Source organism: Acinetobacter sp. SK-43 (genome assembly GCF_015351505.1).
Taxonomy (GTDB): domain Bacteria; phylum Pseudomonadota; class Gammaproteobacteria; order Pseudomonadales; family Moraxellaceae; genus Acinetobacter; species Acinetobacter junii.
The window spans coordinates 1-57,671 of record NZ_JADKPY010000025.1; the positions used below are offsets into that span (position 1 = coordinate 1).

Here is a 57,671-nt window from a genome sequence, read left to right on the forward strand (position 1 = left end):
CTCCGCATACGCAGAGGGGGTGTTTTTTATTGTGTTTCTTTCCCATATAAAACACGTAACCAACCAATAAAGTTTATGTAAATCTTTTTTTGCTAGTTTTTTGAACATATAGATAGATGGAAAGTAAGTTTACTTATAGTTGTTCAAGTTTCTTTGTGTTATAAATAATTTTATAGGCATGTTTTTTGCTTGTTCTAATATAGGAAATGATTATGAAATTATCTGTTGGGTTGAAAGTAGCGAATAATTTATCGTTAACTCCTCAATTGCAGCAGGCTATTCGACTTTTACAACTCTCTAGTTTGGAGTTGGAGCAAGAAATACAGATTCAACTTGATAGTAATCCATTGCTCGAAAAAATTGAAGATAATAATAGTATTGAAAGTTTAAATAGTGTTGAAGCTAATGAAAATAAAGATTTAACATCTGAATTGAATGCAGATCATTTACCAAATGATTTGCCCGTTGATACAGAGTGGGATGATATTTATACGCATCAATCCACCGCACTTGCTACACCAGAGTATGAAGAAAGAGAAGATAACAGACAAATTCACCTTAGTTTAAAAGAACATATTCTAGAACAAGTTAATCTTTTGCATTTTTCTAGGGTGGATAAGCTGATTGCTTATTGTATTGTAGACTCTTTGGATGATAAGGGATTTCTAGATGCTGATTTGACAGATATTTTAATTGCTGTGAATCAATTGTTACGAGAGGTTGATAACGACGAAGATGTTGAAGAAGATGAGGTTATTGTTGTCTTAAAACATATTCAACGTTTAGAGCCGATAGGTGTTGGCTCAAGAAGTTTGGCTGAATGTTTGCAAATTCAATTAGAAACAATTAAAGATAAAACACCTTTTTTAGCCGAAGCAAAACAGCTTTTAAATTACTATGAACTGCTGATTTCTAATGATTTAAATAAATTATTGAAACAAACTGGATTATCAAAAGAACAACTAACTAATGCTATTGAGTTACTTAAAACCTTAAAGCCTTATCCTGGGTTGGAGTTTGATCAACAAGAATCAGAATATCAGGTACCTGATGTCGTTGTCGCAAAGAAAGATCAGCATTGGAATGTACAATTAAATCCGGATGTAATGCCTAAATTACGGATTAATTCATTTTATTCCAATATGATTCGTCGAGCAGATCAAAGTGACGATAATGTTTATTTACGCAATCAAATGTTAGAAGCAAAGAACTTCATTAAGAGTATAGATGAGCGTCATAAAACATTATTGAAGGTTGCGACTTGTATTGTTGAACATCAGCGAGCATTTCTTGAGCAAGGTGCTGAAGCAATGAAGCCTTTAGTTTTGCGTGATGTTGCAGAAGAAGTTGAACTACATGAATCAACAGTATCTCGTGTGACAACCAATAAATATATGCTTACACCCCGTGGGTTATTTGAATTGAAATACTTTTTTTCAAGTCATGTTGGAACAACTTCTGGTGGGGAGGCATCTTCGACTGCAATTCGTGCCATGATTAAAAAGCTCGTATCTAATGAGAATCCACGTAAGCCTTTGTCAGATAATGCAATAGCGGAGATGTTGAAAAAAGAAGGGATTGAGGTTGCTCGTAGAACAGTCGCAAAATATAGAGAATCGTTACATATTCCTTCATCTTCTGAAAGAAAAGTCTTGATCTAAAATTTAAGGTGTGACTATTCTAATAGCTCATTATGACGAAATAATGAATTTTTTTAATAGTCACTAGAGAGATCACTGAAATGATTTAATGGATACTGAACCATTCATGTGCATTAATTTGTTTTAGTTATTTCTTGAATCCTAAGAAAAGGTGAGGGATAGAATTATGCAAATAACAATTCGTGGACACCATTTAACCATTACACCAGCAATTGAAAAAAATATAAAAGAAAAGTTTAGTCAAATGACTAAGCATCTTGATCAAGTAAACAGTATGCAAATTAAACTAGCGAAAGATCATCAAATCGATAAGCGTTCGCATAAGGGGAGTGCCAATCATATAGCTGAGGCCATCATACGTTTACCAGGGGTTGAGTTGTTTGCTCAAGCAACAGCAGATGATATGTATACTTCAATAAAAAAACTGACAGAAAAATTAAAAAGACAGCTTGCTAAACATAGAAAAATGCAATGTTCTTACCAACATGAGTTGGTTGTTTTAAGTTAAATTACTTTTAAGAAAGAGGCTAATTTTGATAGCCTCTTTTTTTATTTTTAAAAAAAGAAACTGCTTACTGAATAATGTGAAAAAGTTATAGTAAAATATGCGGTTTTACACCATTGGCTGTATAAGAGGTCTTGTAATGAATAGTGAACAGCTCACGCAAATTTTAAAAGAAGCTTTCCCTGAAGCAGAAGTAGCAGTGAGTGGACAAGCTGGAAAATTCGACCTTCGTATTGTAGATGATCAATTTGAAGGAAAGAGAACTCTTACACGTCAACAAGCCGTATATGCACCTCTTAATTCTTATATCGCGAGTGGTGAAGTTCACGCAGTTACTATTCGTGCAATGACTAAAGACGAATGGCGTAAAGCAAGCCTTTTCGGAGCTTAAATATTAATGGATAAATTTTTAATTACTGGCGGTGTTAAGCTCGAAGGTGAAGTACGCATTTCTGGTGCTAAAAATGCAGCTTTACCTTTACTCGCTGCAATGATTCTTGCGGACTCTCCGACTACTTTAACCAATGTGCCAAACTTAAAAGACGTAAATACATTAGTTAAATTAATAGCGGGTCTTGGCATTACCATGACCTATGAAGGGGATACGGTTCGTGCTGATGCATCAACATTAGATAATCAATTTGCACCATACGAACTTGTGAAAACAATGCGTGCTTCAATTTTAGTGTTAGGTCCATTATTAGCACGTTATGGTAACGCAAAAGTATCATTACCAGGTGGTTGTGCAATTGGTTCACGTCCAGTTGATCAGCATTTAAAAGCTTTGGAAGCGTTAGGTGCACATATTGAAGTTGAAAATGGATATGTTCATGCTTCAGTTGATGGTCGATTAAAAGGCGGTGAAGTCGTTTTTGATATGGTGACCGTGGGTGGTACAGAGAACATCTTGATGGCTGCTGTTTTAGCAGATGGTGTTACAACAATTCGTAATGCTGCTAGAGAGCCTGAGATTACAGACCTCGCCCAAATGCTAATTAAAATGGGTGCAAAAATTGAAGGCCTTGATACAGAGACTTTGGTAGTAACTGGTGTTGAAAGTCTGCATGGTTGTGAATACGCAGTCGTAGCGGATCGTATCGAAACTGGTTCATATTTAGCTGCTGCAGCGATCACTGGTGGTCGTATCAAAACGACGCATACAGATCCAGCATTATTAGAAGCTGTATTAGATAAATTCGAAGAAATGGGTGCGGAAGTTACTCGTGGCGATGATTGGATTGAACTAGACATGCAAGGGAAACGTCCTAAAGCTGTTAGTTTTAGAACATTGCCTCATCCAGAATTTCCGACTGACATGCAAGCTCAAATCATGGCCGTGAATGCAATTGGTCGTGGTTTTGCGACGATTTCTGAAACAATTTTTGAAAATCGCTTTATGCATGTCCCTGAACTTTCACGTATGGGTGCAAATATTCAGGTAGAAGGCCATGATGCGATCGTAACAGGTGTGGAAACACTTCAGGCTGCACCTGTTATGGCTACAGATTTACGTGCTTCATTTTCACTAGTGCTTGCAGCCTTAGTTGCAGAAGGTGAAACACTAATTGATCGTATTTACCATATAGATCGTGGCTATGAACATGTTGAAGAAAAATTGCAAAGTTTAGGCGCTCAGATTAAGCGAGTAAAAGGATGAATGACTTAAGAAACGATGATCCGAATTTTGATGTAATGGGTAATTTTGATCATGGTCTAACTTTAGCACTCAGTAAAGGTCGTATCTTAAAAGAAACATTGCCATTACTTGAAAATGCAGGCATAAATTTACTTGAAGATCCTGATAAATCTCGTAAATTGATTTTCCCAACCACACATAAGAAAGTACGTATTTTGATTTTACGTGCTTCTGATGTGCCAACATATGTGGAAAACGGTGCAGCAGATTTTGGTGTCGCGGGTAAGGATGTATTAATGGAACATGGAGCTCAACATGTGTATGAGTTACTTGATCTGAAAATTGCCAATTGTAAATTAATGACTGCTGGCAAAGTTGGAATGGAACGCCCGAAAGGACGTTTGAAGATTGCAACCAAGTATGTCAATTTGACGCGTCAATATTATGCGAGCTTAGGTGAACAAGTTGATGTGATTAAGCTCTATGGTTCAATGGAGCTTGCGCCATTAGTAGGCTTGGGTGATTATATTGTCGATGTCGTTGATACGGGTAATACTTTACGCGCCAATGGTTTAGAGCCATTAGAAGAGATTTGTAAAGTTTCTTCGCGTCTTATTGTCAATAAAGCGAGTTTTAAACGGAAACAAGCTTTATTAAATCCAATTTTGACTCAACTTGAACAAGCAGTCCAATCACGTTAAACGTGATTTCCTATGAAAACTGAGTGATAGATGTTGATATGATGCCCACAAGGACTTCGAAAAAGAGTAAACTTATTCTTCTCTTTTTCGCCTTGTGGGTAAATTGATGCGACGTTTATCGACTCAGGATCAAAATTTTAAGCAGATATTTGCTGAACTATTAGCATTTGAAACTGTAAATGATCCTCAATTAGTACAAACCGTAGACCAAATTATTGCCGATGTTCGTCAACACGGTGATCAGCATGTACTTAAGTTAACGCAACAGTTCGATCGACATCCTGCGCATCAATTCTCAGACTTAGAGCTCAGCCAAGAACAACTCAAATCCGCTTTTGAGGGTTTAACCATTGAAACTCGTGATGCACTTGAGTTAGCAGCAAAACGAATTCGTTCATTTCATCAAGCTCAGAAGCAAGAAGGGTGGACTTATGTTGATGATTTGGGAAATACATTAGGTCAAAAAGTCACTCCACTTGATCGTGTTGGGATCTATGTACCTGGTGGTTTAGCATCTTATCCATCGTCTGTACTTATGAATGCTTTACCAGCCCATGTTGCTGGCGTACCTGAAATTATTATGGTTGTTCCTGCACCCAATGGTGAACTTAATCCATTGGTATTAGCAGCAGCATATTTAGCTGGTGTGAGCCGAGTTTTTACAATAGGTGGTGCACAAGCTGTTGCAGCTTTGGCTTATGGTACTGAAACAATACCTGCTGTAGATAAAATTACAGGGCCAGGTAATCGCTTTGTTGCCGCAGCTAAAAGAGCAGTTTTCGGTCAAGTAGGCATTGATATGATCGCAGGTCCTTCAGAAATTCTTGTTTATGCTGAAGGTGAAAATAATGCTGAATGGTTGGCAATGGATGTATTGTCTCAGGCAGAGCATGATACTGTGGCTCAATCAATTTTCATTACACCTGATGAGAATCTTTTAAATGCTGTGGAAATTGCAATTGAAAAGCATTTGAACGAACTGCCAAAGGCAGATATTGCTCGAACTTCTATCGAAAATCGTGGCGCATTAGTGCTTGTGAAGAATCGTGCAGAAGCAGTTGATCTTATCAACCAAGTTGCTCCTGAGCATTTAGAGTTATGTCTAGATGATGCAGAGTTGATGAGTCAAGAAATACGTCATGCGGGCGCAATATTCATGGGGCGCTATACTCCTGAAGCAATAGGTGATTATTGTGCGGGGCCTAATCACGTCCTACCAACATCTGGTACAGCTCGCTTTTCCTCACCGCTTGGTGTTTACGATTTTCAGAAACGCTCAAGCTTAATTATGTGCTCAAAAGAAGGTGTCAAAACCTTAGCAAAAGCAGCAGACGTATTGGCGGTGGAAGAAAATCTCGATGCACATGCTCGATCAGCTCGTTATCGTTATCAATAGCTAACCCACGAATATAGGGGCTGATAAAGTTCCTTTTTAGAGAGTTTTGAGAGTATATAAAATGGCATTTACAATTGAACAAATGCGTTTTTGGAGTCCAGAGGTTCGTGAGTTAGAGCCTTATGTACCTGGTGAACAACCAAAAATACAGAATTTATTGAAACTGAATACAAACGAAAATCCTTATCCACCATCACCAAAAGTGGTTGATGCAGTGCAAGCTGTTTTGGCTCATCAAGCTGATGCCCTTCGTTTATATCCTGATCCAGATGCTACGGCTTTAAAACAAGCAATCGCTAAACAACAAAATGTTGATGTTAGTCAAGTCTTCGTAGGAAATGGTTCTGATGAAGTGCTTGCTCATATTTTTAAAGCATTTTTCATTCAGCAAGAACCAATTCTATATCCAGATATAACCTATAGTTTTTATCCAGTTTATAGTCAATTTTTTGGTGTTCAAACAAAGCAAATTCCATTGAATGAAAAATTTGAAATAGATATTTCAGATTATGAACAGGAAAATGGTGGAATTATTATCACCAATCCAAATGCACCAACGAGTATTGCATTAGGTTTGAACAAAATTGAACAAGTGTTAAAAGCTAATCCAAATCGTGTGATAGTTATTGATGAAGCTTATGTAGATTTCGGAGCAGAATCAGCCGTTGAACTTATAAGCCGTTATGAGAATTTGGTTGTATGTCAAACAACCTCCAAATCTCGTTCACTGGCTGGATTGCGTGTTGGATTTGCAATTGGACAAGCCCATTTGATTGCTGCACTTGAAGCGGTTAAAAATAGTTTCAATTCATACCCAATTGACCGTTTTGCAATTGCTGCAGCTGTAGCATCTTTTGAAGATCAAGATTATTTTCAAGAGCAATGTGAGAAAGTCATTGCAAGTCGTGAAAAATTGGTAGCTAACCTAACTAAGCTAGGTTTTAATGTTTTGCCTTCAAAAGCAAACTTTATTTTTGCTACACACTCCCTACACGATGCAGCACAACTTGCAGAAAAATTGCGTGAGCAAGGTATTATTGTTCGCTATTTCAACAAACCAAGAATTAATCAATTTTTGCGTATTACGATTGGTACTGATGAACAAAATCAGCGCCTAGTTGATACATTAAAAATGCTAATAAGTTAATTTTGAAGTAGCTTATTTTATTTCTGCCATGTATTGAGTAGATCAAGCATGGCAGAAACTTTATCAAAACATTCTTGGTATTCGGCTTCCGCATCAGATGCGATAGTAATTCCACCACCTGCCCAAATCGAAAGATTGTCCTGATTTTTTTGAATACTACGAATTAAAATATTCCAGCGACCTGTACCATCGTAATTAAAATATCCTAAACTTCCACAATAAGCACCGCGTGGAGATTCTTCAAGTTCATCGATAATTTGCATTGCGCGAATTTTTGGTGCCCCTGTGATTGAGCCTCCTGGAAGTGCTGATAGCAACATTTGCATCGGATTAACTTCTTCTTTTAATGTCGCAGTGATTTCACTCACCATATGGTGAACTTGATTAAAACTTTCAATTTCAAATAATTTTGTTGTTTTTACTGAACCAGTTTCTGCATAAACACTTAAATCATTTCTTAGTAAATCCACAATCATCACATTTTCCGCCTGATCTTTTTTTGAATTTGTTAACTTTTCTTTTGAAATAAGGTCTTGTTCAGGATCTTGGTGTCTTGGCATGGTGCCTTTGATTGGTCGAGTTTTAATTTTATTTTTATTATCAAATTCAATGAATAGCTCTGGTGAACAACTTAAAAGTTCGAATTCATTAATTTTTACATAGCCTGCATATGGTGCATGAGTTAATTGCCAAAAATCATTTGATTTACTAAGTAAGGAGCCTTTCGCTTTTGCTGTAAACTCTTGAGTTAAATTTATTTGATAACAATCACCAGCTTTAATATAGTCTTGAATTTTTCTGAATGCCTGTAAATACTTGGTTTTAGACCAGCGAGGTGTACATTGATCCTGTAAAGATAATGATTCTAGTTGATCTGATTTATTTTTAGACAAAAGGGATAGAATGTAATTATAGGTGTTTACTGAATTTTTTTCATTGCCATAGAAATACCATTCACCATCATGATATTTAAGATAACTTGAATATTCACCTAAAAAAAGACTGGGTTGAGAGCGCGTAGCAGTTTTAACGCATAAGTTTGAACAATAGTCATAACTTATAAAGCCGATATATCCACCTTTAAAAGAAATGGATTCGATGGCTGATATTGGATTTTTGCTAAACTGAGCAAAATCAATGATCGATAAAGGATGCGTAATTTGATGATATTGGTTTAACTCAAGTTGAGTGAACTGTCGTGATGTTGAATTTTCGAAGATTAAATAATGTTTTGGCAAAAAACTAATAATAGGTGAGTTTTGATCATGCAAATAAACCAAACCAATTAACTCTCTCAACTGAAATAGAATTTCAGAGACTGATAGAGATGAAATATTGAGTTTTTGCTGAAACTGGCTCATAAACTTGAAAATAACACATGCAAATCATAAGAAATAATTGTACTACAATAGTGAGAAATCATCGGAGTTTTTCAAAAACAGGTTGTAATTCGAAAATCATTTAAACAGTATTTGTGATTCATCTCATAAAAATTGTCTTTATCAGTAATTTAAATGCATAAAAATGGCAAAAAGTGTCATTGTTAACATTTATGTAAATATCTTATCCATTCAGATAAATGGAGAACTGAGAGAAATGTATACTTGTTTTTTTAAAAATGGTCTTATAAATATACAGATAATTCACAATGTTATTGCTGACTAAGAGTTGTAATGCAGTAGTGTATTTTTTATGCCGTTTATCGGTTTATTACTAAAAAGCGGTTAACAGGAGTTGAACATAAAATAACAAACAGGTAATTTAGTACTTGCTAAGCGAACTACTCAAGGATCGGAAGTTCAAGTTGTCATTTAAGAAAAAAACAACAGTGGACAGTTTAGAGTAGTGTAAGTCAAAAAATAAATGCTCTTGGGAGAGTGCTCAATGAAAATGTTTACTAAACTAGCTTTAGTTTCTTCAATGGCGATTAGCGCAAATGCAATGGCTATGCAAGCGATGGATGATGCTGCACTTAGCTCTGCTACTGGTCAAGATGGTATTTCTATCGGTATTGGTGCTGGTCTAAACGCAGACTTAGCAACTTTTATGGGTAGCGATCCTGCTACAACAAAAGGTATTTTAGTTGAAGGTTTATACGTACATGATAACGACGGTTTAGCTACTACTGCTGCGTTTAATGGTGTAAATCTAGGCGGTCAAGCAACTGCTGGTGCGATTCATATTGCTGGTTTAGGTCTACAAGCTACCGCTGGTGCTGATAACTTTGATGGTACTGCATCAACTAACTTGCTTAATTTAAAAATTGATACTGATGCTGGTGATGCTGCAGCTGGTGGTGCATTCCTAAATATCGGTGCTAATGTTGCAGCACTTCGAGTTAAAGTTGGTGCAATCAGTGTTGGTGCTTCTGGTGCAGCTCCTGATTTAGCTTCTGCTAATATCCGTCGTGGTACTACAGGAACTGAGAACCAAATCCTTACTGGTTTAACATTGGATATGGGTAAAGTTGCAGCTAACGTACAATTAGGTGCTACTCCACAAGGTGCTATGGTTCTTGTTAAATCTTCTCTAAGCGGTCTTAACATCACTAACCTAGGTATCAATGATGCTGCTGGTGGTGGTCAGATCTATCTTGATGGTTTACATGTTCGTGGTGCTGGTGGCGGTGCAATTGATGTTGATTTAGGTATCTCAGTTAAAAGCACTGGTTTAGAAATTACGAACAACAGCACAGCTGGTAATGATATATATGTTAAAGCTGTACGTTTAGGTGCTGCTGCGACTGGTTCTACAAATGCTTCAATTGGTGATGTAGAAGTCCAAGGTCTTAAACTTGGTCAAACTAAGATTACAATCGCTGGTTACTAAGTTGATTTGTTGATTAAAAAAGCGCATATATTGCGCTTTTTTTAATCTTTGAAGAAAAGTGGTTTTAATCTAGATATTAATTTTCTATTTGCAAGTGAAGTCGTTACATATTTCCTTTGAAATACACGAAGATATGTAAAAGAAATAACATTTCATCAAAAAAAGCTAAAAAAAAGCTGTTTTTTTTTATAAAAAACGGTATCTTCATCACACAGGGAAGTAGTGTCAGTGACGCTAAGAATAAAATGAATAAGGCAAATCATGCCGCTGTTAAGAAAAGAGAATTATGTTAGAGATAGCTCTAGGCTCTGCATTGATGTATTACTTTACAACGCAAGCCTTTGAAATAGAAAAAAAACCTGAAGGAACAGTTTATTATACTGAAACTTTGGATTCTAGGAATTCTTCATTTACTCGTAATCATCGAGAAGCGGTTGTTATAAAGCCAGCAGTTGAAGATCAGTTTCGAGGCATCGTACGTCAAGCATATGACTATAGTTGTGGTTCGGCGGCATTGACGACACTTTTAAATGGATACGGTGGTTTAAAGCTAACTGAACAGCAAACGATGAGTGGCTTGCTTCAGTACGGTGAATATCAACGAATCATTGAAAGAAGAAGTTTCTCCCTACTTGATATGAAGAGATTTGTTGCGGCTTTAGGTCTAAATAGTGGGGGATATCGCGGTGAGTTTTCAGATCTAATTGCACTTAAGCAGCCAGCAATTGTTCCAATAACATATGCAGGATTTAAACATTTTGTTGTTTATAAAGCTTATAAAGATGGGCGTGTGTATGTTGCAGATCCAGCTCTTGGAAATATAAGTTTTGATGAAACTCGATTTCGAGAAGTATGGGATAACAATACCTTATTTATCGTAGATGTTCCTGGACAATATCGAAAGGACTTATTGGCGTTAAAAGATGAAGATATGCGCCACGTAGATGATGCTACAGTCAATCGATATGCTTTGGCTGAAATTCAATTCCCTACGCAAAAGTTTGAGAAACTTGCTGATAAAGCCTCTACAATGCGTAGGGTACTTGATGCTGATCCAAACTCAGAGAACTACAATAAACCGATCACTACATACATGCGTATGTACTATAAGCGTAAATAATCTCAGAATTTAATAGATGTAGGATGTCATAATGAACAATCAATGGATGAATGTGAGTGTATTAGCATTAAGTTTAAGTGCTATAGCGACGACCCTTTATGCTGAAGACCAAACTGAAGTTGCGAATGTAGAACAGACTCAAATCAATGAGTCGGCAACACAAAGTACACCAGCTGTAGCTGAAGCTACATCTACCACTCCAGCAAATGATGCAAGTGAAGCTGCCAATGCTTTGCAGAAGCAAGAGGGTGATGCGACTAAGGAAACTAATTTACAAGAAGTATTCACTTCAAATGAACGTCAGTATTCTTTAATCAAAAAAGGTGTTTTCTCATCTTATTATGATATTGACTATACCTATTATCGCGATAGTCGCCTTGACTTAGCGACTGATGATAGTACGAGTACTTTAGCTCGGCTTCGTGTTGAAGAAGATGCAAACCATACATTAACCAATACTTTTACAGTTCAATATGGCTTATTAGATAACTTAACATTATCTGCAACTGTTCCATTTATTGCAAAAAAAGAGCTATTACAAGATGAAACTGCAGCAGGCTTAGGGGATTTATCCTTTGGAGCACGTTGGGAGCCTTTTCCACTTAACCAAGGGCGACTCCCTTTGGTTTTATTTGGTAGCCTATCAACCAAAACAGGTGATAGTCCTTATGAGATAGGGATCGATGAACTATCAACTGGTAAAGGCTACTATTCAGTAGGTGTTGGTGCTAGTACTCGTAAATATATTGATCCAGTTGTTTTATTTACATCAGTTTCTGCTAATTATGGTCTCAAAGAGACAGGTTTAAACCAATTGCGTGGTAATCAAAGAACTCTAGAAAGTTTTGACCCAGGTTTAAGCGGTGGATTCGCTTTTGGTTTTGCATACTCGTTCAATTACGACGTATCTTTAACGATGTCTTACCAACAAAGCTTTAATACTGGCGCAAAATTTTATTTTAGAGAGGGTGAAAGTTTTAAATCTGCTGATCAAAGTAGTGCTACTCTTTCTTTTGCTTTAGGTGTACGTGTATCTCCAGAAACAATCGTGAATGGAACTGTTGGAATTGGTTTAACAGAAGATGCACCAGATGTTTCATTAGGACTTTCATTCCCATTAGATATTATTGGTTTTGGTAAAAAACTACGTTAAGGAGAGACAATGGTGAAATATCCTAAGTTATGTCCTTTAACGATAGGTATTCTAGTCGCGGGACTTTCGAATTTTACTCATGCACAATTGGGTCAAGACTTATCTGTAGATCTTAGGTCTTTATCACTTGGAAATGCTGTTACCGCAGATCCACCTGGTATTAGTGCCGTTCATTTTAACCCAGCTGCGCTTGCTAAAATTGATGGTTTGCAAACTGATGTTCAAGGTATTCTTGCGAATTTTGCGATCAAAAGAGATTATACAGCGCCCGCTGGTTATAATGTCTTTGGTTATTCAGATGATCCCTTAGTTTGTAATGATGGACCTGAGGTTGATACAGGCATCTGTACAGACTTTAAAGGTACTGTTTCTGGTGACGTAGAATACGCCAGTATTTATGTTCCAGTACTCAAGAAAATTGTGGATCTTGGGCCTAATGCTCCTTTAGCAGCTCCGACTGCGGGTATAGCCTATAAACCACCTGGCTCTAAAGTTACTTATGCAACAGCAGTTTACGCACCACTAGTTGCTGGATTTGGTGCAGAGGATGGAAATCCAAGTAATTTCATGGGGCAACAAGTTGCTTTAGAACGTATTACCTATCTTTCTCCTTCATTTGGATATCAAGTGAATGATCACTTAGCGATTGGCGCCTCTTTTGGTATGTCTTATCAAGCGATTGCGATGAAGACAGATTTACGTTTCCCCAATGAGATGATTGGTGTGTTGCGTATGGTCGATGAAGTGGTGTGTGGTCCATTTAAAGATAATGGCGATATTATTACTGACTTACTGTTATTTGGTATTTGTAATGCTCAAGAGGGCCTAAATCCATTTAATAAATTGGGTACTTTAGATGTATCCTTAGAACAGTCTTTGAGTCCCAGTTATAATTTAGGTGTGCTATGGGAACCTACAGATGATTTTAGTTTTGGTATGGTTTACCAAAGCGAGGCTAAAATGCGTCTAAAAGGGAAGTACCTTATAAATAATGCGAACGCTTCTCAAGAACTAATCGCTGGATTAAACTCTTCAGCTACAGGACAAATTCTTGCTGCAATTTTGGGTTTGCCAGGATTTGTACCAAATATCGAATCTGGTCTTGTTGCGATGGATTTTAAATATCCTCAGCATTTTAAAGCAGGGATAAAATATAAAATCTTCCCGGATTTACAAATGAACTTTGATATTGGTTGGACTGATTTCTCTGCTTGGGATAAATTTAAATTTGAATTTGACCGACAAATATCATTATTAAAAGTCGCGAAATTATTATCTGGGGATGTTACTGATCGTTCATTAGCATTACCTTTAAATTTCCAATCTTCGTGGCGTTGGGGGATTGGTTTTGAATATTCTGCCACGGATCGTTTAAAGCTACGTATCGGTTATGAACCACGGACAAGTTCTATTCCTGATGATAAGCGAAATACAATGGTTCCGATCAACAATGCACAATTGTTTGGGCTTGGTGTAGGCTATCGCTTTGATCAAGATACAGATTTAGATTTATCTATTGGTTTCTTACGTAGTCGTGATGATATTCCAGCCAATACAAGTAGCCTTGCGAACAAAACGGGTGTAGATAATATCTTACTGAATCCGTACGCAGGTTTAGATATTAAAACAAATACCAAAGTCACTTTACTTGGTATTAATTATAGAACTAGATGGTAATGCTTAAGAAAAATATTCAAATGTCTAAATACGCTATGCTAATGATTGGTATTGGCATAGTGTCTGGACAAAATGTGTATGCAGATGGGTTCTATACAATCATTGGCCCAGATGGACGCCCAATGATTGTGCCTAAAAAGGATACCTCTCAACAACTTCAATCTCAGGTTAGAAATATTGAGAAAGAATCGACCTTACCCAATAAAATTATTGAAAATAAAGTCGAAACGCCAGTAAAACTGTCTAACTCTCAAAATAGAAATATCCAGAGTGACATAAGTAATACGCGTAAAATAGAAAAGATTGAACCAGCAATTGTTGAGTCCCAAAAGACACTTACAATTGAGATTCCATTGTCACAAGAATTGAAATCTGTTCAAACATTAGAATCTAAACAACAAAAGACTAAAGATATAAATCAAAAAGAAAAAGATTCAAAAGTTGTTACTCCAATCAATAATAAAGAACTGAAAAAAGAGTCCAATACATCTGCACAGCAAAAAGATGGTTTTACCAGTATAGATGGTGTGTCATATGTAAATAATGAATATTTAGAAGGCCAAGAATTTAATCTAGAAGGGAAAAAGCGTTTTTATACTATGCCTGATGGGAGTGGACGTTTAGAAACTATTGAGCGTAAAAAAGGGGTTAGTCGCTCAATGTTGGATCGCATAATGAGTCGCCCAATGGAGTCGAGTAAAGCGATTACACTTTCTACAAATTATGTAAGATTAACACCAGAAGACTTAGCATTAGCATTTGAAGAAGATCGTTGTTTTGTTGAAAATTATACAAAATCAATTAAAAAGCTTAGTCTTAATAAAGATATTGGTTTATGGCCAAGAAAACCTCTAAAAGAGAAATTTGAATACGAATTAGTTGAACTAGGCAATCCGATTACATATATTCAGATTGATTCCTATGCCTCCAGTAATAATAAACCAGTGTATTATTGGCCACTTGTTATCTTCTTAGATAAAAAAGGTTGTATCCAAGAAGGTGTTAGTGGTTTCAAAAATGAAACTGTACATGAAACAACATTCAAGCATGCTGCTATTCAAGGTGTATTGCGTGTCCCAGAAACAGCACACTATGTAATGATGACACCATTAGCCTCAGCAGTTGATGTACCAGAACAAGAGCTTTCAAATCAAGGACAGATAAAAATCTCTGTTATACAGTAAATATTAGGATGAATTTTAGTATGAATAAAAAAACGATATTACCATTAAGCCTATCTATAATTGCTGCAATGATGACAGCTTGTGGTGGTGAAAGTGCTAAAATAAATGAAGATCCAAACCAAGGCGTTGATGGTGTTACATCTAATACAAGTTGTGACGTGTCAGCAAGTGATTGTCTGAAATTTGTGCTTGATTATCCTGTTTCTGGAATAAATTTTGATTGTAGTACGGATAAAATCAATCATTTTGCGACTAAATTAGACGGTAATATTGTTACTGGAGCATGTAAGCTAGGGGATGAAGCAAGTTTTTATATTCAAGGTTCTTCAGCTCGAAAAATCAACCTTGGTACGATTAAGTTAGATACAATTTCTAAGTTAAAAACAGCAACTCTTCCACATATTCGAGTAATAGATTTCGCTACGGCATTAACTGGCAAGATGCCAAATTCTCTTGATAAAAATGATGAAACTATTCGAGTTGCTGTTGCGCTGATTCGAATTATGCATAGTCTGGGCGTTGAAAGAAATGACAATGTAGTTGGAGATATACAACCGATAGAATTTACTGAAGAGAAGAAAGATTTATTAGTGAATGTCACTAAAGATATTGGTGTTAATGAATTATTGTCTGGTGAATACATTACACTTTTACAACCTTGGTTAGATGTATCAAAAGTTTCTGACGACCAAGCCTATGCTCTATTAATTCGTCTTTTAAACTTGGTTAACACGGGTGTTTGGCAAGCTGATTTACCAGTTTATAAAGCTGGTGGAGAAGGTACAAATGTTAGTAATTTCCGTCCAGATGGTTTCTTTGGTTGTAATAATGCATTAACGTCAAAATGTGTGGATAAAGACACCAATCTATTGCATTCAATGGGTGCTTTCTTCTTATTGTCTGATCGACAAGGATATACGATTGGTGATGGTCAGCAATGGAAAGGAGCTGCAACTATAACGAATGGGTTGGTTGTTGCTCCAATTACCTTGATTACAAAGGTAAAACCAATTAAATTACAAGTAGATGCGCAAAAGGATTGGCTTGATCCGATCAATATGCAAGTAAATACAAATAAACCTTTACGTTTTAAAATTTCAGAAAATAATTCAGCTGAAGACTTATTGATATATCAAGGTAAGCTAATCAATAGAAATACTATACCTGGTACAACTAACTTTTATAAACAATTGATTAAAGCCAAAGATACGGATACTGTTGACACAACTCATCTTGGTTTATGGAAACAGGCTATATCAAGTACTAACTATAATGGAACTGTTGATATTGTTAAGATTAATCCTTCGAGTTATTTAGCTAAAGACATTTTTAAAACTAGAAATAATGTTGCATCAAATCAGCAATATATCTTCCCTTTGTATGCTACTTTAACATTCAGATTCAGCAATGAAGCAAACCTAGCTCCAGTTGATTTAGGAATTGTCATTGATGAAGATGGTGATATTCGTACAGATATCAAAGCGAATTCAACAGCTACAGATATGTCTGGTATTTGTGGCAGTGTGAAGACAGTGAATAGTGATGGTTCAATCACAGATAGTAATGATCAAAAACAGTTCCGAATTGGTACAACGGGAGCGACATTATTTTCAACGAATGATAAATCAATCAGTGTGAGAGCGATATTGTCTAATCCTAAATTTGGAAATATCAATGGAGTAATGTTTGGCTTGAACGTAACTGCAGGCACTGGGGCGAAAATCAATATCAATAACCTTCTTGCAGGTCAAGCAACGGGAATTAATTTAACGAATTTCTCAAATAATACAGTGACATGGTCAAATACTTATGCATATTTTGTAGATGTGTATAATCGTTTATATGATGATTTGACCACAGAAGAAAAAAATAAATACGTAGCTCCTACAGCAGAAGAACGTGAATTAGCAAAACGTTTCTCTGGTTCGGTAAGTATTAAGATTGCAGATCAATCTATCCCAGCATGTAAGGCAATTAAAGTTAAGTCGTAATATAAAAAAGACCGCGTTAAGCGGTCTTTTTTTAACCTGTATGGTCTAAACGAGTACCCAACGTTTCTAGATGAGTTGTGAATGTTCCTGATTTACGATCAGAAAAATAGTGTTTCAATGTTTGTTCAACACTTGGAAATGCGAGTTCAGACCATGGGATTTCATGTTCTTCAAATAAACGACATTCAATACTTTCTTCACCTGCTCCAAAGAAACCTTGTTTAATATGTGCTTTGAATAATACGTATATCTGTCCAATACGCGGAATATTGTACATACAATAAAGTTGTTCTATTTCGACTTCAGCTTCCGCTTCTTCACGTGTTTCACGAGCTGCACCTTGTTCCATGGTTTCAAATAACTCCATGTAACCAGCAGGTAAAGTCCATAAACCATAGCGCGGTTCAATTGCTCGTCGACAGAGTAAAACCTTATCATCCCATAACGCTAAAGCACCACAAATAACCTTGGGATTTTCATAATGAATATTGCCACAATTTGTACATACAAGACGTGTTTTATGATCACCTAATGGAATTTTTGCTTCAGTTTGATGTCCACACGCTACACAAAAGCTCATAATTATCATCAATCCTAGAGATAACTCAGCATAACTGAATTTTTATGAATTCGCATTAGGATCAGTTATGTTCCTCAGTAAAATTTCGGCTATGATGTTGGTGGATAAGAAAAGCATTTAAAGAGGGATGAATAGCATGGAAGAGGCATCGTTAATACAGCTATTAGAACAACGGTTGCGATTTTCCAAACGAATTCAACAAGCTGATGCAGCAGTCTTAATAGCAATTACGCAGGAGACTCAGCCTAGAGTTTTATTGACACGTCGTTCAATTCATTTATCTCAACATGCAGGTGAGGTCTCTTTTCCTGGTGGTAAACGTGACCCTAGTGATACCAGTAATATTGTTGTTGCTTTACGTGAGGCTCAAGAGGAAACCGCACTAAATCCTTTCGATGTTAAATTATTGGGTGATTTACCGATTCAAAGAGCACGGAGTGGATTGTCTGTTAAACCAATTGTTGGCTTAATCCCTGCGGAAGTAAACCTTATTGCACAGCCCTCAGAAATTGATCGCATTTTCTTTGTACCATTAAAACAGTTAATCGATGCTCCCCCTTTACCTTATGAAGTTAGATTAGCCCGTCAATCTCTATATTTTCCAAGCATGCAAGTTGAAAGTGAGGTCGTGTGGGGTCTCACCGCAAGAATGCTCGTTTCATTATTCCAATACGGTTTAGGCTATCAAAAAAAATGGCCATTTCTAGTTAATCCACCTAACTTTGGTCTAGCTAAGTTTTAATTTCACTTTGAAAAGTAGAGTTTTAAAAAATGATGTACAAATATAAAGAATTTACTCCTAAAGCACTTCAACAACCTTGGGATGGTTGGGTTGCACCGACAGCAACTGTGATTGGTCAGGCAGAATTAGGACGTGAAGTCAGTGTTTGGTTTGGTGCTGTTATTAGGGCTGATAACTGTTTAATTCGAATCGGTAATTACTCGAATGTTCAAGAGAATGCAGTTTTGCATACAGATGCTGGTATTGAATTGAATATTGGTGAATACGTTACGATTGGCCATCAGGCGATGTTACATGGATGTACGATCGGTGATAATTCTTTAATTGGTATTAATGCGGTGATTCTAAATAATGCTGTGATTGGTAAGAATTGTATTATTGGTGCGAATGCATTAATTCCAGAAGGTAAAGTGATCCCAGATAATTCTGTCGTAATGGGTTCACCTGGAAAAATAGTTAAAACTGTAGATGATGAAGGTGCGGTTAAACTACGAATGAGTGCCTTACATTATGTTGAGCATTTTAAAAACTTCCTAAATTTAGAAGCGTTTAATTTCTAAAATACTTTAGATCAATTGATATGAACTCAGCCAAGTGAATGCTTGGCTTTTTTGTATCCATAAAAATAGAACAGCTCGCCTATGATGTCTGAGTGGAGTATGATACTCGACGTTTTTCATCTCTTTTATACCAAGGTTTTTGCATGAAATTGCTTGCATTGGAAACTGCAAATGAGCAGTGTTCAGTTTCACTAATTGATGACACACAAGAACTCTATTTTCAGTTGGATGAGCGAACAAAGGCACAAACTCAAACCATTTTGCCTTTAACAGAGCAGGCTTTAATTCAGACACAGACACAACTTTCTGATTTAACAGCAATTGCATTTAGCCGAGGTCCTGGTTCGTTTAGTGGTGTGCGCATCAATGCTGCAGTTGCACAAGCTTTAGCATGGTCGCATGATTTGCCTGTTATACCTGTTTCTACTTTACAAGCTTTAGCTCAAGCAGCATATCGATTAACGGGTTTGAAACAAGTTTCTGCTGTTTTAGATGCACGAATGCAAGAAGTGTACGTTGCGAATTACAGCTTAGATCAGTTTGGGATTATGCAAGCAATCGATGAAGAAAAACTATTAGCTTATGAGCGTGCTAGCGAATACTGTAAGTTTACACCAATTGGTTCAGGTGCAACTCTTATAGAGTTTATGCAAAAAGATGACTCCCAAGCGTTGAATGAAACTGTTGCTGATATCAAAGCAACTGCGCACGATATCGCAACCATCGCACGAGTTTATGCAACTCAACAAAAATGGGTTGACGCAGAACACGCCTTGCCAGTTTATTTACGTGATGACGCTTGGAAAAAAATTGCTGATCAGGGCAAACCAAATTAAGGTGAGTTATGGATATTTTATTGCTATTTAAAGCAGCCATAATGGGATTGGTTGAGGGCATAACAGAGTTTTTACCTATCTCAAGTACAGGTCATCTTATTTTGTCTGGACAGTTGCTCGATTTTTGGACTGTAGAAAAAAGAGATATGTTTGCCGTTGCAGTTCAGATCGGTGCGATTGCTGCAGTTATTTATGAGTATTGGGGCAAATTATGGGGTGCTTTGATCGGAGCAATGAAAGGTCAGGAGCAAGGTCGACGTTTAAGCCTAAATTTAATTATTGCTTCAATTCCTATTGTGATTATTGGATTAACATTTGGTGATGTGGTTAAAGCGTATTTATTTAATGCCATTACTGTTGCTATCGCTTTAATCGTTGGTGGTTTTATTATTCTTTGGGCGGAAAGACGCAAGCATTTAGTTGTCAGTTCTGAAGTGGATGATTTGACTTTTAAACAAGCAACGTTGATTGGACTGATTCAATGTTTTGCTTTGATCCCTGGTACCTCACGATCGGGTTCAACGATAATTGGTTCTTTATTTTTAGGGATATCACGTAAAGCTGCCGCTGAATTTTCATTTTTCTTAGGGATTCCTGTATTGATGGGTGCAGGTTTACTCGATATGTATAAAATGCGAAATGATTTACACAGTAATGATTTAGCGGTACTTGCAGTTGGAATTGTGGTTGCTTTTATTTCTGCTTTGATCGTGATACGTGCATTGATTCGATATGTTTCTAAACATGATTTTACGGCATTTGCGTATTATCGTATCGGTTTTGGGGTATTTATACTTGCAACATGGTGGACAGGTTGGGTGCATTGGTAATGCGAATGATATGTTGGTATCAAGCAGAATATGAACAATCATTTAAGCAACTTCAAGCTCGTTTTGCTGAACTAGATGTAAAACTTGAGGGGTATGTTGTAGAGAAAATTAACTCAAGATTTTTACGTTTGAACCCTGATATAGCATTGGTATTGGATGAAGATGGTTTAAGCCTCAGTGCAAATGGCATGAAAATGCAGCCCGATTGGTGTGCTGAAATTCCCCGTTTAAAAAGAGCAAGTTTAAAATCAGAAATGATAGCGAGGGCATGCCAACTTGGAGAGAAACCAACACTTATTGATGCTACAGCAGGGTTGGGACACGATAGCTTGCTTATGGCACATTTGGGTGCCAATGTACGCTTAATTGAGCGACATCCGATTTTATTTGTATTACTGGAATATGCTAAGGCACAAGCGGAAAGAGATTCTTTTTTACAAGCCACAATGCAACGTATTCAACTTATACACGCAGACTCAAATTGCTATTTAAATGAGTTAGCACTCAAAGGTGAATATCTAGATGTTGTTTATCTCGATCCGATGTTTCCCCAGCGTGATCAAAATCAGCAAGCGATAAAAAAACAGGCACAAGTCAAAAAACAAATGCAGTTGTTGCATATGTTATTACCCGAAGATGGTGAAATGGATTTGGGTGATCAACTACTCGATTTAGCTAAGAAAATTGCAAAAAGAGTAATTGTTAAACGACCACGCCATGCGGTTTATCTCGCTGAACAACATCCTGATCATCAATGGTTAGGGGATGCTTGTCGATTTGATGCTTATTTTCCAAAAGGTTAAATTTGAATCTTTTTATCAGATGATTGTTTGGCTTAGGTCAATGCTCGGTAAAAATTTGTGATATAGTTCAAAAGCATGATTGCTAAAAAATTCTTGCTAAGCTTACACTACGGTTGCATATATTAACGATTTTGAAAAAGCGACATTTAATCTATAACGTTTGGCATATTTTTTAGTTTAGGCTTAAGAAGAGATACTCCCGAAGAATTCTATGATAGATCTCAAACCCTCCATTAATATCTGGCATGATTTCAAAAGTAACCAAATTGCTGGAATGTGGTTGTTCCTCGGGTCCCGCCGTTCATTACAAGTGGTTCATCCCTCTATCACCCAGCTGATCCTTTGGGGGATTTTAGGTGGCTGTACAAACTCGTTGTATAGTTGGTTAGTAGCTGGTCAAGTAGGTGATTTTAACCCTCAAGGTCTCATTGGCTATGCGCTTTGGCCGTTTATTGCCTTGATTGTCGGGATTTTTCTATCTCAACGGATGAACCAAGCACGTTTGATGTTAGTGCCTGCTTTACTCTGGTTGGTTCTTGATACCAATATTTTGCTCTTACAGTGCTTGATTCAGTATTTAGGATCGAATGGATATCTAAACTTCATTCCTGACAGTATCTATAATGGTTTTTTACCACCATTCTTTGTGGCTTTATTTGTTTGGCAAAGTTTAGCCGTAATTTGGGTGTTCTCACGTGCGCTGAATTGGCCTTGGTGGGAGCGAGCTCTCGTTTTTATCGCAACGATTGCAACGATGGTAGTTTGGCAATTATCGGTGAAAGATCAACCGATTTGGAAAGTCGAAGAAACTCCGCCAAGCTTTTCAGAGGAAGCCTTTTATGCTCAGAGCATTTTATTGCAACAAGCATTAGATAACATCCAATATGGCGACATTGCCCAAAGTCACTGGTACTTTTTAGGTGTTGCAGGTGATAGTTATGTGGATGTTTTTAAATCTGAAGTTGAGCGTATAAAAGAGCAGTTTGATACACGCTTTGGAACTGTCGACCGTTCTATCATGCTGGTCAATAACCCTGCCACGCGTTTAGAAGTACCAATAGCTTCAAAGACAAGTATCGAGCTTGCTTTGCGCCGTATCGGTCAACAGATGAATCGTGATAGTGATGTTTTATTTCTTTATATGACATCACATGGTGAAAAAAATCATTTTGAACTAGAAAATGCACCACTTGAATTAGGTCAGGTCGATCCAAAATGGTTACGTGAAACTCTGGATAAGTCCGGTATTCGTTGGCGAGTGATTGTAATTTCTGCATGCTATTCTGGAAGTTTTATTCCAGCATTACAGTCTCCAGAAACATTGATCATTACTGCATCAGCAGCGGATAAGACCTCTTTTGGCTGTAATAATGAAGCAGATTATACTTATTTTGGTCGAGCTTTTTTTGATTTGGCGATGCGTGAACAGTCTTCAATGAAAAAAGCCTTTGAACAAGCCAAACAAACGGTGACACAGTGGGAAACTGCACAAGGTTTTGAGCCATCTGAACCACAATGGTCAATTGGTCGTAATATGGAACTCATGCTGCCGCAATTAGAACCATATTTATTCCCTACTCAAAATATTACAACAACAGACATTACAAAAACACAGGATGATCAACATGCAGCTACTGCAAAAAAATCGTTGTTTTGAGGGTGAGCAAAGGATTTATCAACTTGAATCACAACACCTCAAAGGCTCAAGCCGCGTTGGTGTTTATCTCCCACCAGCTGCTTTAGATGGCAAACCTTGTTCTGCGCTTTTTTATCTTGCAGGGCTTACGTGTAGTGAAGAAACATTTGCAATAAAAGCACATGCACAACGCATGGCAGCAAGATTAAGTCTTATTTTGATTACTCCTGATACATCTCCACGTGGAGAGCATGTTGCTCAAGGCGATCATTGGGATATTGGGCAGGGTGCTGGTTTTTATATTAATGCGACTCAACAACCTTGGGCTGAGCATTATCAAATGGAGTCATACATTGTTGATGAACTCTACGCTCATGTTTTGCAAGAATTTCCAATCATTGAATATCAGGTTGGGGTTTTTGGACACTCAATGGGTGGTCATGGTGCCCTAACATTAGCATTTAAGTACCCAGAACTTTTTAGATCGGTCTCGGCATTTGCACCGATTTGTGCACCAAGTATTTGTCCTTGGGGGGAAAAGGCATTTAGTCAATATTTAGGACAGGATCAACAACGTTGGGCAGAACACGATGCAACAGCATTAGTGCAGCAGAAAGGATCTCAATTTGAAGAAATTCTGATTGATCAAGGTTTAGAAGACCAATTCTTTACGCAGTTAAATCCTGAAAAATTTAAACAAGCTTGTTTAGAGTCTGGCCAGCATATTACTTTACGTTTGCATGAAGGTTATGATCATGGCTACTATTTTATTCAAAGCTTTATCGATGATCATTTGCAATTTCATGCTATTCAATTAGAAAAGAATGCTTAATCTTTGAAAGAAGCTCATTATGAGCTTCTTATTCTTGATGAGTCCAATTGGCAGCGAATTCCTGCTGAGCCATTCGATTCAAATGATCTATTACAACTTGCTCTAGGCGCTCGACATCATCTTGTTGATTTTCAATGATAACCTCTAAGTATTCCTGTTGTGCTGTGAGTGTCACCGTTGCAGTAGGCATCAAAATTTTTGAATAGATTTCAGTTTCTTCAACTTCAAATTTATGTTTCCAGTGATTGATCAAACGTTTAGCGATTCGTTTACCTTCGACTGTTTCAATTTGTGTAGTACTCTTCATCATACGACTTCATTTTTTGTATCGAAAATTACCTTAGCAAATAACAAATGATAAAAAAATAGTAACTCTGCAACGTGGTGTTGCATGTTTGCAATGCTCGAATAATCACTTTCTAACAGCCCTAAACAGGATGAATTTGTTATAATCACGGAATCATTCCTTCGTCATTGTCAGGTTATCCATGTCCAAGCCTTATCTCATTGCTCCTTCAATTTTATCTGCTGATTTTGCTCGTTTAGGTGAAGATGTAGAAAAAGTTCTAGCTGCAGGCGCAGACGTTGTACATTTTGATGTGATGGATAATCACTATGTTCCGAATCTGACCTTCGGTGCAGGTATTTGTAAAGCATTAAAAAATTACGGTATCAAAGCACCAATTGATGTACACCTCATGGTTTCTCCTGTGGATCGTATGATTGGTGACTTCTTGGAAGCAGGTGCCGATATCATTACTTTCCACCCAGAAGCGACAGATCATATTGATCGCTCTTTGCAGTTGATTAAATCAGGTGGTGCAAAAGCAGGATTAGTTTTTAACCCTGCGACACCATTACATTATCTTGATTATGTTCTAGATAAAGTGGATCAAATTTTATTAATGAGTGTAAACCCTGGTTTTGGTGGGCAGAAATTTATTCCGATGACATTAGAAAAACTTCGCCAAGCACGCCAAATTATTGATGCAAGTGGCCGTGATATTCGTTTAGAAGTGGATGGTGGTGTAGGACCTGCAAATATTCGAGAAATTGCAGAAGCTGGGGCGGATATGTTTGTTGCTGGTTCAGCAATTTTTGGTCAGCCAGATTACAAAACAGTGATCGACCAAATGCGTGCAGAGTTGGCTAAAGTTGGTGCAAAACAAATTTAGTCTACTTAACCTATTATATACACTGGGTTGTGGATAACTTTGTTTATAACTACGTGGATAACCATGTTGATAAGCGAGTGGATAAGATGTTGTTAAAATAAACAAAATGATTTCAGTTGTTTATATTCACAGCAGTTTGAACGAAAAAGGACAAGTTTTTGTCCTTTTTTTGTGCGCTAAATTATTTATTTTGCTCTATTTTTACTCATGAATAATTTTTGCAGATATTGTTGAATAAAACAGCATCACTCTGTTTAAAGTTGTTGAATATTGCATAATTTGAACATAAACATGATTGTGCATAACTATGAAACAACTTATGCTTAATATAGATAAAGATTCTGATCTGTGGATAGGAATATTCAGTGCTACATCTCAAAAGATACAAACATATGTGGTTTGTGTTCCTGATGATATTTTTCATCGGGGGGAGTAATGTCGCCGTTGCGTACATGCAATTCATACTGAGCAATCCACTGTAACGACTCAGGATATGCCGTGTCACAAGATGCAAATGAAAAGTGAACAGCATCATCAAATGCAAATGGCACATCAAGACATGACGAGTTTGAGTAAATGTCATGACCAAAAAGTGCCAAATCAGCAACATTGTGAAGATTGTAATCATCCATCACATTGTCAAACGGTGAGTTTTACACTCGATCAAAATATACCTGAACTATCTGCTTTATCTGTTTTTGAACGACCTATTCATCTAATAACAGCATATCAAGCTCGACACTTAGCTGGATATTGGCAAGAAATTCTTCGTCCTCCCAAAGCCTAATCTATCAGCCACTCAGTCTTTTCTTAACTTCTTATAGTTAGGGAAATTTGATGAATCAATAGATTAGGATTATTTCATGTCTTCAAAATTATATGCTGGTGTTATTGCGAGTTTCGGTCTCTTATTCGCGCCCTATAGCATGGCTGCAATCAAAGAGTATCATCTTAATATCAATCAAGAGATGGTGAATGTCACAGGAAAACCTGTTCAAAGAATTACAGTGAATGGCAAATTTATTGCGCCTTTGCTGGAGTTTGAAGAAGGGGATGAAGCGGTCATTCATGTCCATAATCAACTTAAAGATCAAGATACCTCTCTGCATTGGCATGGTTTACTTTTACCAGGGCTTATGGATGGTGTTCCGGGCTTCAATGGCTTTAAAGGTATTAAGCCTAATGGTAGTTTTGAGTATCGTTTTAAAGTACGACAAAACGGAACTTATTGGTATCACGCACATAGTAAAGGTCAGGAACAGGATGGTTTATATGGTCCTTTGGTCATTTATCCCAAAGGAAAACAGCCTGTAGCCAAACATGAAAGTGCTGAACGTGATTATGTTGTGATGCTTTCCGATTTCCATGAAACGAAAAGTGACAAGATCATGGCAAATCTAAAAAAATCAGCGGAGTACTATCAAAATCAACGTGAAACAGTCGCTGATGTTTGGTCACAACTGAAAGATCAAGGTTTGAAAGCTACATGGCAAGATCGTTCGATGTGGAATCAGATGCGCATGCTGAAAACTGATTTATCGGATGTCACTGGCTATACCTTTTTAGTGAATGGGAAAACACCACAACAAAATTGGACAGGTGCTTTCAAAGCAGGAGAAAAAGTTCGCTTACGGTTTATCAATGCTTCGGCGATGTCTTTTTTTGATGTGCGAATTCCTAATTTAAAAATGATGGTTGTTAGTGCTGATGGTCAGCCTGTCCAACCTGTTCCAGTCGATAAATTTAGAATTGGTGCAGCAGAAACTTATGATGTAATTGTTGAACCAACTCAAACGCATTATCAAATCCAAGCAGAGTCAATTGATCGTTCTGGTTTTGCAATCGCGTCATTGCAGAATGAGATGAAGCCAGCACAACAGACCGTGACGATGCCGGCAGCGCGTCCACGTGCATTATTGACCATGGACGATATGGGACATGGAGCGCATCAGCAAGATGAAACGAGCAAAATGGATCATAGCCAGCATGCTGAAATGGATAAGTCTAAAGTGGATCATAGCCAACATACTCAGATGAGTAAGATGACAATGAATCATAATGCGCATGGTGAAATGGATATGGGCGATATGAACCATAAATCTCATACCGACATGAATATGAGCCAGATGCATCACCATTCGGATAAGAAACAATCATCTATGTCCGTAACAAACCAACATAAACCACAAGCTGTTCAAGGTTGGGCAAATGCATCCACACCTGTTGGACATAAAGCATTGCAATATACCGATCTAAAAGCATTAACTCCTCAGCCTGATACGCGTGCTGCAGAAAGAGAACTCGTGATTCGTTTAGGTGGGACGATGGAACGATATATTTGGACAATTGATGGGAAAAAATTCAGTGATAAAGATTTTGAACCATTGAAAGTGCAGTACGGTGAGCGAATTCGTTTGAAGTTTGTCAATGAAAGTATGATGGCACATCCTATGCATTTACATGGCATGTTTATGCAGCTAGAAAATGGACAAAGCGCAGCCGATATGCCAAATAAGCATACCGTGATCGTACCACCCGGTAAAACCGTAACTGCATTACTGACAGCTGATGAATTAGGAGAGTGGGCGATTCACTGTCATTTGCTCTATCACATGAGTGCAGGAATGATGAGTAAGTTGATTGTTGCGAATGTCAATGAGGCAAAAACAGCCACTCAACCAACATCTACACCAGTTCAACCATCGACAGGAGAAAGCCATGCACATCATTAAGCAGTCTTCGAAGATGAAACGATATACACAGTTGATCGTGGTGAGTGGTATTGCATCCTCTTTGGGAGGATTTGCCCATGCCCATGAAGCTCATAATCAAATGTTGCAGATGAATCAAGCTTCACAGCAACAGACGGTTGTGATGGAAACGTCAAAGACGGATCATCAGAAACATGAACAGTCCAAACTTGCATATTTAAGCGATGTTCAAGATGCAGAACATAGTCATCATAACGAACATGGCGGGCAAATATACCAGTCAACCAGCTTAGAAAATGCTTGGACGGTTGATGAAGATGGAAATGGTAGTGTAAGCACCGAGTTAAAAACATGGGTGGGTACAGATGAAAATAAAATCTTCATCAAAGCCCATGTTGAGAAGGCTGAATCAGAAAAAGCTGAAACTGAAGCAATGACTTTATATAGCAGAAATATTGCAGATTTTTGGGATATACAGGCGGGTGTACGTTATCAATATCAACCAGAACATCAGCTAGATCAAGATCAATGGAGTGCTGTATTCGGTTTGCATGGTTTAGCACCATATTTCTTTGAAACAGAAGCTTATGTTTTTGCTGGACAAGATCAGCGTTGGCAGTTGAGTTTAGAAACCAGTCGAGACTTGCTATTTACACAAAAGTTAATTGCTCAACCCTATTTGAATGCAGATGTGGTATTGAGTGATGAATCAAAATATGCAAAGAAATCAGGGTTATCTAAACTACAAACGGGTGTACAAGTGCGTTATGAGATCAATAAAAAACTTATGCCTTTTGTAGATGTAGCATATGCTTATCATAAAGGTGCGGAGCAAACACCATGGCAAGCTGCTTCTGAAAGTGAAAAGGGTTGGTTATATGCTACGGGATTAACGCTAAAGTTCTGATACTTTGTCTAAAAAGTCACTTTACTGAGATACTGTTGGTTTATACTAGCAGTATCTTTTTTGAGTCATTGATGGTGTATAAATGGCTTTAGAACAACAAAACAATCAAATAACAGCAATAACAGATTCCCTCGAAAAGATTAGCAATCAATCGTCTTTTTCAGATTCACAGCGGAGCAATAATAGTTCTATGCAGGTGAGCTATTATTATATCCCTCTGATGAAAGATGATCAGGATGTACAACGAATCAGAAAAGCATTAATTCCTTTCTCGGAAGTATTAATCGAGCATCATATAGATTTAAACTGTAAGCACCTCACGTTGTACCATCGAGATGATTTATCTCTGCTCACTTATAAACTTGAGTGTTTGAATTTAGGGGTGGAGTTGCAACAAACCATGTCGCATTACGAACCGATTCAGATCATGATTGATCGACATAAGGATTCGATACAAGAGGAATCTATAGATTCATCTAAGCATAATTATTTTTATCAATTCCAGATTTTTTTGAAGACTATATTTCAGCATTTAAATCAATGGATGAATGCGATACGAAACAAAAGGGATAAATGAGATGCCTAAATGGATGTATTGGGTATTAGCAGTCGCATTTGCATGGTTAATTTGGACAAATTTTTTAAAACCTGTTCCTGATTTAGATCAACTCAAGACACAACAGAATGTTCAAATCATTGAATTAGAAAAGTATGAAGGTTCTTTCCGTGTCTTATCCAAAGAAGATTATCATTGGGGAAGAGAAGCTGAATTTTCACCGATCGACATTGCGGTCGGTTGGGGAGAGATGGCGAAACCGCAAGTGTATGAGCGCATTGATATTTCTCAAAGTAATCGTTGGTATTATTGGAAAGTTGAAAATGAGCCACCTATTTCATTAAGAGAGATTGCAACACATAGTGCCAACATGCATTTAGTCCCAGCAAATCCTTCTGTGGCATCGCAAATGAAGAAGATAAAAAAAGATGATTTGGTTTATTTAAAAGGTTCATTGATTGAGATTCAGGCTTCAGATGGCTGGCGATGGAAAAGCTCTCTATCTCGAGAAGATACAGGGAATGGTGCTTGTGAACTCATGAAAGTTGAAAGTATCGTTTGGCAGTAATAGTTGTATTAAGAAATTTTAATTATTTCAAATATTTAAGTTATCTAGATACACAACAATTCACACAATTGCGCATTTTACAGTAAACTGTTCAACGAAGGAGGACGACCTCCTTGCAAAGAATCACGTTGGGACGACCTGACTATTGATAAAGTAGACTGTTAAAAATGGCTTGGGCAATTTTAATCTTGGCGGGTATTTTCGAAATTATTTGGGCATATTCTATGAAAATGTCTGAAGGTTTTACTAAGCTAACGCCAAGCATCGTGACTATTGTTTTCATGATTTTAAGTGTTGTTTTATTGTCGATTTCAATGCGTTCACTTCCTTTAGGTACAGCATATACGGTGTGGACAGGGATTGGAGCGATTGGCTCTTTCGTGGTAGGTATTCTCATTTTGAATGAGCCGATGACCGCAATGCGAATGATTGCAGCAGTGTTGATCGTATCTGGTCTGATTTTAATGAAATTGTCTTCAAATTAAGAAAATTCAGCATCTTATCGGATTGAGTAAGCTGAATGGAACAAAGCCTATGGGGAATTTTTAATGCAATTGGTTTATATGTATATGGATTCTCCTGTGGGTGCATTAAAATTGGTTGCACATGATCAGGCTTTAGTTGCAGTCATGTGGGATAATGAAGATCATAAAAGAGTTCGTTTAGCAAAGCCCTTAGAAGATCATCAACATCCGATGTTACAGCGAGTTAAAAAACAATTAGAAGAATACTTCGTAGGGCAGCGCCAACAATTTGATTTACCTCTTGATTTTCAAGGCACTGATTTTCAGCAGCAGGTTTGGAAGGCTTTATTGACGATTCCTTACGGGGAAAAACGTAGTTATAAAGAGATTGCACTCCAGATTGGTAATGAAAAAGCTGTACGTGCAGTAGGTGCTGCGAATGGTAAGAACCCGATTTCGATTATTGCGCCGTGTCATCGAGTGATTGGATCAAGTGGGGCATTGGTTGGTTTCGCTGGTGGGTTGGATAAGAAGCAGATTTTACTCAGTTTAGAGCAAAGTCAAATTCCATAATCTGTATTGTTAATACTCGATTTTCATTGCTTTTTGGAATAAGCTACTTAACAGATATGAATCCACATATTTTATGACTTGAACCGTAACTCAGTTATTGGCGAGGCGGTGTCTTGCTTAGCGTAATCCAATATTAGGAATAACCTTCGGTTCGAGTTACTTTGGTTTCGCCCAAAGTAACCAAAGGCATTGTCATCTACAAAACCTGTTCACTTGCTGCATTTGTTTTATCTATCGCAGAAACGGGATATTACAAATACCACGCAGGTTGTAGATGAACTTTCCGAGTCGCATATATAGGGTATGTATTCATTTTCTTTTTCATAACAAATTGAATGGAAGTTTAAAAATGGCTGTTGGTGACGTAACAATGCCACTTATGCATGTGGTGCAGGGTGTAAAAATTGGCTCAACTGAGGCGTATGTACGTTATCCAAATCGACGAGATCTAGTCATTTTTGAATTTGCTGAAGGTTCAAATGTTGCAGGTGTATTTACTCAAAGTGCATTTGCTGCTGCGCCGGTTTTGCTTAGTAAAAAACACTTGGCAGAAAATACACCACGTTATTTGATTATTAACACTGGTAATGCAAATGCGGCAACAGGAACTGTAGGTTATAAAAATGCAGAAACGACGTGTGCCAAATTAGCGGAATTAGCAGGTGTCCAAGCGAATCAGATTCTACCTTTTTCAACAGGTGTAATCGGTGAGCAACTCCCGATTGAGCGTTTAGTTCAAGGTATTCAGCCTGCATTAAATGATTTAAATGCGGATCGTTGGGCTGAAGCTGCTTCTGGCATTATGACCACAGATACTACTCCGAAAGGTGCATCTGAACAGTTTGAGCTTGATGGTGTGACATACACCATGACTGGAATCAGTAAAGGTGCGGGTATGATTCGCCCGAACATGGCAACCATGTTGAGCTTTGTTGCAACAGATGCACCAATATCAAAAGTACTTGTTCAGCAACTGTTACAAACGACTGTTGAACATTCGTTTAACCGCATCACAATCGATGGCGACACTTCAACCAATGACTCTTGTATTTTTGTAGCAACAGGTCTAGCTGGTGGTGCGGAAATTGAATCACAAGATGACCCTCGTTACCAACAAGTGCTGGATGTACTTGCGCGTATTATGAATCGTTTAGCACAATTGATTGTGCGTGATGGTGAAGGTGCAACTAAATTCATTACGGTACAGGTGGAAGGCGGAGCCAATACCCAAGAGTGTTGTGATGTTGCTTATAGTGTTGCTGAGTCACCACTCATTAAAACAGCTTTATTCGCTTCTGATCCAAACTGGGGACGTATTGTAATGGCGATTGGTAAAGCAGGTGTTCCAAACTTAGATAGCAGTAAGGTTCAAGTGTGGTTAGGTGATGTCCAGATTTGCTTGGATGGTGGTGCGAATCCTGACTATACTGAAGAAGCAGGCGCTGCTGTGATGGCTGAGAAAGAAATTACGATTCGTATTGATCTAGGACGAGGCGAAGCGAAAGACACAGTTTATACCTGTGATTTTTCTTATGACTACGTCAAAATTAATGCCGATTATCGTTCGTAAATATGCGTTATAATAAAGCCTCCACAGTGGGGCTTTTTTTATATCACTCATGTGTGGACGAAGTGATTCATCCCAAATGATCACCCTAGATACCCACGTTATATGTTTGCTGTGATGCAAGCACGCAGGATAGAGAAGACGTTTTATGAATGATGCGAATTTAATTGCGAACGAAGCCAAAAATATTGTGCAGGCGCATTTAGATCGTTTGGGTGAGCCAAAGGACCATAGCCTCAGCCCAGAAGTGAAACAAGAAAAGTTCGCACAAATTGCAGCTGAGCTGAAAAAGCGTGATGCTGTCCTTGTTGCACATTACTACTGTGATCCTGATGTTCAAGAGCTTGCAGAATTAACAGGTGGTTGTGTTTCTGATTCTCTAGAAATGGCGCGCTTTGGTCGTGATCATGCTGCATCAACTCTCGTAGTTGCTGGGGTAAAGTTCATGGGAGAAACAGCAAAAATTTTATCTCCTGAAAAGACAGTATTAATGCCTACACTTGAGGCAACCTGTTCTTTGGACTTAGGTTGTCCAGTAGATGAGTTTACAGCATTCTGTGATCAACATCCCGATCATACTGTCGTGGTGTACGCCAATACTTCGGCAGCTGTGAAAGCACGTGCTGACTGGGTGGTAACTTCAAGCTGTGCAGTCGAGATTATTGAGCATCTTGATAGCTTGGGTGAAAAAATTATTTGGGCACCTGATCAGCATTTAGGACGTTACATCCAAAAGAAAACGGGTGCTGATATGTTGTTATGGGATGGCGCGTGTATCGTACATGAAGAATTCCGTGCACGTGGTATTGCACAAATGAAAGCGCTATATCCTGATGCAGCAGTTTTAGTTCATCCTGAATCGCCTGAATCTGTAGTAGATATTGCAGATGCAGTGGGAAGTACTTCGCAACTGATCAAAGCAGCGCAGACTTTACCGCATAAACAAATGATCGTAGCTACTGATCGCGGTATTTTCTATAAGATGCAGCAAGCAGCACCAGATAAAGAATTATTCGAAGCGCCAACGGCGGGTGAGGGTGCAACATGTCGTTCGTGTGCACATTGTCCTTGGATGGCAATGAATGAGTTGGATGGTATTTTGCACGTGTTACAACATGCTGATCAAGAAATACACGTCGATCCAGCATTGGCTGAACGCGCAAAATTACCACTCGATCGAATGTTGAACTTTAGTGCTTCTCTAAAGCGTTAAAATGCTTGTTAAATATACATTTGATAAGGAAAAATCATTTTTTTTAAAACTAGGTGTTGACGTGATGCGACGTCAAGCCTAGAATGCACACCGTACCGCACGATGTGCGATACAATAAAAGCTGAGATAAATCGGAGCATAGCACAGCCTGGTAGTGCACCTGGTTTGGGACCAGGGGGTCGTAGGTTCGAATCCTACTGCTCCGACCATTTAAAAGATGTTGAAAAACATTATTTTAAGATCGGCGAAGTATCGCTTGATAGTATTATCATCGTTATGCGCCTGTAGCTCAGTTGGATAGAGCATCCGCCTTCTAAGCGGATGGTCACAGGTTCGAATCCTGTCAGGCGCGCCATTTAGTTGGTAGCTTGGTACATAGAACCAAACGTTATGGTGGATGTAGCTCAGTTGGTAGAGCCCTGGATTGTGATTCCAGTTGTCGCGGGTTCGAATCCCGTCATTCACCCCACTCTTTTATAGAGTAATCGGAGCATAGCACAGCCTGGTAGTGCACCTGGTTTGGGACCAGGGGGTCGTAGGTTCGAATCCTACTGCTCCGACCATCATCTTAAAGATGAGATAAAATGCCGCTAATCAGCGGTTTTTTTTACGTCTGTATTTTTCTATCTTATTTAATTAAATAACGAAAACTTATTTACTCTTCTGAAATTATTTCTATCTCCAAGCTTTCATTATTTAATCAAAAGCATTTTAGTCACAATTGAACTATAGAATGTTTGATGCGGTATTTGTTTTTATAAGATAGTTTGGAGTAAGAGTTACTCAATCAAATTAGTTCATAAAAATTAGAAACCTAAAAATGAGAGTCAATGAATGCAAAATATTCATTATGTTTTGATTAGTATATTAGGTGGGCTAGTTGTTCCATTACAATTGGCAGTCATTAATGCCTTTCGTCATAGCAGTGGCGCAAGCCAAATACAGTCGACCTTTTTTCTTTATATAGGCGGTGCGATTGCTTCGTTTGTTATTGCATTGTGGATGGATGGAACGGTGAAACCACTATTTTATCAAAATACATCTTGGTGGATGTGGTTGTCAGGTTTCTTGGGTTCACTTTATATTCTATGTATGTTTGTGGCAGCTCCACATATAGGTGCAACCAATACACTATTATGGATATTTTTAGGGCAAATGATTTTTGCTACCTTAATTGATCATAGTGGTTTATTAGGGATGCAAATAAAGAAAATAGATGCTTTCAAATTATTTGGATTACTTTTTATTTTTATTGGTGGTTTGATTATGCTATTTGGAGAATATAGAAGTTCGACCAAATAAAATATTATGAATTAGTTCTTAACTCAGTTTTATAATAATATTTTGATAAATATATTGTATATTTGATGCTGTTGATTTTAATTTCTAAAAAATAAAATACTCATGGGGAAGTATGTTCTTTTATATTATTTTAGTTCTTCTTATGCTTGCTGTAGTTACATATCTCAAATCACCGAATTTCAAGGGGAAAGTTGGTGAGTTTATGGTTTCTGAGCATGTTGCTAAGTATTTAAGTGCTGAATATATATTGCTCAATAATTGTACTTTACCTGATCAGAAAGACGGGACGACTCAAATTGATCATATTTTAATAAGTCCTTATGGTGTTTTCATCGTTGAAACTAAAAACTATACGGGATGGATTTTTGGAAATGCTCACCAGAAGCAGTGGACACAAAAAATTTATAAGAAAAGTTATAAATTTCAGAATCCGTTACACCAAAACTATAAGCATATTAAAGTATTGGAAATGGTTTTAAGTGATGTTGTTGATCCGCAGTATTTGCATTCTATTGTTGTATTTACAGCTCGAAGCGAATTTAAAACAGATATGCCTGAAAATGTCTTTCGTAGTAAAGCTTGGATTGAATACGTAAAACGTTTTGATCAACAGGTGATTAGTCCGATGAAGTTAAAAAGAATTAAATATCGAATTGAAAAAGAAGTATTAGAGCCTTCTTGGAAGACAAATCGTTTGCATGTTGAGCATTTAAAGCAAAAGCAAATAGAAAAGAAATCCACTGTATAAGTGACTGTAGAAATTGATGATTTAACTCAATCGTATTGCCAGATTTGGCTATTGTACTTTGCCCCATATCCAGTTACTTTTTATGAGGAATAATCAAGTCTGTTAGACAAGTAAACGAATATTTAGATGTGCATTTGAGCATAATCTTTTCGCATTTTGAAAGAATGAAAATAACAGGGATAGCAATGACACAAACAGCATTTGACTTTGTAGTAATAGGTGGTGGTTCGGCGGGTAGTGTGCTTGCAGGTAGACTCTCGGAGAATCCAAATATATCAGTGTGTTTATTGGAAGCCGGTGGGGACGGCAATAGCTGGTTGGTGAATACACCAGCGGCTGCGGTGATTAGTATTCCCACAAAACTGAATAACTGGGCGCTAGAAACCATACCGCAAAAAGGTTTAAATGGACGTAAAGGATATCAACCACGTGGCAGATGCTTGGGGGGGAGTTCAGCGATCAATGCAATGGTGTATATTCGCGGGCATCGGGATGATTATGATCATTGGGCAGCTTTAGGAAATACCGGTTGGTCCTATGATGAAGTGTTACCATATTTTAAAAAATCAGAACATAACGAAAGAATTAAAAATGAGTATCATGGACAGCATGGTCCACTCAATGTAAGCGAACTACGTTCAGATAATCCATACCAAAAAACCTTTATTGAAGCAGCTAAACAAGTGGGCTATCCACTGAATGATGATTTTAATGGCGCAGAGCAAGAAGGTGTAGGTGTCTATCAAGTTACCCAGAAAAATGGTGAACGTTGGAGTGCTGCACGTGGATATTTATTGCCTTATATCGGTAAGCGTCCAAATTTACATGTGATCACACAAGCGATGGTATCGCGGATTGTGATCGAAAATGGTCGGGCTGTAGGTGTGGAGTTTAAACATAAAGGGCAAACTACTGTTGTTCGTGCAAATAAAGAAGTTTTACTCTCTGCAGGGGCATTCCAATCACCACAAGTGTTGATGCTTTCGGGGATTGGTCCTCGTCAAGAATTAGAAAAACACGGTATTCCTGTGGTTAAAGATTTAGCTGGGGTTGGTGAAAATCTGCATGACCATCCTGATTTTATTTTTGCTTATAAGACTAAACAAATAGATGGAACTTTCGGTGTTTCTGTTGGTGGTAGTTTAGATTTAATCAAACAAATTGGGCGTTATCGTAAGGAGCGCCGAGGCTTAATTACGACCAATTATGCAGAGTGTGGTGGTTTCTTAAAAAGCCGTCCTGAACTGGATAAGCCTAACTTACAATTGCATTTCGTCATTGCTGTAGTAGATAACCATGCTCGAACCATGCATACAGGACATGGTATTTCATGCCATGTATGTTTGCTCAATCCTCGTGCGCGTGGTTCGGTCAAACTCAGTGGTAAAAACGTGGATGATCCGCTATTAATTGATTTTAAATTCCTTGAGGATGAGCAAGACCTTCAAGATATGGTTGATGGATTTAAAGTCACGCAAAAGTTGATGCAAGCACCAGCTTTGAGTGAAAAAATTAAAGAAGATATGTTTACTGCAAACGTGCAATCTGATGATGAGATTCGTGAGATTTTACGCCAACGTGTTGACACGGTGTATCACCCAGTCGGTAGCTGCAAAATGGGTGTAGATGAGATGGCTGTGGTTGATCCTGAGCTGAAAGTATATGGTATTCAAGGCTTGCGTGTGATTGATGCGTCGATTATGCCAACAGTGGTAAATGGTAATACCAACGCACCTGCGATCATGATTGCTGAAAAAGCAGTGGATATGATCCGCGAAACTTGGAAGTGATATTTTGAGCTAAGGTTTTGCCTTAGCTCTCTTCTTTATTATCTGAGTTACGTGGTGTTTCCAACATACGCGGAAAGGTGAAATTAAAATCATCTAGTGCATAACGAAATAATTGAGCAGGGCGCTTGCCGACAATTTTCTGCTGTCCTGTTTCTTCAACTGCACCTGCTTCCTGCATACGCCGTCTAAATGATTTTTTTTCTAAGGTATGACCTAAAATAATTTCATAGATTGTTTGTAATTCGGTCAGAGTAAATAATTCAGGCATGAGACTAGCTGGGAGTGCGGTATAGCGGGTTTTATTGCACAAGCGATCAAATGCTAATTTTAGTAATTTCTGATGGTCAAAAGCTAATTCTAGTTGCAAGGCTTCTTCTATAGAAATCCATTTACTCATTTCAGTTGTTGAAGTCTTTTGAATTTCAAATTTACTAAAATCAATCAGTGCAAAATACAGTGATGTAATCGACCAACCGCGCGGATCACGATGCTGATTGCCGATGGTTTCAACTTGTTCTAGGTACGGAGAATGAATCCCTGTTTTTTCAAGTAGTTTACGATGTGCTGTTGCCATTAAATCTGGATCGGTTTTTAAATCGACAAAGCCACCCGGTAGCGCCCATTTGCCTTTTTCGGGAAAGTTGGAGCGTTGAATCATTAAGACTTGTAATTGACCTTTTGCTACAGAAAAAATTGCCATATCGACCGTAAACAGAGGCGTGTCATAGTCTGTTTTTTGATAGTGGGCAAGGTATTCCTGTTCGGAAGTATGGATAGTTTCCTTACTCATAGAAATATTAAGAAATCGGAATAAAGTAACATCATAGCGGAGTCTTATTGGGTTCTCATCATATTTTAGGATAAGCCACTACGTCTTTTCACTAAAGCTTTAATCACTTTAGTTTGTTCAGGCTCGACCTGAGAAGCGTTTAAAGCTTCGTAAATGTTTTGGCAAAAGTAGGCAAAATCTGAGGTACGGCAAAGATTGATAATCTTTGCCGTACCGTAAGGCGAAAGCTTTGCTTAAGCGCTTAACTATTCATTTCATTTATCTTGCACTACGCCAAAGCTTTAGTCGCTTTGGCTTGTTCAGGTTGCGGATGACTTTTCCGAGTTTCTAATCACTGGATGTGTTTTAATCATAGAGAGTTTTGCCTAGACCAATCTCTCCCGAATTTGGTCAAGAGAGCATTCTCTTAATAATTGACCATTTTCAAATACTGTTTGCAATACCCCCTTATTTTCCTGTTCAAAGCTTTGTTGATCAAATAACTCAAAGCCATTATTAGTTTGTTCAACCCTTAATAAACCTTTGGCTGATTTTTTAACACCCGAATCTGTCACAGGGTCTTTAAACAGCTCACGACCTACGCCGTTGACTTGACCCCAAGTGGCTTTTACGGCAAAGCCAAAGGTGTCACGCGTTAAATAGTTATAGGTATAGCTGCCAATTCCAAAGACCAGATTATTTGAAGCAAAGCCTTTGGCCTCCAAACCTTTTAAGATATTTTGTGCACGTTCTAGAGTAATCGAGTCACCATAGATTAAACCAACACGCTCGTTGAGTACTTTATAGCCTTGAGCTGTTTCTGTGCCGCCAAAAATTTCCCATAAACATTGCACTGCACCTTTATATGCAGGACTATCTAGCTCTGCATCAGGATCGCCACAGATAATTTTCACTGGATCACCTGAGTCAGGGCGAAACACCACTTTGGCGAGTCCGAGAGCATTCGGTTGACGTTTTAAAATATCTGATTTCAATTCCACACTAAACTCAGTAATCACACGCCAAAAATCCCAAGTATCTGAAACAATACTGACCACGCCACTCGGATAGAGTTCACAGATCAGACGTCTAAAGGTCTCGATTTCACTCTCTTCACTGCCCATACACATCACACTGTGTTCTGTTGCAGGCACCGAAACACCGACGACACCAGTGGCGTTATAATATTCTTCAGCATAGTCAATTGATGCAACTGAATCGGTACCGATAAAACTGGTCAAGTGCCCCACGCCTGATTGAGCTGCATCATAGATCCCACTCATCCCACGGCTACTAAAATCATGGCCTTGAACAGCAACAAAGTCTAAAGGTACACCTGTTTTTTCTGCATATTGAGTTAACAAGCGTTTGTATTCATAAGCAATTGTTGAAGTGGTGCAACTTTTCCATAATTCGGCACTGAGCACAGTTTCAATATAGTTGGTTAACCAAAAGAAATTCGGATCAGTATTGATAATGGTCAATACAGGCACTTTGATATTGACTCGACTACCTTCTTCTAGTGCTTTAATCTTTAATGGTAAATAGCCAAGATCGTGAAGGGCTTCGATGTGTTCGACCGGAACAGCACCTTCACCTAGAGAATTGTCCATGCGACGTTTATAGGCTGCGACTACTTTGGCTTTAGGTTGATTAAAGAAGCCCTCGTTCCAAGTTTCAATTAAAAAATGTTTGATAAAACCTTGTAAACCGAAGAACACAATCTTGTCATCAAAATCAGGCAGCATTTTGGCTAAACGTGATGAGCGAGGGGTAAAGTTAGCATAGACGTATTCAGTCCCCACTGGATACTGACGACGGTGATCGGCTTTGTAGAAATCAATTGCATTGAGTGGATTTATTTTAATACTCATTTTATAGGCCTCTTACTTAAGAGCTTAATTTTGAAAATTGATGATATTGAGTTTGTTTGCTTCTGCTTGTGGCAGGCTATTGCTGGTAAAGACCTGATCGACCAAGCCATCAAATACCGCCAGCCCCTTACTAAAAATGCCGTGTGTGACATACAAAATAATGTTTTGGCAGTTTAGGCTGCGTAGTTGTTTGGCAATACCAATAAATGTTGCACCACCGTCACAAATATCATCGGTGATCACGGCTGTTTTTCCTGTCAAATCAGGGCTATCCACCGCTATTGCTCTAATTTTTCCAGTGTTTGGATCACGTTGTTTTTCACAGTGAATGATGTCTATTCCTTGTTGACGTTGCGAATTGATGCCGTTGGCAATCGCATGGGTGCGTTGTATTGCACCTGCATCAGGACAGATCAACACGGTATTATCTGCGCTTAAGATCTGCATCAATGTTGAGCTTTGCTGGATAATCTCAATCGGTTCGATATTGATTACCTCTTGGAAGTTAGTATTTTTGCGTAACAGCTCTATGGTCTTTGGACTATGACAATCCCACACCACAATTTTCTGGCGTTGTCCTGCAAATTTTTCGCTATTGCTATTCAATAACTTGGTCATTAAATCTAATGAGAAGGCCTGACCTTGTGCACAGATACGATCTTGACGTGCGTAAGGAAAATAAGGGATTTCCACTGAAAAGCGAGTGCCTTGTTCTAACAACACATTTTCTAGTAATAGATAGTCCATTACATCTGTACTGTGATTCAGTGAGGCTGTGATCTGAGCGTGTGCTTGTAATTGGTTCAATAACTCTGGTTGTAGTTGAATATGACGTTCGCCACCTGAAAACTGCAAAAACTCGATGGGAACATTCGCTTGAGCTGTCATAAGTTGGATCGTCATTTTTAATTTCTCTTTTATAGTGGCTTAAAGCCAGTAAATATATATTGGCATAAAGACACTATTGAAAGCAAGTGTTAAATTCGATCTTTTTTAATAAAAATAGGGAGTAATTTAGAAAAAAAGATTCATCTATTTGAAGTTAAAAGAGAATGATTTTTAAACTGCATTATCGAGTGATTTATAAAGCTGACCTTATTTGATAGGGGTATTGATCTTTAAGTCATATGTTCTGACAATGCTGTATGTCAAAATTAAAAATGAAATAAGTGAGCTAAACTGTTTTAATGAAAAAATTAAAACAGTTAACACATGCAATAAAACAATAAGGAAAGCATCCTATGAAATCTCTAGTTTGTCATAACGCTGAATTGAAGCTTGAAGATAGTCTTCAATTAGTTCCTGCTAAAGGACAGGTGTTACTTGAAGTGGTACGTTGTGGAATCTGTGGTTCTGATTTACACATGCAACATCACTGTGATCATATGCATGATTTGGCAGCACGTGTGGGTTTTAATGGGGTAGCAAAATCCTCAGATAAGCTGGTTTTCGGTCATGAGTTCTGCGGTAAAGTCTTAGATTATGGTCCAAAAACGCGCCGTAAATTAAAAGCCGACACACTAGTTTGTGCGATGCCGCTATTAAATGTTGATCCAAAAGGTTATGTTCCAACTGGTCTATCACCGAGTGCTTCGGGTGGTTATGCTGAGCAAATCTTAGTCCAATCAAGTTTAATGTTTGAAGTGCCGAATGGCTTAGATGCAGACAGCGCAGCGTTAACTGAACCGATGGCTGTTGCTTTACATGCAGTTCGTCGTAGTCGGATTAAGAAAAATGAACCAGCGATTGTAATTGGCTGTGGTCCTGTTGGTTTAGGCGTAATTATTATGCTCAAAGCCGCGGGAGTTAAAACGGTAGTTGCTAGTGATTTTTCACCAAATCGTCGTAGACTCGCTGAACTATGCGGTGCAGATGTCTTGACTGATCCTAAACAACAATCTCCATTTAGTAGTTGGAAAGAGCTTGGTCTACTCGGCAATGTTTCTGAAGCAATCAATATGGGGATGGGTATTTTTGATAAAGTTCAGACTTTCTCTTTGCCATGGGTAAATGCTATGCGCGTGGGAGATAAGCTTGGTCTATTACCGAAACGTCCTGTGATTTTTGAATGCGTGGGTGTCGCTGGCATCATGCAGCAAATTTTGGAGGGTGCGCCATTGTTCTCACGTATTGTGGGTGTTGGCGTTTGTATGCAAAGCGATAAGATCGAACCTGCATTGGCAATCAATAAAGAATTGGAAATCCAATATGTATTGGGATACACCCCACTTGAGTTTCGTGACACCCTGCATATGATTGCTGAAGGTAAAATTGATGTATCACCACTGATTACAGGTGTGGTTGGTTTGGAAGGTGTAGGGAATGCCTTTGATGCCTTACGTGATCCAGAGCAACATGCAAAAATTCTGATCGATCCAAAACGAGCAGGATCAGATATTCAGTTGATCAATGCTTAAATCATATTGAATAAAAAGCTGCATTGATTGCAGCTTTTTTTATTGTGCGGATTAAAAGCTTTTTGTCAGTGAGACAGCCACAGTGGAATCAATTGGATTTGAGACTTTGGCATTTGGATTACCATTGCTATATTGCTTGTAGTAATCATCTTTATCCCATGCTTTGCTATAACTTAAACTTCCCAAAAGGTTGTAGGGGAGTTCTTTATTAACGGCAAAGCTGATGTCTTGAAAGTTTGCATCCGAGAAGTTTTTGATTCGCTGATGACCATAGTGCGCATCTGCTGACCAGCCTTGCCCTAAAGGTTGATGCCAACTGACATCAAGATAACCTGAACCACGAGAATGTTTATTAGTACCAATACCTAAAGTATCCGAGTTATTCCCGAAGTAATCTTGGGTGTAGGTAATGGAATATTTAACACTTAATGGTCCATAACTGATTTCTGGGATTATTTCACCGTAATCAAAGCGAGTATTTCCTGTTTCTGCTGTAGTTTTGGCGCCAGGATAATAGTAGTAAGCGACTTTAGTGCCTAGAGTTAAATCTCCAAAACTACGGCTGTAACCCGTATAAACATCCCACTCTACTGATGCATCACGAATAAAATGATCACTCACAGTCGATGCCCAAGTTCCAGCATAAAAACCATTATCATGGTTATAGTCTATTCCACCTTGAATTGCAGGTTTGCCCCAAGTTTGTTGAAAACCACGTGATACATATTGACTTGCGAGTGTTAGATTAGCGCTAAAAGGTGATGCTATTTCTGTGCTTGCTTCAGTGGCATATGTAGTGTGCGAGAAGAAGCCCAAAGGGAGTAGCAATAAAATTTTTTTCATTTGAATTTTCCTAATGGTTGGCAGCACCTTAGTGTCATAAGGTGCTGAACATAACTGGACTAGGTTATGCAAATGGACGTAAAGGAGTCTGACGAACAGGGCTTGATCCTGCTTTGAAATAAGGTGCTTGCGAAGGTGGTAATTTTTGTCCGCGAATTTGATCAGCAATTTTTTCTGCCATCATAATCGTGGTGGCATTTAAGTTGCCTGTGATAATGATTGGCATGATAGAGGCATCAATTACACGTAGCCCGCGTACGCCGTGAACACGACCTTGACCATCGACAACAGCCATTTCATCTTCACCCATTTTGCAACTGCATGATGGATGGTAGGCTGTCTCGGCATGTTCTCGAACAAAAGAGTCTAGTTCAGCATCGGTTTTTAACTGCATACTTGGGCTGATTTCTTCGCCACGATAAGGGTCAAGTGCAGGTTGATGCATGATTTCACGCGTGATACGAATCCCATCTCTGAATTCACGCCAATCTTGTTCGGTGGACATGTAATTAAATAAGATACTTGGATGTTCAAATGGATCTTTGGATTTGAGTTTGATCCGACCACGTGACGGTGAACGCATTGAACCAACATGAGCTTGAAAGCCATGCTCATTCACAGCATTACTACCATTGTAGTTAATTGCGACAGGTAAGAAGTGATACTGAATATTTGGCCATTCAAATTCATCAGATGAACGAATGAATCCACCAGCTTCAAATTGATTGCTTGCTCCAATCCCTTTGCCCAGGAATAACCACTCTGCACCAATCGCAGGTTGGTTGTACCATTTCAATGCTGGGTAAAGTGAAACTGGTTTTTTACATTTGTATTGTAAATACATTTCCAAATGATCTTGCAGGTTTTCACCCACGCCAGGTAAGTCTTGAATGACTTCAATATCCATCGATTTGAGGAAAGTGCTTTGTCCAACACCTGAGCGCTGTAAAATTTGCGGTGATGCAATTGCACCTGCACATAACAAGACTTCGCGTTTGGCATGTGCTTGTTTCATGTTGGCTTGATCTGCACCAATAATGTATTCGACACCAATTGCTTGTTTATGACTAAATAAGATTTTATTGGTCATGGCATGGGTGACAATCGTCAAATTTGGTCGACCTTTTGCCATATCTAAGTAACCACGAGCAGTACTCGAACGACGCCCTTGCGGTGTCACAGTTCGATCCATCGGACCGAAGCCTTCTTGCTGAAAACCGTTTAAATCATCTGTACGTGGATAACCTGCTTGTACACCTGCTTCGATCATGGCATGAAACAGTTCATTATTGCCTTGTTTTGGGGTCGTGACTGAAACAGGACCTTCACCGCCGTGATAATCGTTAGCACCAATGTCGCGTGTTTCTGATTTTCGGTAATATGGTAAACAATCCGCATAGCTCCAATCTTCAAGCCCTTTATGGGTTGACCATTGGTCTAAATCCATCGCATTACCACGGATATAGCACATACCATTGATCAGTGATGAGCCACCTAAACCTTTACCACGACCACACTCCATACGGCGATTGTTCATATGTGGTTCAGGGTCGGTCAAATATGCCCAATTGTAGCGACGGCCTTGTAGTGGAAATGCCAAAGCGGCTGGCATTTGCGTGCGGAAATCAAGCCGATAATCTGGACCGCCTGCTTCTAATAATAATACTGAGATATCTGCATCTTCAGTTAAACGTGCAGCAAGGACGTTACCTGCTGAGCCTGCACCAATAATAATATAATCGTATTCTTGCTTATTCATAATCTGCCTTTATTTGTTGCAAGATCAACTGAATACATGTGACTCAGTTGATCAAGATAAGATAAAGCGCAATGCTTTTAGAAAATGCTTTGGTAATCACCAAGCTCAACTTGAACGGATTTAATGCGTGTGTAGTGAGATAGGGTCGAGATCCCATTTTCACGACCTACACCAGATTGTTTATAACCACCGACTGGCATCTCAGCAGGGGATTCGCCCCAAGTATTGATCCAACAAATACCAGCTTCGATTTGGTGAATAATGCGATGTGCTTTGTTAATGTCTGGTGTCACCACACCTGCTGCTAGACCAAAAGTGGTGTTATTGGCACGACGAATGACTTCATCTTCAGTTTGATAGCTCAAGATGCTCATGACTGGACCAAAGATTTCGTCCTGCACGATTCGCATATCATCGGTACAATCTGTAAATACTGTTGGTAATACATATGCACCTTCGGCCAATTCACCATCTGCCCGATCACCACCGATCAGCAATTTAGCACCTTGTTGTTTGCCTGCATTGATGTAGGAAAGAACTTTTTCCATATGTGGGAAACTGGTCAATGGGCCAAAGTTGGTATCTGCATTCATTGGGTCGCCGATACGAATACGTTGCACACGTTCTAATACTGCACTTTCAAATTCTGTTTTTAATGATGCTGGAATAAAGACGCGCGTACCATTGGTACAGACTTGACCAGAACTAAAGAAGTTTGCCATCACCGCAATATCTGCGGCTTTATTCATATCTGCATCTTCACAGATGATCAGTGGTGATTTACCACCAAGTTCCATCGTCACTTCTTTTAAGCTTGAAGCAGCAGCACTTGCCATCACTTTTTTGCCAGTTTCAACACCGCCAGTAAACGAAATTTTTTCAATGACAGGATGTTCTGTGAGCCATTGACCGATATCACGACCAGCCCCTTGTACAACGTTGAATACGCCGTTTGGTAAGCCGGCTTCGGTATAAATTTCAGCAAGTTTAAATGCGCTAAGTGGTGTGATTTCACTTGGCTTGAAAATCATGGCATTGCCCGCAGCGAGTGCAGGAGCGGATTTCCATAAAGCAATTTGAATCGGATAGTTCCAAGCACCGATGCCTGCAACGACACCTAAAGGTTCACGGCGAGTATAGAAGAAACTACTTTCTCGTAATGGAACTTGTTCACCTTGGATGGCTGTCGCTAAACCTGCGTAATATTCGAGCACATCAGCACCTGTCACAATATCGACAGTCGATGTTTCGCTATAAGCTTTACCTGTATCTAAGGTTTCAAGTTTTGCTAGTTCATCATTGCGCTCACGTAAAATATCTACAGCTCGACGTAAAATACGAGAACGCTCAACAGCTGTCATTGCTGCCCAAACTTTTTGACCTTGTTGAGCACTTTGAACAGCTTTTTCGATATCTTGTTGAGAGGCTTGTTGGATATGGGCAATTACGTTGCCATTGGCTGGATTGATACTGTCAAAACTCACACCACTCGTGGCATTGACATATTGACCGTGGATATACAATGGATGAGTTTGCACATCATTCATTTTGTCTCTCCTGAAATAAGGGTTTAGCCAGTTGAAGTTGCATGTCTAAATAGTCATAGGCAACTCGTCTTGCATTCTGCCGATCGAAATGATCATTTCCCACGAGTCCACCTCGTAGCCATAACCCATCGATCAGTGCTGCTAAGCCACTCGCAGCAATACTTGCACTTTCACTTGGCATCAGTTTTAAAAAGTGATGTTTTAAGTTCGAATACAAGCGTCGATCATTAATGCGTTGTAAACGTGCAAGCTCTGGGCTATGCATACTGGCTGACCAAAAATCTAACCAAACGCGCATAGCGGTTTTATTGACCTGACTACTATCAAAGTTTGAATCAATGATTGCCTTAATTTGGTTTTCAGGTTGTTGATCTGCTGTATTGGCTTTGTATTGCAGAGAGGTGAGATGCAATCTTTTGAGCATCTCTCGCATACAGTTGATCATTAACCCTTGTTTATCACCAAAATAATGGCTGACGATACCTGTTGAGACTTCCGCTTTTTTTGCAATTTGTGAAATGGTGGTTTGTGATAAACCCACTTCATAGATCACTTCAAATGCGGCATTAACGATCTCTTCACGACGTTCGTGTTCAGGTTTAACTCTGCGTTTGGTCATGTGTAGTTGCCATAAATGCCTAAAATTATTAAGGCGTTAGATTAAAATCTGGATGCAGAAAATGATAACACAACATCATGATACTTTTAATTGATTGAACGTTCAATCAATTAAAAGTATAGTATTTGCAACAAGGATGCTTTACATAACTCTTAATCGTGTTATCGGAGATCCCTGTTAAAGTATCAAAAGTGTTGATTTATTGAATGGATTTTTAGTGGTTGGGTCTAAGCTCAATTACTCTTAAAAATGCTTCTTTGCATCCACACGGGTAATTACAAAAATGCAGCTTATGCAATGATTGGTGTTGTTTTCAATATCTTTTAAATGCTGTGTCTTCTCGTTGTTTTCGTCAATAAATCGTGGTCGAGTTATTGAGAAAAACAACATTCAAAATTTAAATTTTCCTTGAGGATTGTATGGTGACAGATAATCCAAGAGCAGTTGATGATTCATCTATTCAAACAAAAGATCAGTTAAATCGCGTGGTCTTTTATGTTTCAGCGCTCATAATTTTAATATTTTCACTGACGACGATTTTATTTAATGATTTTTCGAATCATTTGCTCAATGTTGTACTGGCTTGGGTGAGTGATAAATTCAGTTGGTATTACTTACTTGCCGCAACGCTTTACCTAATCTTTGTGGTTTTTATCGCTTGTTCTCGTTATGGCGATATAAAGCTAGGTCCTAAACATTCCAAACCTGAGTTTAGCCTGCTGAGTTGGTCGGCGATGCTGTTCGCCGCAGGTATCGGCACAGATCTAATGTTTTTCTCGGTGGCTGAACCACTGTCACATTATATGAATCCACCGGTGGGTGAGGGGCAAACTTATGAAGCCGCTCGTCAAGGGATGGTATGGACTTTATTTCATTATGGTCTAACAGGCTGGGGCATGTATGCCTTAGTCGGGATGGCTTTGGGATATTTTAGTTATCGCTATAACTTACCGCTGACCATTCGTTCTGCGCTTTATCCGATTTTTGGTAAAAAAATTGATGGTCCGATTGGTCATACCGTAGATACCGCCGCCGTGATTGGGACGATTTTCGGTATCGCAACGACTTGTGGTATTGCAGTTGTTCAAATCAATTATGGCTTGCATGTTTTATTTGATTGGCCTGAAGGTTTATGGGTTCAATCTGGACTGATTTTGGTTGCTGTGATTGTGACGATTATTTCGGTAACAGCAGGTGTCAATAAAGGCATTAAAGTACTTTCCGAAATCAATATTTATGCCGCTATTGGTTTAATGCTATTTGTGCTGTTTTTAGGAAATACAGAGTTCTTATTAAATGCCTTGGTACAAAACTTTGGTGACTATATCAGCCGCTTTCCAAGCCTAGCTTTAGACAGTTTTGCATTTGAACAGCCGAAAGAGTGGATGAATAGTTGGACATTATTCTTTTGGGCATGGTGGGTGGCTTGGTCTCCATTTGTAGGTTTGTTTTTGGCACGTATTTCACGTGGTCGTACCATTCGTGAGTTTGTCTGTGGAACTTTGATTATTCCTCTACTATTCACGATCACATGGTTATCAATCTTTGGTAACAGTGCTTTATACAACGTTATTTTTGATGGCAATACAGCTTTGGCTCAAACTGTTTTGACAGATCCTGCACATGGGTTTTATGACTTATTGGCACAGTATCCGTGGTTTGGATTCGTTGCTGGTGTAGCAACCATTACAGGGCTTCTGTTCTATGTGACCTCTGCCGACTCGGGTGCTTTGGTATTGGGTAACTTCACCACGAAGTTTTCTAATGTCAATAATGATGCGCCACGTTGGTTACGCGTGTTTTGGGCGATTGCGATTGGTTTATTGACCATCGCGATGTTGATGGCAAATGGTATTACTGCTTTACAAAGTGCAACCGTAATCATGGGATTACCGTTTAGCTTTGTTATGTTGCTTGTGATGGCTGGACTCTATAAATCTCTCCGTTTAGAAGATTATCGTAAAGCTAGTCGTAGCTTAAATGCTGCACCTGTAGTGGGTAATGTCGATATTCTAAATTGGAAACAACGCCTTTCACGTGTCATGCATCATCCTGGTAGCCATGAAACATTGCGTATGCTCGATAATGTATGTAGCCCTGCAGTGCAAACCGTTGCTGATGAACTGATTAAACGAGGGATGAACGTTGAGGTTAATCAAGGCGAATCTGAATACCACGATAAGTTGTATCACCTAGACTTAACGATTTTCATTGAAGATGAGCATAATTTTGTCTATCAAATTTGGCCTGTACGCTATATCGCTCCGACATTTAGTGAACGAGGCAAACGTGGTAAGCAATATTATTATCGTTTGGAAACATTCTTGTATGAAGGTTCTCAAGACAATGACTTGGTTGGATATACCAAAGAGCAGGTCATTAATGACATTTTAGATAAGTATGAGCGTCATATGACTTTCTTACATATCAACCGAATTAGTCCAGGGAATCGTCCTCTTTATCCTGACTCACAAGACTAATTACAAGACCTCACATTTCTGTGGGGTTTTTTTAAATCGTGAAGATTTTACAAAGTATAATTTGCTTCATAATCTAGCTTATTTTTTCTTATTAAGCGTTAGATGATCTTGTAGTTCGAATGATCATAATCGAACAGCCAACAGAGAAGAATCAATGTTTTATAAACTGATAACTCGCAAATATGAGACTAGAAGGAACCTCAAATGAAAAAAATAATGATCTTTTGTGCTCTCATGGTTGTGATCTTTGTATCTGTATTATTTCTCAGTGCTAAGCCGACAATTTGGTTATTGCAGCACAGTTTATTTAGCATTCCAAAAGATTCACGACCTGCTCAGTACCAAGAGCTGAACGTGATTGTATCGACAAACTTAACCTACCCATCAAAGTTTCAAAAAAATACATTTGATTTCTACAAGACTAAAGTGCCTTGAGCTCATCAGCCTGTAGTAATCTGGGTGCATGGTGGCGGATTTGTCGGTGGAGATAAGCTTGAAGTGAAAGCTTATGCAACTGAATTAGCCTCACAAGGTTACTCTGTCTTTGTGCTTAATTATGAACTTGTGCCGACCGCAAAATATCCTGAACCTGTCATCCAAGTTTCTGAAGCCATCCGTTATATAAAAACGAACTTTGCTAAACAACATAATTTAAATATGGCGAATATATTTATTGCAGGGGACTCCGCTGGAGCACAGATCGCTTTGCAATTTTTACTCATTCAATCCAACCCTCAATATGCAGACTTGCTCAATATTCAGAAGACCTTAAATCTATCCGACATCCGAGGTGGTTTATTGTATTGTGGTCCTTATGATTTGAAAAATATGGTTCTACAGGCAAACTCTGCGATTACCCGATTTGCATTTGGACGTATTGGTTGGGCATATTTAGAGGACAAAGACTGGCTTACTCGTACTTAGGATAAAGGATTAGTGGTGTCTGAATATCTAAACGCAGCACTTCCACCAATTTATTTAACAGATGGCAATACCGCTTCATTTGAACAACAAGCTCGCCAACTAGAAAAACAATTGCAGAAAGTTGGTGTAGTAACCAAATCACGATATTTTGACCAGAAAACTGATCCTACAGCTCATGAATATCAATTTCTGTTGGACACCAAACCTGCCCAGCTCACTCTGCAGGATACACTTCAGTTTATGGATACATATAGACAAAAATGATTTGATCAAAACCACAACAAACATAAATGTTATGTTTTATAGCGCACCATATTTTTGCCATGTTTCACCTGTTTCATAGGGAGCATAATGGCTTTTTAATTCTTGCAAAGACTCCGTTTGATATAGTGCAAATAAAATCATAATGAAGAATAGGCAGAAGAGTTTCATAAATCTTTTGTATTTATAATGCCCTGAATATAAATAAAAAATACAATAAAAAGCTAAGATTAAATAAGTGCAGAACAGTGAGTGGAAAACTAAATTGCCCAGTAATACCAGTGTCAGTACAAGAGCAATTCTATTTTTTAAAGAACTTGGACGGAAACTTAATGCGGTGAGTACGAATAAACCTAGTGCTGTCCAAAACAGATAACTATTGCCGCCAATAATCACAATATAGGTTGCTTGTAACCATAACAAAGTCAGCCATATAAAAATGGAAGAAATAATAAATTTAGACGACTCAGAAGAAGCGGGCAAAGAATGTTTCATAACACATAAACGATTTGAAAGCGTAGTCAAGCAAAGCTAAAAGTGAAACCGCATGAGGTCTTTGGTCTTAAATTTTGCTAAAACAACACAAGCTAAAGAAAGTGAGCCACCAATCAGAACTGCTGGCACAACCGTGAGGAAACGTGTCATTAGCGTTGAGTGCAAAGCACCAAGCTCATTACTTGATGTCACAAAGATGCCATTAATCGCTGCGATACGACCAAGCATGTCTCGTGGGGGAATGAGTTGCAGTAAAGTTTGGCGGATAATAATGTTAACACTATCACATGAACCTATAATAATGAGAAGCACGACAGATAAAAAGTAATATCTAGTAACAGCAAATAACAAAGTACATAATGAAAAACCAGTAAGGCTAAGCAACATGATTTTCCATGGCTGATATTTTGGGGGATATCGAACCAAAATCAGCATAGTCAATAAAGCACCGAAGGCTGGTGCCGAGCGTAATATTCCAAAACCTGTTGCTCCGACATGCAAAATATCACTGGCAAAAATAGGCAATAGGGCAATTACTCCTCCAAAAAATACTGAACTTAAATCAAGAAACATTGCCCAAAAAATGATTTTAGTTTTACGAATATAGAGAAATGCTTCTTTGATACTGAGTAAGGCAGACTCAGATTGCATCTCAGGAAAAGTTCTACTTGTTAGAGCCCATAAAGCTAAGCTACCTATGAGGAATAAGCTTGTAATAAGACTAAACACTACGGATAAGCGCAAATGTGCAAGCATTAATCCTCCAATGACTGGTGCTAGAATGCCACATACTTGCCAGCACATGCTGGTCCAAGTGGCTGCGCGGGCATATAAATGTTCTGGGACAATAAAAGGGCGCAGTGAATTAAAACAAGGGCTGTAAATTCCTCGAATACATCCAAATAAGAATAAAATTCCGAAGGTAGAAATCAGTAGAATGTTGGCATTGATATGATCATGCTCAAATAGATCAAAACAAATCCAAAGTGCGATTGATAATGGAATTGCTAGACTAAAACTAAGCTGTAAAATCCGCTGACGATTGAAACGATCTGCAATATAACCACCCCACAAAGACAATACCAAAAATGGAATAAAATCCATCAGACCTACCAAGCCAAGCATCAATGGATTCTTGGTAATTTGATACAGTTGAAAAGCAATAACAATCTCTTGTATCAACACAGCAAATGTCAAACAAGCTTGATTTATCGTTAAAAATGAAAAATCACGACAACGAAATACCGCAAAGGCAGAATGAGAACAATCAGTGGACATAATTCAAAATGAGAAAATAAAAAAGGGAAGAGTCGAAACTCATCCCTTTCTGTTTCAGTTTAAGCGTGATTAATGTGCAGCAGCTTCGACTTTTGCAACTTGTTTTGTAGGTACCAAGTTTTTAGGCGTTGTATAGTTCAAACCTAAAGTTGAACTCGTATACTGACGCACTTGATCCAACAATGCAGGATTTTCTGATAAATCCTGACCATAAGAACGTACAATCTCATGCAGTTTGGTATTCCAAACACCTTTAGTTTGCTCAGGGAAGGCTTTTTCAAGCAAGTTGAGCATAATGTAAGGAGACGTTGAAGCACCAGGAGATGCACCAAGCAACGCAGTTACAGATTTATCTTGCGATGCAAAGATTTCCGTACCGAATTGCAATTTCGCTGGTTTACCTGGTTCTTTCTTAATGATCTGAACACGTTGACCACCCTGACGTAAATGCCAGTCTTTCGGATCTGCTTCTGGATAGTATTTTTTCAACTCGTTGAAGCGGTCTTCATCTGACATCAACACTTGGCTTACTAAATATTGGACAAGATCAGCATTTTGTAGACCAATCGCTGCCATTGGCAATACGTTGTTTTTATTAGTTGATGCTAACAAATCAAGCTGTGAACCTTGTTTTAGGAACTTGTTTGAATAAGTTGCAAATGGACCAAATAAGACATATTTTTTGCCATCAATATAACGTGTATCAATATGTGGAACTGACATTGGCGGCGCACCTAGATCTGCACGACCATATACTTTTGCAGTATGTTGAGCTGTAATCGCAGGATTATCAGTCACCAAGAACTCACCACCCACAGGGAAGCCTGCATATTGTTGTGCTTCTGGAAGCCCTGTCATTTGCAACAACTTAATTGCAGCACCGCCTGCACCGATAAATACAAAACGTGTTTTGACGTGATTCGTTTCACCAGATTTTAAATCTTTGAATGCAACTGACCAAGTGTTGTCATCATTACGACTAATACCAGTAACTTCTGTTGACGTTCTGAGTTGGAAATTCGGGCTCTTCTCAAGATGGCTTATCAATTGAGTTGTAATCGCCCCGTAGTTCACATCCGAACCCACATCCATACGTGTCGCAGCAACTTTTTGCTGTGGATCACGACCATTCATGACTAATGGTGCCCATTGCTTAATTTCAGATGGGTTTTCTGTCATTTTCATGCCAGCAAATAATGGATCTTGGATCATGGCTGCATAACGCTTTTCCATGAAGTTCACATTATCGCCCCATACAAATGCAATGTGTGGAACAGGATTGATAAAGGTATTTGGCGTATTTAACACACCTTTCTGAACTTGATATGCCCAAAACTGTTTAGCAATTTCGAATTGACCAGCAACTTTGACAGCTTTAGAAATGTCCATTTTACCGTCTTTCTCTTCGGTATAATTCATTTCCATAAAGCCAGAGTGACCAGTACCTGCATTGTTAAAGCCGTTTGAACTTTCTTGAGCAACTGCATCAAGACGTTCATACATACGGATGTTCCAGTCAGGTTGTAACTCGTTGAGAAATGTACCGAGCGTTGCACTCATGATACCGCCACCGATAAGTACAACATCAACCACAGGTTCGTCGTTTTTCGTTTTAATTGCCTTAGACGTAACAGGTCTAAAAAGAAAGGCAATTGCAATAACTATGAGTACTAGAAGTAGTACTAATAAGTACTTCCAAAATTTTTTCATTCAATTTACCTTAAAAATTAAATGACCCCCTATATGGATGATATAGAGAGAAAAGATTTAAATGATGAGTGAGCGCAAATGCACATCAGCACAGGGGTTGCCCAACTGATGCGAGAGGAAAAAGTTCGTGAATTTTACTTTAATTTAGGCAGTGTTTTTGTTTACCAAATGTTTAAAAATGTAAGATTCAAGATCACTTGGATAGTGGTTTATTTAGCTTATTGTTAAAAAAGAAATTATATTTACTTTGTTTAATTTTATTTGATAAGAACTGGCATGGCATTTTAATAGCTATAAAAAAGCCGTCTTTGAGACAGCTTTCTTATATGGGTGACTTGGTGAGCAAATACTTACCAGCTCAAAGCACCACCTGTTTGGTAATCTGTTACGCGCGTCTCGAAGAAATTCTTCTCTTTACGCAAGTCCATCATCTCAGACATCCATGCAAATGGGTTTGTTACACCAGCGAATTGCTCTGGTAAACCAAGTTGCGATAAACGACGGTTACAGATGAACTTCAAATATTCTTCCATCATGCTTGCATTCATGCCCAATACACCGCGTGGCATAGTGTCACGTGCATATTCGATCTCAAGCATTGTACCTTCAAGAATCATTTGAATCACTTCTTGTTGGAATTCAGCAGTCCAAAGGTGAGGGTTCTCAATCTTGATTTGGTTGATCATATCGATACCAAAGTTCAAGTGCATTGATTCATCACGTAGGATGTATTGGAATTGCTCAGCAACACCATTCATCTTGTTGCGACGACCCATACTCAAGATTTGAGTAAAACCACAGTAGAAGAAAATACCTTCTAATACACAGTAGAATGCAATCAAGTTACGAAGTAAACGTTGATCGTTTTCAGGCGTACCTGTGTGGAATGTAGGATCACTTAAAGATTGAGTATATTTCAAACCCCATGATGCTTTACGTGCAACACTTGGAATCTCACGGTACATGTTGAAGACTTCGCCTTCGTCCATACCTAAAGATTCGATACAGTATTGGTAAGCATGCGTGTGAATCGCTTCTTCAAATGCTTGACGCAAGATGTATTGGCGGCATTCAGGGTTTGTAATATGACGATAAATCGCCAAAACCAAGTTGTTCGCAACCAATGAATCTGCTGTTGAGAAGAAACCTAAAGAACGCATAACGATAGTACGCTCATCTTCGGTTAAGCCATTTTCAGACTTCCAAAGTGCGATATCGTGGTTCATGTTAACTTCTTGTGGCATCCAGTGGTTTGCACACCCGTCCAAGTATTTTTGCCAAGCCCACTCATATTTGAATGGAACAAGTTGGTTTAAATCCGCACGACAGTTGATCATGGCTTTGTCATCAACTTGTACACGCTGAGCACCCATTTCAAGCTCTTCTAAGCCCGGTGCAACGTCCAAATGATCTAGGGCTGCAGATGCTCTAGCCAACGAATCGGTTGGATTTGTTGCTCGGTTGGCACTGGCTCCAACGGGTTGTGCAGTTGCCATGCTCGGCGATGATTGCTCTGCATTAGATACCACCTGCGTATTAACCGTTTTTTGCGAGTCGAGGGACGCAGACTTGTGTTCAGGTGTAGTCGGTTTTTGCGAATCATCTTCAAAATCGTCCCAACTTAGGATAGACATTTTTCGTTCTCTCTTCGTTGTGTGTAGCCGTAATAGACATCTCTCAACAACGATGTCTTTAACTATACGCTTATATTGTGTAAGCAAAATTAAGTCTTATTAATATCTATGCTGTTGACGAGCTATCGTCAGTAATTCCTAAGACTTATTTTGCTTACGCTGTTGTTTACGAATGGCTAAAAATGCATAAACCATCGGTACATAAAAGAAAATAAAGGCAAAGATCAGAACAGCTAATCCCAACATATAATTATGACTGATATGTAGCATAATCTTTGCCTTGAATTTTAAATTAAACCGAAGAAGTTTGGTGTTGCTTTAGCCACTCCCATACATCTTTATTTAACCAACCTTGACGATTGGTTGATGTTTCCATCACGAGTAAAAAATCATTATTGTCTATGTGTTTTCTTAACTTATTTGACACTGAAGTAGCATCCTCGTTAGAACAAACAAACCAATATGATTTCATTACTTTACAATAACCGTTGAATTTTCTAATTTCAGCAATTACGTCTTTGTAATTTTGACCTTCTTGATTTAGGTCATAACTTACAGAATAAACCGCCATTTGTAGACTCCTTAAATATCATTAGGGCAGTTGTTACTCAAAAGTCCTTGACGATATTGCAAGATCAGGCGATCATTCACCTGCTTTTTGTGAAGCAATATGTCTAAGAACTCGTTTTTTAGACACTAAAGGGGGATCTGTAGGAGGATTCCCTTTTTTTTTTTATCTAAATTTTTCTCATCGGATTAGTAGTAGGAGTTACTTCACCATTGAGTGATGTGACAATCGAAATAATCACATTCAAAATATTTAAAGTTTTTAATCTCTGTAAGCCCCCCTTTATAAAAAAGGAGGCTTGAAACTTATCAGATTACTGACATTCTATTGATGTTAAAAGTGTATACATTGAAAAATCCTTTATTTACATATAGATAATTGCTTGTCATGAGTAAAATAATGAAAAAATGTATACATCCTTTCAAACCAAAAATTTGATGTCATTTCATGTCAACAAAAAATTCTGCAAAATGCAATCAATATCTGTTTAAGTACCACAAAATGATGCTTTGGCAATTATTATATAGAACACATTATATGGTGTATAGACTCTTTAAAAAATCTATATCTTGTGGTTAATGAGTAATCAATTCAACAATGGGTGCTTATAAGATATTGCAATTGAAGGAGCTATAAGCTTCTTCGTATATTATGTAGTCATAGGAAAGAAGTTTTTTAATTTTTTGCAAAGTATACAAACTAAAAAAACAATAAAAAATTTAAAAAAAATGGAATAAACGATTGATGGATAATTCTACCCAGATGAATCAAAAGTGATTGATCTCTTAAGCCTAGCTGTTGAAGTTTATTTATTATTTGTTTGTAACTTTGTGGTCATCTGATATGAATCAACATTAGCACAATTTCGATCAACTAAATTTAACTCTATTTCACCGCATGTATTTGTATTAGTCTAATAAATACCTTCTAAAGTTTGGCTATCGTTGGTTAATCTTAAATTTCCACTAGCAAAAGTGACCTTATTTTCACTGTTTTTAGTTCGATAGAATTTATAAATATAAATGAAGTCATAGGTTTCACTATCTTTGTAGTTTTATATAAAAAGCTATCAAAAGCTTTGGTCGTGGGTAGGAAAATAT

General features: G+C 38.3%; 53 protein-coding genes, 4 tRNA genes and 1 pseudogene. 42 read left to right on the forward strand and 16 right to left on the reverse strand.

Going from position 1 to position 57,671, the window contains the following annotated elements; genetic code table 11:
• Positions 1–212 precede the first annotated feature (212 nt).
• The 7 genes from IRT38_RS06335 to hisC all read left to right on the forward strand — a co-directional run bounded on the left by IRT38_RS06335 (position 213) and on the right by hisC (position 7,046).
• A complete protein-coding gene (locus IRT38_RS06335; RefSeq protein WP_004952298.1) occupies positions 213–1,661 on the forward strand; it encodes an RNA polymerase factor sigma-54 in 1,449 nt (482 codons plus the stop codon).
• Between the two features lie 166 nt (positions 1,662–1,827).
• Positions 1,828–2,169: a ribosome hibernation-promoting factor, HPF/YfiA family gene (gene hpf, locus IRT38_RS06340; RefSeq protein WP_004914435.1), complete on the forward strand. Its 342-nt coding sequence runs from the start codon at positions 1,828–1,830 to the stop codon at positions 2,167–2,169.
• Between the two features lie 136 nt (positions 2,170–2,305).
• The gene (gene ibaG, locus IRT38_RS06345) at positions 2,306–2,557 is read left to right on the forward strand and encodes a BolA family iron metabolism protein IbaG (protein ID WP_004914432.1); all 252 of its coding nucleotides are present in this window, start codon (positions 2,306–2,308) and stop codon (positions 2,555–2,557) included.
• 6 nt (positions 2,558–2,563) lie between these two features.
• Positions 2,564–3,823, forward strand: coding sequence for a UDP-N-acetylglucosamine 1-carboxyvinyltransferase (gene murA / locus IRT38_RS06350; protein ID WP_075696120.1), 1,260 nt, complete (start codon positions 2,564–2,566; stop codon positions 3,821–3,823).
• Positions 3,820–4,503: an ATP phosphoribosyltransferase gene (hisG, locus tag IRT38_RS06355; protein ID WP_004952306.1), complete on the forward strand. Its 684-nt coding sequence runs from the start codon at positions 3,820–3,822 to the stop codon at positions 4,501–4,503. The genes murA and hisG overlap by 4 nt, the downstream gene beginning before the upstream one ends.
• 106 nt (positions 4,504–4,609) lie before the next feature.
• Positions 4,610–5,899, forward strand: a complete 1,290-nt coding sequence (gene hisD, locus IRT38_RS06360; RefSeq protein WP_042892937.1) for a histidinol dehydrogenase — start codon at positions 4,610–4,612, stop codon at positions 5,897–5,899.
• Between the two features lie 61 nt (positions 5,900–5,960).
• Positions 5,961–7,046, forward strand: coding sequence for a histidinol-phosphate transaminase (gene hisC / locus IRT38_RS06365; protein ID WP_194597238.1), 1,086 nt, complete (start codon positions 5,961–5,963; stop codon positions 7,044–7,046).
• Between the two features lie 17 nt (positions 7,047–7,063).
• Here the strand turns inward: hisC and pabB are convergent, their stop codons facing one another.
• The gene (gene pabB, locus IRT38_RS06370; protein ID WP_194597239.1) at positions 7,064–8,407 is read right to left on the reverse strand and encodes an aminodeoxychorismate synthase component I; all 1,344 of its coding nucleotides are present in this window, start codon (positions 8,405–8,407) and stop codon (positions 7,064–7,066) included.
• A 523-nt stretch (positions 8,408–8,930) separates the two neighbouring features.
• On the opposite strand from pabB, the gene IRT38_RS06375 reads away from it, so the two are divergent.
• The 6 genes from IRT38_RS06375 to IRT38_RS06400 all read left to right on the forward strand — a co-directional run bounded on the left by IRT38_RS06375 (position 8,931) and on the right by IRT38_RS06400 (position 17,000).
• On the forward strand, positions 8,931–9,875 hold the full coding sequence (locus IRT38_RS06375) for a DUF6160 family protein (protein ID WP_194597240.1): 945 nt from the start codon (positions 8,931–8,933) through the stop codon (positions 9,873–9,875).
• Positions 9,876–10,161: 286 nt separating this feature from the next.
• A complete protein-coding gene (locus IRT38_RS06380; protein ID WP_099948134.1) occupies positions 10,162–10,995 on the forward strand; it encodes a C39 family peptidase in 834 nt (277 codons plus the stop codon).
• A gap of 31 nt (positions 10,996–11,026) precedes the next feature.
• The gene (locus tag IRT38_RS06385) at positions 11,027–12,148 is read left to right on the forward strand and encodes a hypothetical protein (RefSeq protein ID WP_194597241.1); all 1,122 of its coding nucleotides are present in this window, start codon (positions 11,027–11,029) and stop codon (positions 12,146–12,148) included.
• 12 nt (positions 12,149–12,160) lie between these two features.
• The gene (locus tag IRT38_RS06390; protein WP_194597267.1) at positions 12,161–13,825 is read left to right on the forward strand and encodes an OmpP1/FadL family transporter; all 1,665 of its coding nucleotides are present in this window, start codon (positions 12,161–12,163) and stop codon (positions 13,823–13,825) included.
• Positions 13,825–15,009: a putative pilus assembly protein FilE gene (gene filE, locus IRT38_RS06395; RefSeq protein WP_194597242.1), complete on the forward strand. Its 1,185-nt coding sequence runs from the start codon at positions 13,825–13,827 to the stop codon at positions 15,007–15,009. Before IRT38_RS06390 ends, filE begins: the two co-directional genes overlap by 1 nt.
• 20 nt (positions 15,010–15,029) lie before the next feature.
• Complete coding sequence (locus tag IRT38_RS06400; protein ID WP_194597243.1) at positions 15,030–17,000, forward strand: hypothetical protein; 1,971 nt, start codon at positions 15,030–15,032, stop codon at positions 16,998–17,000.
• Positions 17,001–17,031: 31 nt separating this feature from the next.
• On the opposite strand, the gene IRT38_RS06405 is transcribed toward IRT38_RS06400, so the two are convergent.
• Positions 17,032–17,580, reverse strand: coding sequence for an NUDIX hydrolase (locus tag IRT38_RS06405; RefSeq protein ID WP_004914410.1), 549 nt, complete (start codon positions 17,578–17,580; stop codon positions 17,032–17,034).
• 127 nt (positions 17,581–17,707) lie between these two features.
• On the opposite strand from IRT38_RS06405, the gene IRT38_RS06410 reads away from it, so the two are divergent.
• The 7 genes from IRT38_RS06410 to fghA all read left to right on the forward strand — a co-directional run bounded on the left by IRT38_RS06410 (position 17,708) and on the right by fghA (position 23,819).
• The gene (locus IRT38_RS06410; RefSeq protein WP_165395615.1) at positions 17,708–18,322 is read left to right on the forward strand and encodes a CoA pyrophosphatase; all 615 of its coding nucleotides are present in this window, start codon (positions 17,708–17,710) and stop codon (positions 18,320–18,322) included.
• A 29-nt stretch (positions 18,323–18,351) separates the two neighbouring features.
• The gene (locus IRT38_RS06415; RefSeq protein WP_406517642.1) at positions 18,352–18,882 is read left to right on the forward strand and encodes a gamma carbonic anhydrase family protein; all 531 of its coding nucleotides are present in this window, start codon (positions 18,352–18,354) and stop codon (positions 18,880–18,882) included.
• 143 nt (positions 18,883–19,025) lie between these two features.
• Positions 19,026–19,718 (forward strand): tRNA (adenosine(37)-N6)-threonylcarbamoyltransferase complex dimerization subunit type 1 TsaB, encoded by a 693-nt coding sequence (gene tsaB, locus IRT38_RS06420; RefSeq protein WP_194597244.1) that lies wholly within the window; start codon positions 19,026–19,028, stop codon positions 19,716–19,718.
• Positions 19,719–19,726: 8 nt separating this feature from the next.
• Positions 19,727–20,548 carry an undecaprenyl-diphosphate phosphatase gene (locus tag IRT38_RS06425; RefSeq protein WP_151723148.1) on the forward strand — a complete coding sequence of 274 codons (822 nt, stop codon included), beginning with the start codon at positions 19,727–19,729 and terminating at the stop codon, positions 20,546–20,548.
• Positions 20,548–21,351: a class I SAM-dependent methyltransferase gene (locus tag IRT38_RS06430; protein WP_194597245.1), complete on the forward strand. Its 804-nt coding sequence runs from the start codon at positions 20,548–20,550 to the stop codon at positions 21,349–21,351. Before IRT38_RS06425 ends, IRT38_RS06430 begins: the two co-directional genes overlap by 1 nt.
• Positions 21,352–21,562: 211 nt before the next feature.
• Positions 21,563–23,008, forward strand: coding sequence for a C13 family peptidase (locus IRT38_RS06435; RefSeq protein WP_151738770.1), 1,446 nt, complete (start codon positions 21,563–21,565; stop codon positions 23,006–23,008).
• On the forward strand, positions 22,977–23,819 hold the full coding sequence (gene fghA / locus IRT38_RS06440) for an S-formylglutathione hydrolase (protein WP_194597246.1): 843 nt from the start codon (positions 22,977–22,979) through the stop codon (positions 23,817–23,819). Before IRT38_RS06435 ends, fghA begins: the two co-directional genes overlap by 32 nt.
• Positions 23,820–23,847: 28 nt before the next feature.
• Here the strand turns inward: fghA and IRT38_RS06445 are convergent, their stop codons facing one another.
• Positions 23,848–24,126 carry a DUF2218 domain-containing protein gene (locus tag IRT38_RS06445; RefSeq protein WP_004952347.1) on the reverse strand — a complete coding sequence of 93 codons (279 nt, stop codon included), beginning with the start codon at positions 24,124–24,126 and terminating at the stop codon, positions 23,848–23,850.
• A 181-nt stretch (positions 24,127–24,307) separates the two neighbouring features.
• Between IRT38_RS06445 and rpe the strand changes: the two genes are divergently transcribed.
• From rpe to IRT38_RS06530, 17 genes and pseudogenes are all read left to right on the forward strand, one after another.
• On the forward strand, positions 24,308–24,994 hold the full coding sequence (rpe, locus tag IRT38_RS06450; RefSeq protein ID WP_004914382.1) for a ribulose-phosphate 3-epimerase: 687 nt from the start codon (positions 24,308–24,310) through the stop codon (positions 24,992–24,994).
• 392 nt (positions 24,995–25,386) lie between these two features.
• Positions 25,387–25,781: pseudogene (locus IRT38_RS06455) on the forward strand (hypothetical protein).
• A 76-nt stretch (positions 25,782–25,857) separates the two neighbouring features.
• Complete coding sequence (locus IRT38_RS06460; protein ID WP_194597247.1) at positions 25,858–27,726, forward strand: copper resistance system multicopper oxidase; 1,869 nt, start codon at positions 25,858–25,860, stop codon at positions 27,724–27,726.
• Positions 27,713–28,612, forward strand: a complete 900-nt coding sequence (locus IRT38_RS06465; protein WP_194597248.1) for a copper resistance protein B — start codon at positions 27,713–27,715, stop codon at positions 28,610–28,612. The genes IRT38_RS06460 and IRT38_RS06465 overlap by 14 nt, the downstream gene beginning before the upstream one ends.
• A gap of 82 nt (positions 28,613–28,694) precedes the next feature.
• Positions 28,695–29,189 carry a hypothetical protein gene (locus IRT38_RS06470; protein WP_125298882.1) on the forward strand — a complete coding sequence of 165 codons (495 nt, stop codon included), beginning with the start codon at positions 28,695–28,697 and terminating at the stop codon, positions 29,187–29,189.
• Position 29,190: 1 nt separating this feature from the next.
• Positions 29,191–29,736, forward strand: coding sequence for a hypothetical protein (locus IRT38_RS06475; protein WP_004960552.1), 546 nt, complete (start codon positions 29,191–29,193; stop codon positions 29,734–29,736).
• Between the two features lie 167 nt (positions 29,737–29,903).
• Positions 29,904–30,221 (forward strand): DMT family transporter, encoded by a 318-nt coding sequence (locus IRT38_RS06480; protein WP_004952367.1) that lies wholly within the window; start codon positions 29,904–29,906, stop codon positions 30,219–30,221.
• A 63-nt stretch (positions 30,222–30,284) separates the two neighbouring features.
• Complete coding sequence (locus IRT38_RS06485) at positions 30,285–30,773, forward strand: methylated-DNA--[protein]-cysteine S-methyltransferase (RefSeq protein ID WP_194597249.1); 489 nt, start codon at positions 30,285–30,287, stop codon at positions 30,771–30,773.
• A 349-nt stretch (positions 30,774–31,122) separates the two neighbouring features.
• Positions 31,123–32,343, forward strand: a complete 1,221-nt coding sequence (gene argJ, locus IRT38_RS06490) for a bifunctional glutamate N-acetyltransferase/amino-acid acetyltransferase ArgJ (RefSeq protein ID WP_004914356.1) — start codon at positions 31,123–31,125, stop codon at positions 32,341–32,343.
• Positions 32,344–32,488: 145 nt separating this feature from the next.
• The gene (nadA, locus tag IRT38_RS06495; protein ID WP_004914354.1) at positions 32,489–33,553 is read left to right on the forward strand and encodes a quinolinate synthase NadA; all 1,065 of its coding nucleotides are present in this window, start codon (positions 32,489–32,491) and stop codon (positions 33,551–33,553) included.
• 132 nt (positions 33,554–33,685) lie between these two features.
• Positions 33,686–33,762, forward strand: a tRNA-Pro gene (locus tag IRT38_RS06500).
• A 69-nt stretch (positions 33,763–33,831) separates the two neighbouring features.
• A tRNA-Arg gene (locus IRT38_RS06505) sits at positions 33,832–33,908 on the forward strand.
• A 38-nt stretch (positions 33,909–33,946) separates the two neighbouring features.
• Positions 33,947–34,022: transfer RNA gene (locus IRT38_RS06510), tRNA-His, on the forward strand.
• Between the two features lie 17 nt (positions 34,023–34,039).
• A tRNA-Pro gene (locus IRT38_RS06515) sits at positions 34,040–34,116 on the forward strand.
• Between the two features lie 271 nt (positions 34,117–34,387).
• Complete coding sequence (locus IRT38_RS06520) at positions 34,388–34,855, forward strand: DMT family transporter (RefSeq protein WP_194597250.1); 468 nt, start codon at positions 34,388–34,390, stop codon at positions 34,853–34,855.
• A gap of 112 nt (positions 34,856–34,967) precedes the next feature.
• Positions 34,968–35,603, forward strand: a complete 636-nt coding sequence (locus IRT38_RS06525; protein WP_194597251.1) for a nuclease-related domain-containing protein — start codon at positions 34,968–34,970, stop codon at positions 35,601–35,603.
• 185 nt (positions 35,604–35,788) lie between these two features.
• On the forward strand, positions 35,789–37,393 hold the full coding sequence (locus tag IRT38_RS06530) for a GMC family oxidoreductase (protein ID WP_194597252.1): 1,605 nt from the start codon (positions 35,789–35,791) through the stop codon (positions 37,391–37,393).
• Between the two features lie 22 nt (positions 37,394–37,415).
• Here IRT38_RS06530 and IRT38_RS06535 read toward each other — a convergent pair whose 3' ends face one another.
• From IRT38_RS06535 to prs, 3 genes are all read right to left on the reverse strand, one after another.
• On the reverse strand, positions 37,416–38,183 hold the full coding sequence (locus IRT38_RS06535) for an NUDIX hydrolase (protein ID WP_194597253.1): 768 nt from the start codon (positions 38,181–38,183) through the stop codon (positions 37,416–37,418).
• 365 nt (positions 38,184–38,548) lie between these two features.
• Positions 38,549–40,036 (reverse strand): nicotinate phosphoribosyltransferase, encoded by a 1,488-nt coding sequence (locus IRT38_RS06540; protein WP_194597254.1) that lies wholly within the window; start codon positions 40,034–40,036, stop codon positions 38,549–38,551.
• Between the two features lie 24 nt (positions 40,037–40,060).
• A complete protein-coding gene (gene prs, locus IRT38_RS06545; protein WP_194597255.1) occupies positions 40,061–40,939 on the reverse strand; it encodes a ribose-phosphate diphosphokinase in 879 nt (292 codons plus the stop codon).
• Positions 40,940–41,277: 338 nt separating this feature from the next.
• Between prs and IRT38_RS06550 the strand changes: the two genes are divergently transcribed.
• Positions 41,278–42,453 carry a zinc-binding dehydrogenase gene (locus IRT38_RS06550; protein ID WP_194597256.1) on the forward strand — a complete coding sequence of 392 codons (1,176 nt, stop codon included), beginning with the start codon at positions 41,278–41,280 and terminating at the stop codon, positions 42,451–42,453.
• 51 nt (positions 42,454–42,504) lie between these two features.
• On the opposite strand, the gene IRT38_RS06555 is transcribed toward IRT38_RS06550, so the two are convergent.
• From IRT38_RS06555 to betI, 4 genes are all read right to left on the reverse strand, one after another.
• A complete protein-coding gene (locus tag IRT38_RS06555) occupies positions 42,505–43,296 on the reverse strand; it encodes a TorF family putative porin (protein WP_194597257.1) in 792 nt (263 codons plus the stop codon).
• A 64-nt stretch (positions 43,297–43,360) separates the two neighbouring features.
• A complete protein-coding gene (betA, locus tag IRT38_RS06560; RefSeq protein ID WP_194597258.1) occupies positions 43,361–45,055 on the reverse strand; it encodes a choline dehydrogenase in 1,695 nt (564 codons plus the stop codon).
• Between the two features lie 77 nt (positions 45,056–45,132).
• Positions 45,133–46,602 (reverse strand): betaine-aldehyde dehydrogenase, encoded by a 1,470-nt coding sequence (gene betB, locus IRT38_RS06565; protein WP_194597259.1) that lies wholly within the window; start codon positions 46,600–46,602, stop codon positions 45,133–45,135.
• Positions 46,595–47,221 (reverse strand): transcriptional regulator BetI, encoded by a 627-nt coding sequence (gene betI / locus IRT38_RS06570; RefSeq protein WP_004960369.1) that lies wholly within the window; start codon positions 47,219–47,221, stop codon positions 46,595–46,597. Before betI ends, betB begins: the two co-directional genes overlap by 8 nt.
• Positions 47,222–47,640: 419 nt before the next feature.
• Between betI and IRT38_RS06575 the strand changes: the two genes are divergently transcribed.
• The 4 genes from IRT38_RS06575 to IRT38_RS17535 all read left to right on the forward strand — a co-directional run bounded on the left by IRT38_RS06575 (position 47,641) and on the right by IRT38_RS17535 (position 50,889).
• Entirely contained in the window at positions 47,641–49,701 is a 2,061-nt protein-coding gene (locus IRT38_RS06575) for a choline transporter (RefSeq protein ID WP_194597260.1), read from the forward strand.
• 204 nt (positions 49,702–49,905) lie between these two features.
• Entirely contained in the window at positions 49,906–50,136 is a 231-nt protein-coding gene (locus tag IRT38_RS06580; protein WP_194597261.1) for a hypothetical protein, read from the forward strand.
• 18 nt (positions 50,137–50,154) lie between these two features.
• Positions 50,155–50,625 (forward strand): alpha/beta hydrolase, encoded by a 471-nt coding sequence (locus IRT38_RS17530; RefSeq protein WP_312847007.1) that lies wholly within the window; start codon positions 50,155–50,157, stop codon positions 50,623–50,625.
• A 15-nt stretch (positions 50,626–50,640) separates the two neighbouring features.
• Complete coding sequence (locus IRT38_RS17535; RefSeq protein ID WP_227592148.1) at positions 50,641–50,889, forward strand: hypothetical protein; 249 nt, start codon at positions 50,641–50,643, stop codon at positions 50,887–50,889.
• A 36-nt stretch (positions 50,890–50,925) separates the two neighbouring features.
• On the opposite strand, the gene IRT38_RS06590 is transcribed toward IRT38_RS17535, so the two are convergent.
• The 6 genes from IRT38_RS06590 to IRT38_RS06615 form a co-directional block, all read right to left on the reverse strand.
• On the reverse strand, positions 50,926–51,381 hold the full coding sequence (locus IRT38_RS06590; protein WP_194597262.1) for a hypothetical protein: 456 nt from the start codon (positions 51,379–51,381) through the stop codon (positions 50,926–50,928).
• 36 nt (positions 51,382–51,417) lie between these two features.
• A complete protein-coding gene (locus tag IRT38_RS06595; protein WP_194597263.1) occupies positions 51,418–52,659 on the reverse strand; it encodes an MFS transporter in 1,242 nt (413 codons plus the stop codon).
• A 69-nt stretch (positions 52,660–52,728) separates the two neighbouring features.
• Entirely contained in the window at positions 52,729–54,369 is a 1,641-nt protein-coding gene (gene mqo, locus IRT38_RS06600; RefSeq protein WP_194597264.1) for a malate dehydrogenase (quinone), read from the reverse strand.
• A gap of 350 nt (positions 54,370–54,719) precedes the next feature.
• The gene (locus tag IRT38_RS06605; RefSeq protein ID WP_125298913.1) at positions 54,720–56,003 is read right to left on the reverse strand and encodes a ribonucleotide-diphosphate reductase subunit beta; all 1,284 of its coding nucleotides are present in this window, start codon (positions 56,001–56,003) and stop codon (positions 54,720–54,722) included.
• 138 nt (positions 56,004–56,141) lie between these two features.
• A complete protein-coding gene (locus IRT38_RS06610; protein ID WP_167317666.1) occupies positions 56,142–56,276 on the reverse strand; it encodes a preprotein translocase subunit YajC in 135 nt (44 codons plus the stop codon).
• 19 nt (positions 56,277–56,295) lie between these two features.
• The gene (locus tag IRT38_RS06615) at positions 56,296–56,574 is read right to left on the reverse strand and encodes a hypothetical protein (RefSeq protein WP_194597265.1); all 279 of its coding nucleotides are present in this window, start codon (positions 56,572–56,574) and stop codon (positions 56,296–56,298) included.
• Between the last annotated feature and the right edge of the window lie 1,097 nt (positions 56,575–57,671).

Coding starts and splice junctions, on each gene's coding strand:
- IRT38_RS06335 (WP_004952298.1), top strand. CDS start 213: ATGAAATTATCTGTTGGGTTGAAAGTAGCGAATAATTTATCGTTAACT.
- hpf (WP_004914435.1), top strand. CDS start 1,828: ATGCAAATAACAATTCGTGGACACCATTTAACCATTACACCAGCAATT.
- ibaG (WP_004914432.1), top strand. CDS start 2,306: ATGAATAGTGAACAGCTCACGCAAATTTTAAAAGAAGCTTTCCCTGAA.
- murA (WP_075696120.1), top strand. CDS start 2,564: ATGGATAAATTTTTAATTACTGGCGGTGTTAAGCTCGAAGGTGAAGTA.
- hisG (WP_004952306.1), top strand. CDS start 3,820: ATGAATGACTTAAGAAACGATGATCCGAATTTTGATGTAATGGGTAAT.
- hisD (WP_042892937.1), top strand. CDS start 4,610: ATGCGACGTTTATCGACTCAGGATCAAAATTTTAAGCAGATATTTGCT.
- hisC (WP_194597238.1), top strand. CDS start 5,961: ATGGCATTTACAATTGAACAAATGCGTTTTTGGAGTCCAGAGGTTCGT.
- pabB (WP_194597239.1), bottom strand. CDS start 8,407: ATGAGCCAGTTTCAGCAAAAACTCAATATTTCATCTCTATCAGTCTCT.
- IRT38_RS06375 (WP_194597240.1), top strand. CDS start 8,931: ATGAAAATGTTTACTAAACTAGCTTTAGTTTCTTCAATGGCGATTAGC.
- IRT38_RS06380 (WP_099948134.1), top strand. CDS start 10,162: ATGTTAGAGATAGCTCTAGGCTCTGCATTGATGTATTACTTTACAACG.
- IRT38_RS06385 (WP_194597241.1), top strand. CDS start 11,027: ATGAACAATCAATGGATGAATGTGAGTGTATTAGCATTAAGTTTAAGT.
- filE (WP_194597242.1), top strand. CDS start 13,825: ATGCTTAAGAAAAATATTCAAATGTCTAAATACGCTATGCTAATGATT.
- IRT38_RS06400 (WP_194597243.1), top strand. CDS start 15,030: ATGAATAAAAAAACGATATTACCATTAAGCCTATCTATAATTGCTGCA.
- IRT38_RS06405 (WP_004914410.1), bottom strand. CDS start 17,580: ATGAGCTTTTGTGTAGCGTGTGGACATCAAACTGAAGCAAAAATTCCA.
- IRT38_RS06410 (WP_165395615.1), top strand. CDS start 17,708: ATGAATAGCATGGAAGAGGCATCGTTAATACAGCTATTAGAACAACGG.
- IRT38_RS06415 (WP_406517642.1), top strand. CDS start 18,352: ATGATGTACAAATATAAAGAATTTACTCCTAAAGCACTTCAACAACCT.
- tsaB (WP_194597244.1), top strand. CDS start 19,026: ATGAAATTGCTTGCATTGGAAACTGCAAATGAGCAGTGTTCAGTTTCA.
- IRT38_RS06425 (WP_151723148.1), top strand. CDS start 19,727: ATGGATATTTTATTGCTATTTAAAGCAGCCATAATGGGATTGGTTGAG.
- IRT38_RS06430 (WP_194597245.1), top strand. CDS start 20,548: ATGCGAATGATATGTTGGTATCAAGCAGAATATGAACAATCATTTAAG.
- IRT38_RS06435 (WP_151738770.1), top strand. CDS start 21,563: ATGATAGATCTCAAACCCTCCATTAATATCTGGCATGATTTCAAAAGT.
- fghA (WP_194597246.1), top strand. CDS start 22,977: ATGCAGCTACTGCAAAAAAATCGTTGTTTTGAGGGTGAGCAAAGGATT.
- IRT38_RS06445 (WP_004952347.1), bottom strand. CDS start 24,126: ATGAAGAGTACTACACAAATTGAAACAGTCGAAGGTAAACGAATCGCT.
- rpe (WP_004914382.1), top strand. CDS start 24,308: ATGTCCAAGCCTTATCTCATTGCTCCTTCAATTTTATCTGCTGATTTT.
- IRT38_RS06460 (WP_194597247.1), top strand. CDS start 25,858: ATGTCTTCAAAATTATATGCTGGTGTTATTGCGAGTTTCGGTCTCTTA.
- IRT38_RS06465 (WP_194597248.1), top strand. CDS start 27,713: ATGCACATCATTAAGCAGTCTTCGAAGATGAAACGATATACACAGTTG.
- IRT38_RS06470 (WP_125298882.1), top strand. CDS start 28,695: ATGGCTTTAGAACAACAAAACAATCAAATAACAGCAATAACAGATTCC.
- IRT38_RS06475 (WP_004960552.1), top strand. CDS start 29,191: ATGCCTAAATGGATGTATTGGGTATTAGCAGTCGCATTTGCATGGTTA.
- IRT38_RS06480 (WP_004952367.1), top strand. CDS start 29,904: ATGGCTTGGGCAATTTTAATCTTGGCGGGTATTTTCGAAATTATTTGG.
- IRT38_RS06485 (WP_194597249.1), top strand. CDS start 30,285: ATGCAATTGGTTTATATGTATATGGATTCTCCTGTGGGTGCATTAAAA.
- argJ (WP_004914356.1), top strand. CDS start 31,123: ATGGCTGTTGGTGACGTAACAATGCCACTTATGCATGTGGTGCAGGGT.
- nadA (WP_004914354.1), top strand. CDS start 32,489: ATGAATGATGCGAATTTAATTGCGAACGAAGCCAAAAATATTGTGCAG.
- IRT38_RS06520 (WP_194597250.1), top strand. CDS start 34,388: ATGCAAAATATTCATTATGTTTTGATTAGTATATTAGGTGGGCTAGTT.
- IRT38_RS06525 (WP_194597251.1), top strand. CDS start 34,968: ATGTTCTTTTATATTATTTTAGTTCTTCTTATGCTTGCTGTAGTTACA.
- IRT38_RS06530 (WP_194597252.1), top strand. CDS start 35,789: ATGACACAAACAGCATTTGACTTTGTAGTAATAGGTGGTGGTTCGGCG.
- IRT38_RS06535 (WP_194597253.1), bottom strand. CDS start 38,183: ATGAGTAAGGAAACTATCCATACTTCCGAACAGGAATACCTTGCCCAC.
- IRT38_RS06540 (WP_194597254.1), bottom strand. CDS start 40,036: ATGAGTATTAAAATAAATCCACTCAATGCAATTGATTTCTACAAAGCC.
- prs (WP_194597255.1), bottom strand. CDS start 40,939: ATGACGATCCAACTTATGACAGCTCAAGCGAATGTTCCCATCGAGTTT.
- IRT38_RS06550 (WP_194597256.1), top strand. CDS start 41,278: ATGAAATCTCTAGTTTGTCATAACGCTGAATTGAAGCTTGAAGATAGT.
- IRT38_RS06555 (WP_194597257.1), bottom strand. CDS start 43,296: ATGAAAAAAATTTTATTGCTACTCCCTTTGGGCTTCTTCTCGCACACT.
- betA (WP_194597258.1), bottom strand. CDS start 45,055: ATGAATAAGCAAGAATACGATTATATTATTATTGGTGCAGGCTCAGCA.
- betB (WP_194597259.1), bottom strand. CDS start 46,602: ATGAATGATGTGCAAACTCATCCATTGTATATCCACGGTCAATATGTC.
- betI (WP_004960369.1), bottom strand. CDS start 47,221: ATGACCAAACGCAGAGTTAAACCTGAACACGAACGTCGTGAAGAGATC.
- IRT38_RS06575 (WP_194597260.1), top strand. CDS start 47,641: ATGGTGACAGATAATCCAAGAGCAGTTGATGATTCATCTATTCAAACA.
- IRT38_RS06580 (WP_194597261.1), top strand. CDS start 49,906: ATGAAAAAAATAATGATCTTTTGTGCTCTCATGGTTGTGATCTTTGTA.
- IRT38_RS06590 (WP_194597262.1), bottom strand. CDS start 51,381: ATGAAACATTCTTTGCCCGCTTCTTCTGAGTCGTCTAAATTTATTATT.
- IRT38_RS06595 (WP_194597263.1), bottom strand. CDS start 52,659: ATGTCCACTGATTGTTCTCATTCTGCCTTTGCGGTATTTCGTTGTCGT.
- mqo (WP_194597264.1), bottom strand. CDS start 54,369: ATGAAAAAATTTTGGAAGTACTTATTAGTACTACTTCTAGTACTCATA.
- IRT38_RS06605 (WP_125298913.1), bottom strand. CDS start 56,003: ATGTCTATCCTAAGTTGGGACGATTTTGAAGATGATTCGCAAAAACCG.
- IRT38_RS06615 (WP_194597265.1), bottom strand. CDS start 56,574: ATGGCGGTTTATTCTGTAAGTTATGACCTAAATCAAGAAGGTCAAAAT.